The organism is Microcoleus sp. Pol12B5 (assembly GCF_036701335.1).
In the GTDB taxonomy this organism is placed as follows: domain Bacteria; phylum Cyanobacteriota; class Cyanobacteriia; order Cyanobacteriales; family Microcoleaceae; genus Microcoleus.
Map to the genome: position 1 here is coordinate 1 of NZ_JAUBQQ010000044.1, position 49,209 is coordinate 49,209.

Sequence of the window (49,209 nt, forward strand, 5' to 3'; positions counted from 1 at the left end):
TGTTAGCTCTCAAACATATTGATGCTTAAACTCCTCTTGGGGTGGTGCGCTTCAGGCGCACCCCCTGAACGGTTACATTGATAGTATAGCCTATAGATTTTAGTAAGTCCTGACTTAGTAGAGTGCATCACCTGCGATAATCTATTTGATAATAATCTCAATTGGACGCACCCACATCTAAGCCTTGTGATTAAAATATTTTTATTTATTGTTATCATTGATTAATTTTTTATCAAACTCAATATCACCATCTACGGCTTAAGTGGAATTGGCAAAAGTGCGATCGCCCTCAAACTCATCGAACAAACTCAAACCGAATTTGATTATATTATTTGGTTAAGCCTCACCAACACTCCCGCACTTTCTACCCTCCAAACCGAACTCAAGCAATTTTTTGGGCGATCGCAACAACCCCCATTACCCACAATCATCGATTATTTCCGATCTTCTCGCTGTCTAGTAATTCTTGATGACGTACAGAATATTTTTAGTAGCAGTCAATTAGCAGGTCAATATTTAGCAGGCTATGAAGATTATGGCAAATTTTTTAAACAAATTGCTACATCCTCCCATCAGAGTTGTTTAATCCTCCTCAGTTGGGAAAAGCCCAAATAAATCGCGAATTTAGAAGCCGAAAACCTCTCCAGCCGAAGCTTACACCTCAAAGGGTTAGGACAAGAAGCTGCAAAAATTTTCCAACAAAAAGGATTAGTCGATGAGGAAAAATGGTCAGACTTGATCGCCCTTTATCAAGGTCATCCTTCCTGGCTAAATATCATTGCTGCAACTATTTTGGAGCTATTTGATGGTAGCGTTTCGCTGTTTTTATCCGAGGTAAGTGATTTATTCTTAGGTGACTTAGAACCCATCTTAGAATCTCACCTATAGCGTTTATTAGATGCAGAAAAAAAGGCGTTATACTGGTTAGCTACTCAAAATGAAACTGTAAATATTTCCCGAAAAGCTACTGATAGTGAATTATCCCAACCAGAATTTTGGCAAGCCATACAATCTTTAGCGCGACGCGGCTTAGTGGAAAAAGTGTTAGTAGGAACCCGATCGATGTTTTTTTTCAATCCCGTATTCAAAGCATACATTCAGTGCAAGTTAAATCTTCTATAACCTATGGGTAATTTCACCCGATCGCAATGCAATTAAACCACAGAATTACTCTTTTCTATTCTACAACGATCGCATAAAAGCATTCAGCCCATCATATTGATCCGCCATACGCGAATAAAACTCGATCGATCGCAAATCCAACTCCGGCAAAAGTTCGCTTTTACTCACCAAATCATATCCCGTTGGGCGCAAACAATAAACCGAAATTACCCCATCCTCCCAAAACTAAACCTCCTGCACACCAACCCGACTATAGATTTCCAGCGTATCAATTCCACCACTCATCACTGTCACAAGGAAGATGTTACCAAAGAACCGTGCATGGCGGAGAACAAAGAACCACCGAAGACACCAGCAACTCCCAACATAGCGACAGTTAAACTGATGAGGGTTATTAGCCAAGCTGATGTAAGGAGAGACAATGGCGAAAAAAGTCGATCGTTGCTAGGTAGATGGAGATGACAACTGAATTATCCCCGTGCCAACTCCAACCGATATCGGTACAAAGCCACAGGATGCCCCCCAGCAGCAAAATAATCCGGGTCTTGCGGCGACAAATAAATCGCTGTCACCTGATCGGCCTCAATTCTTTTATCCGCAGAATCGCCATTTTTCCCGCATCCAACAACTCGATAAGCCGTTGTTGTCTCCACCTCATTTAAATAAATATCAGACTCTCCCCGAAAAATCTGCTGAGAAATCTCTGTAGACACAAACTCGCGAGGATTCGGCGTCTCAGTTCCCCGACTGGTAACAATCGAAATTAATTGGCGTTCCCCTTTCAAAACAGTAATTTGGCGGTTGGGATTGGTCGGATCGACTTTCACCGAAAGTACGCCACGATCGCCTAAATAAGCCTTGGCAATATTCAAAGCGTTAAAAGTGCGATCGGCTACAATCTTTTGAGTCTTTTTAAATGTATAATTAGAAATCAACTCAAGATTTTTTTCAGGTTGAAATCGCACTTTAAATAATATCGGCTGCTGCAAATACTGGCGGTTGCTTTCAAACCCTGGCGTGACAATATTTGGCGCTAAAGGAGCGGCTAAATCTACCAAAGTGCTAGCAACATTCCAATTCCCCGCCATCCAGTCGGGATATACCAAATCTCCCTTAGCTACAGCGATAGGAGGCTTGCTTTCCCAATTTGGGAAACTTGATATGCGATCGCCCAAAACCCCTGCCCTCGCACCACCACCCCAAAGCAACACCAGTAAAACCAGACAAAAACTCCAAAATACCTTCATACCCAATTACATACCAACAACTAAACTTCTGTCTCTCTTTCTCTTCTTTATCTCTTCCCTGCGTTCTCTGCGCCCTCTGTGGTTCATTAATTGAAAAATTAGACAACCAACCAGTTAAACATGATATTTTACACCATTTTTATAAACAGGCAAGATGCCTCTTGTACAAAAATAAATGTTCTGCTGGTGGGGAGTAGGGGTTGGGTATCCTGCCCGCCCCCGATCTATAATTTAAAAGTGGAAAAACCTATGATTTAAAGCGCCTCAACAGGTTTGGGTTCCCAAAGTTCCCCGTATTTTTCCTTCAATTCTATCCAATTTTCCACCTGTCCTGGTTCGTATTCCCCCGGCTTTCCCCACTGCAAAAACGCGCTCAAAGCAGCCTCATTTTGTTCGTCCAGAAAACGTATTGCATACGTAGTGAAATTGCCTCTTTTTGCCTCACCAGTTTCAAACTTAACCTGTTTTATTTTGTCCATATTTAGGTGAAACTCAAATATTTCGGCGTGCATATTGGCATATTTACCCTTCGGCAACTCCGCATAAAACAGCTTGTGAATTGAACCGCGCACTTCCAGCACAGCCGCGCTGCTAGTCACGATTAAACGCAGCGTTCCCAATTGTTCGCAAGCTTCTAAGAATTCTTTCAGATTAGGCATAATTTAATTTGGGAATTGGGCATTCGGAATTGGGCATTGGGCATTGATTATTGGTAATTTAAAACAACAATAACTAACAACCAACAACTAATGACTAATGACTAATGACTATGTTTCGTGCAGTTCGTAAGCAGCGACAATCCGCTGGACTAGAGGATGTCGCACCACATCCGCCTGAGAGAATTCGCAGAACGCAATGCCTTCAACGTTGCGTAGAATGTTTTGGGCGACTGACAATCCCGACTGTTGGTTTGGTGGCAAATCTGTTTGAGTGATATCCCCCGTTACTACCATTCTTGATCGAAAGCCCAGACGAGTCAACACCATTTTCATCTGAGCCGGCGTCGTATTTTGAGCTTCGTCCAAAATTACGAAAGCATTGCTGAGAGTGCGCCCCCGCATATAAGCTAAAGGAGCTACTTCGATCAAGCCTCTTTCCATTAAATCGGCCATTTTTTCAGGGTCGATCATTTCTTGCAGGGCGTCGTAAAGCGGGCGCAAATATGGATCGACTTTTTGCTGCAAATCTCCGGGCAAAAACCCTAATTTTTCGCCAGCTTCCACCGCTGGCCTCGTTAAAATCAGTCGTTCGTACTGCTTGCTTAACAGCGCTTGCACGGCGAAAATAGCTGCTAGAAATGTTTTGCCGGTACCAGCGGGGCCAATGCAAAATGTCAGGTCGTGTGTGCGTACTGCTTGAACGTATTGCCGCTGCTTGAAGGTTTTGGCTCTAATTTCTTCGCCGCGGCGGGTTCTGGCGAGAACGTCTCGCTGTAAGTCTTGTAAATCGCCTTGGCGGTTGGTATCCAAAGCTTGGCGCGCCGTCTGGATTTCAACTCCGGTAATATTTTTGCCGGATTTCCAATAGTCGGAGAGCGATCGCACTAATTTATGACACAATTCTACTTGACTTTTTGTGCCAGAAATCAGCAGTTCTTGCCCTCGCATTACCAGGGTAGCACCGGTTTGCTTAGAGATCATTTTCAGGTTTTCTTCTTGATTACCGGCCAGCGACATTGCACTTTGAGTGCTCGGTAACTCTATTGTTAGTTTTTCATTCATGCCAACATAATCTCCTCCAAATAAGCAATTAAAAGTTAACAACTAAACGTTCAACCCGTCACTATTTGCGAACAAAAAGACGCCCGTTACTAGGTTTTACCTAGTATCTAAGGCGTCTTTTAGATTTAGCTCCCAAATGAGTTTGGTGCTTGAGGCACAAATCAAATCTCCCTTCTATTAAGTCAGGCAATTTTAGATTTTAGATTTGAAATTTTAGATTTTAGATTAACCTGATGCCGCTGACATTTGAAATTTAAAATTTTACATTTGTTTCCGATCGCAAAACCGGCAATTTCAAACCAAACGGGGCTTGTAATACAAACTCTACAACAGGCAATCTAAAATCTAAAATTCTTTCTGGGTTCTGCAGTTAGTTAATAACCGGGAGTATTTCTGCTCGTTCTAAACGTAGGTGTGTTAGTACGGCGAGGTTGTTCTCTCGGAGTTCTGCTAGCTAAGGGACTCGGCGACGGAGGTGGCGTCCGGGGTCGGAAGTCGCCTCGCTGCTCCCGCGAGCCACGATCTGGCCGATCGCGATCTGGGCGGTCGCGATCCGGGCGATCGCGATCGCCCCTGGGCGGGCCAGATCCACGATCGCCCGCTTCACCATCGTATATATCTAAGTAGAGCGACTGACCCGCCGTTTGCGCCACCGCTTCGAGCGTAGTTCTAATCGCCTGAATATTGCGTCCGCCCCTACCGTAAACCCGGCCTTTGTCGGGATCTTCAAAAGCCAGCCTAACCCAGACCCGCGATTGGCGCGGGTGCAGTTCGCAATCAACCCGCAAAGAGCCTGGGGTCTCTAAAAAAGGCCCAATTAAAAACTTAACCAGTCCAGCGTAGTTTGGACTAGCTGACTGTTGCTGTGCTGGATTCAACGTTGGCTCCGGCTCCGACTTGTTCAAATACATGGGCTTTTCTCAGGATGTCACGCACGGTGTCAGTTGGCTGAGCGCCTTCTTGCAGGCGCTTGACAATCGCTGGAACATCCAGCCTGGTTTCGTTATTTCTGGGGTTGTAATAGCCGAGCTCTTCTAGGGGACGGCCGTCGCGGCGAGTAGAACTGTTCATCGCTACAATCCGGTAGCTGGTCTCGCGTTTTTTCCCGTATCTCTTCAATCGCAGTTTGATCATCTTCTTGCACAATAGTCTTGTTCCAATTCTAAGCTATTTTGTCAGTGCTCCTTCCCCAAACCCCAACTCAACCCCTATTTCTTAACCTCCGACCAAAATATCGCTACGATTTGCTGCCCCCAAGGCAGGTCTGGCGCCGTCAATGTGCGGTGTAATTGCTAGTGGCAAAATCGATGCAGTTCCCCACTGCTGCACCAATTTTTGCAAAAATATATCTTGCTGCGCTCTCAAAGAGTCCCAATCAGTGCCGCGATTAATAATTGCAAACCAAACTAAACCCCGATCGCGCGTGGGTATGGCTCCAGCCAAAGCAATCACCGTGTCCAAAGTACCAGTTTTCACCACAGCCGATCGCGGAATGTGTCGGTGTTCCAAAGTTCCTCGATCGCGCCCGGACACCGGAAACAAGTCAGCAATCGTCAGCCCAGTAGTCTGAAGGTTGCGGGCGATCGCCTGCATCATCCCACAAGCCGCCCTCGGAGACATCCGATTTTCCACTCCCAATCCCGAACCGTTAACTAATTGAAGTTCCTCCTCCGGCACCCCCGCAGCCCAAGTCGCTTGCTGCTGCACTATTTTTGCCCCGCCCAAATCGTCGGCCAGCATCTGAGCTATTTCATTATCACTGTGGACGTTCATCTGCTTGAGAATTTCGGCTAAAGGGAGCGATCGGCGCTTCAGTAGCAAATGCCCCGAAGTCACAAATTTCTCAGCAATGACGCTGCCGGCAACCGTTACTTGCGGCTTTCTAGTTCCCGGAGCCATCTTAGAATACATTGCCACCACGTCCGCAGGCCAATTGCTACCCTCAAGAGCTTGCCGCAGTATCTCCCCGGCAGCCAAAGGATCGGACTCGTAATTCATGCGGAAATTGCCTGTCACCACCAAATTTCCCGCCACGCGCTCGATACCCATTTGATTGAGAGCATTGCCCACGGCGATCGCCTCCTCCCACACAAACAGCGGATCGCCCCCCCCGCTGACCACCAAATCTCCCTGCAACACCCCATTCCTAATCGGCCCAGTTCCCCGGAACCGCGTTTCAAACTGATAATCAGGGCCCCAAGTCTCTAGCGACGCCAGAGAAGTTGCAATCTTAGTCAGCGAAGCCCCAGGCATCAGCGTCTTCCCCTGCTGACTTACCAGTGGCACCATTCCCGCTTGCACCCAAATTCCCTGATTTCCATCAATCAGGTTTTTGTCTTTCAACTCTTTTAAATATTCCCGCACTGTCGCTTCTGCAGGCAAGTCTGGATTTGCCGCATTTATTCGCCCAAAAGCCAAATCTTCGGCCACCACTAACCCGGGTATCCCTCCCCGCCAAGCCAGCACTGACGCAGCATTAGGCGCGGCAGTGCCTACCCCAGCCATGTCCAGCCACAGAGACATCATCCCTGAGCTAAATAAATCCAGCATTTTTTACTCCTAAAGTCAATCGATTTGAGATTTGAGATTAAAGAATTGAAGAAAGCGCTCCCACTGATAAATCCGGGGGCAAGTGATGAGGATGGGGAGCTTTTTTCTTGCTCCACGGATGAATCCGGCGTTCCCGGACTAAAGTGCTTGCGGTCATGTAAACTATTTCATTGATTTTTTCAATATGCCGTCAAAAATAGTAAAGTAGTGACAAAACAAGTTCTATCAGAGTAGTCGGAAATAAGAATTGTCCGATCGCCCTAGCGAGCGGATTTTAGTTCTTTATTCAGACTTATGGATTCACGCTCCTGACTTCCTGGTAGAATTTTTAGTGTTTCTCAAACATTGGTCAATGGGATCGACACGCGCAAGAATTGCAATAGACGCTATGGGTGGGGATCATGCCCCCGCCGAGGTTGTAGCTGGAGCGCTTAAGGCACAAGAAGAATTAGGCGTAGAGATTTTGCTCGTGGGCGACCCGCAGCAAATAGAAGACTCGCTCCGGCAACAAGACGCGATCGGCCGCGTCTGTACAGGTCAGCTAGAAATCGTTCCTTCTGAAGGAGCGGTGGAAATGCACGAAGAACCTTTGAGTGCCCTCAAACGCAAGCCCAACGCTTCGATTAACGTAGCGATGAACTTGGTAAAGCAACAGCAAGCTGATGCTGTGGTGTCCGCCGGTCACTCCGGCGCGGCAATGGCTGCTGCCCTGCTCAGGTTGGGCCGGCTCCCCGGAATCGATCGCCCTGCGATCGGTGCGGTTTTGCCGACAATGATACCGGGCAGCTCTGTACTCATTCTCGATGTCGGCGCTAACGTGGACTGCCGCCCCAAATTTTTGGAGCAGTTCGCTCTTATGGGAACTATTTACAGCCAGTGCGTGCTGGGCGTCGCCGAACCTAAAATCGGCCTGCTCAACATTGGCGAAGAACCTTCTAAAGGCAACGACGCCGCAGTGCGAACTCACCAGTTATTGGTGGACAACCCGAACATTCCTTTTGTGGGCAATGCCGAAGGCCGCGACGTGCTGTCGGGGAAATTCGACGTGATTGTCTGCGACGGGTTTGTCGGCAACGTGTTGTTGAAGTTTGCCGAAGCTGTGGGCGAAGTCGTAGTCCAGGTGCTTAAGGAAGAGTTGGTCAAAGGACTCCAACATCAAATGAACGACCCTATGCTGCAAAAAAGCTTGCAAGGATTCAAGCAGCGGGTAGACCACGTTGAACACGGCGGCGGTTTGCTATTGGGCGTTGCTGGAGTTTGCATTATCAGCCACGGTTCGTCTCAAGCTGGCTCGATTTTTAATGCCATTCGTTTGGCGAAGGAGGCTATTGACAACCAAGTGCTGGAGCGAATTCGATCGTCCAATAACCAAAGCGCTCTGGAACAAGAAGCTGTGAATTAGAGGCAGTAAGTAGGAATTAAAAATTAAAAATGTAAAATTAAAAATGTCAGCTTAAACCAACTGTTTTGCTTAAAAAAAGTAATTTCAGAAGTTTAAAAAATAATTTTAATTGGTAGTTTTTAATTTTTAATTTCTAGATGGATCGCTCATAAATGGAGAGGAATGTTGCAGCAATCAGGGTTCGGCATTGCCGTCACAGGTAGCGGTTCTTGTACACCGCAGGTTTCGCTGGATAATAACGGTTTGAGTCAGATAGTAGAAACTTCTGACGAGTGGATTGGCGCGCGGACGGGCATTCGTTCCCGCAGGCTGGCGGACGATCGCACTTCTTTGTGCGATTTAGCCACAGAGGCATCTCAAAAGGCGATCGCCATGGCAGAAATTTCGCCGACAGATATCGATTTAATTATTTTGGCGACTTCGAGTCCTGACGATTTGTTTGGCACTGCCAGTAAAATTCAATATCAATTGGGCGCGACAAAAGCTGTGGCTTTTGATTTAACAGCAGCTTGTTCGGGCTTTATTTTTGGTTTAGTGACAGCCTCGCAGTTCATTCGGACAGGGGTTTATCAAAATGTTTTGCTGATCGGAGCAGATATCTTATCTCGCTGGGTGAATTGGTCGGATCGGGGTACTTGCATTCTATTTGGAGACGGTGCAGGTGCGGTGGTATTGCAAGCTTCGGAAGTCGATTCCTTTTTGGGATTTGAAATTCGCAGCGACGGCACACAAAATTCGTCTCTCAATTTGGCTTACAAAGCCGAGTCAAAAGAATTAATTGAGGGCGTCAGCGTCGGAGTTGGCGGATTTGAGCCCATCACAATGAATGGTCAAGAAATCTATCGCTTTGCCGTGAGAAAAGTGCCGGAAGTCATAGAAAAAGCTATGTTTCGGGCCAATATCAGCGTCGCCGAAATTGACTGGCTGTTGTTGCACCAAGCCAATCAGCGGATTCTCGATGCAGTTGCCCAAAGGCTAAAGATTCCCCCCGAAAAAGTAATCAGCAATTTGGCGCATTACGGCAATACCTCAGCGGCTTCAATTCCCCTTGCCTTAGACGAAGCCGTGCGTCTGGGTAAAGTTAAAGCGGGCGATACTATTGCTGCTGCTGGTTTCGGTGCAGGTTTGACTTGGGGGGCTGCGATTTTTCAATGGGGAAGGTAATATTTGGCGGCCGGTTGTAAACTGGCTCCGGTTATTGTCGGGAGTTCGATCGAGTAAAATACAAATCCTTTAACACGCCATACATAGGGCAAGGTTCGCAGCGGTGCACCACCTGGACAGCAGTTATTGACAAGCGCGTGCTGAAATGGAAAATCCTCTATTCTTCGATCGACTTTCCCCGGCTTGAAGCTTGAAAATTGTGCTACGGCTATTAATCAGATTCAAGTAGCAAAAAAAAATAAACCTGGTAAAAATCGCAGTTAGATGTTATAATTTTGAGTCGCGAGTAGATAGTTCGTTAACCGAAAGATAGCGGATACCAGCGAGCGAACTTAGAAGCGGGAAAGAAAGAATTTTTGCAATCACCAATTAGCAACCACCAATTAGCAGATTACCGGAAAAATGACTAAAACAGCATGGGTATTTCCCGGACAAGGTTCCCAGGCGATCGGGATGGGTGCAGACTTATTAAACTTGCCAACAGCCAAAGCCAAATTTGAGCTCGCTAAAGAAATTTTAGGCTGGTCTGTCCCGGAAGTTTGCCAAAAAGAAGAAGCAAAACTATCTCGGACTCTCTACACTCAGCCTTGCTTGTTCGTAGTAGAAAGTATTTTGGCCGACTTAGTGCGAGAAAAAAGCGATCGGCCAGCGGTAGTTGCCGGTCACAGTTTAGGAGAATATGTTGCCCTCTACGCAGCAGGCGTCTTTGACTTTGAAACCGGATTGCGCTTAGTCAAACGCCGCGCCGAACTCATGGACACTGCCTCCGGCGGTCAAATGGTGGCTTTGATCGGGTTCGACAGGCAGGAACTAGAATTGCAAATTCAATACAGCCGAGACGTAGTGCTGGCAAACGACAACAGCGAAGCACAAGTCGTGATTTCTGGAACGCCCGCAGCAGTAGAAGATTTGCTGGCCAAAATCAAAGTCAAACGGGCCGTTAAATTGAACGTTTCCGGTGCGTTTCACTCTCCCCTGATGGCATCAGTGGCGGCAGAGTTTCAAGTAGCCTTAAAGTCTGCAAGGTTTTCCGATGCTAAAATGCTGGTGCTCTCGAACGCAGAACCCTCAGCCACTACCAGCGCAGCCACTTTAAAGCAGCGGTTGACTCAGCAGATGACCAAAGGCGTGCGGTGGCGAGAAATTTCTCTGCAATTGCCACAACAAGGAATTGATCGCGTAGTGGAAATTGGCCCGGGCAAAGTTCTCACAGGTTTGATCAAACGAACTTGTCCCGATTTAGCGCTGGTAAATGTTAGCAGTTTTGCAGATTTGCCCGCTTAATCTATTTTTAGCCTGTTATTAAACGGCAGGTTATAAAATTTAGAGTTAATTGGTCCGAAGATTGCCCAAAAATGAATCGCACAACAGGCAAATCCGAATATTGCCTGTTGTGCAAATTGGGGATAGGCGATCCAGACAGTGAGAAAATATTAATCAAAAATCGAGAAATCGATCGACCTGACCGAAAGCATCTAGGATACAAGCCCCCGGATTCATTCCTTCGGAGACTAAGGACCCAGAAATAAAAAACCTGTATCCGATGAAACTTGCCCCCCGAATTTATCCGTGGGCTCAATGCTTCAATTCTAAAATCTAAAATCTAAAATCTAAAATCTAAAATCGATTGACCGGGCGATCGACAAATCCTGATGTAAACTAGGCATAAAAACCAAGCTTATCTGGTATTTATATGAAAAAAGTCCTTTACTGGTTGATGGGCGACAAGGCAGGCAGAACCATAGTAGGTGCCTGGAATTGGATGTGGGGACTGCCCGTAGAATCCGGCGGCCAGGTGTCGGTGGCGGTAGCCGAAGAGTCGCTGCGATCAATGCAAGAATCAGTGCAAAAGCTAGCAGCAGCAGTCTCCACCCAAGTTGCAGCCTACCAACGCGCCAAAACGAAATATGAAGAAAAAGTTAGGGAAATGCAAACCGTAGAGCGCCAAGCCATCACAGCCAAGCGCAACGGCAACGAAGAAGCAGCCCGCTTGGCAATGTCCAAACTAATTCAGACAGAACAAATTCTGCCGCAGTTAGAATCCCAAGTCAAACAAGCCGAACATTACGTCAACGCTTCCAAAGACAAGCTAAATCGAGAACGGATGAAGTTGGAAGCCTACAAAACCGATATGCAAAATATGAAAGATATGGCTGAGATTAACGAAGCCCTTCGAGCCATATCCAAAGTTAACAACGACCTCAGTATCGATTCAGCTCGATCGCAGTTTGAGCAAGCCAAAAATGCCGTCCACGGCCGCAACCTCCAACAGCAAGCTTTAGCAGAAATATCTGAGAACCCCCAAGAAAGACTTCAGGCAGAATTAGAAAATATGACCTTAGACGATGAAGTTAATCGCAGGCTAAAAATGTTAGACGGCTCCAACAACAAAGAACTTCCCAGCTAAGGAGAATTTTATGGCTAAGAGCGGGCCTCCCCCCATAGTTTTTATCCTGTTATTTCTGTTACTCGCCGGTGGCGGTTGGTTCTTTTTTCTGAACAAACCAGCAACACAGGATGCTAATAATACACCCAGTACCACACCCTCAGGCGATAGTGGAGCCAATCTGCCTCCCGTAGCGCCAGTAGTCGGCGGTGCTTCGCCTGTTCCAGGCACTTCTTTTGCGCTTCCAGCTTCCGTACCTGCGGGCACGGCAGTGAGAATTGACGGTTCTACCAGCATGGTGACAATCAATCAGAACCTCAAGAACGGCTTTCAAGGCAAGTTTTCCGGCACGACAGTCGATACCAAAGCGAACGGTTCTGCAAAGGGAATTCAGGATTTGGCGGCGGGAACAGCCGATATTGCAGCGGTATCGCGACCTTTGACGGCTCAAGAACAAGGTCAGGGTTTAGCAGCGGTCCCTGTTGCCCTAGATACGATCGCCCTTGTAGTTGGCATTAACAACCCGTTTAAAGGAGGTTTAACTTCCGCTCAAGTTCAAGATATCTTCAAGGGAAATGCTCAAGACTGGTCGAATGTTGGCGGCCCGGCAGGCCCGATTAAAGTAATTAACAGACCGGCAGTTAGCGGCACTCACCAAACGTTTAAAGAACAAGTGCTCTCTGGCGCTAATTTTGGCACGGGGCCCAATATCACTAAGCTCGATCGCGAGATGCGACAACTCCCCTGCTGCAAGCTTTAGGCAACAACGGCATTGGCTATGCGACTTTCGCTCAAGTAGCCAATCAGAAAACAGTGCGCGTTGTTCCGGTCAACGGTGCGACGCCGGATGCCGGTAACTATCCTTACAAGCGGCAGTTGTACTACGCTTACAAAAATCCTCCTAGCCAAGCAGTTAAGGATTTCTTGGGCTATGCGACTTCTTCGGAAGGACAAAAAGCCATGCTGGCTGGAAATTGAGCCTTTACAAACGTCCGACATTCAGTGAAATACTCCGCCAGACTTCAGTCTGGCGCTACACAAGCTTGCGTCCGCGCCGGCGGACTTCTTGTTTAACCCACGTAGGTGGGTTTTGTTTGTGTAGGCGCGGTTTCCAACCGCAGGCAACGCGGGGTCTTTTTCCTTAAGTTGACACCAATGGTGCGCCATTAGCACTCTACAAACCTCAAAATACTATTCCTTTGTCCTTGCTGAACTGATAGGCTAATATTCGATGTAATTTAAAATTTAAGGTTTTTCTGTGAGCAAAAGTCGCGAACCAGTCGAAAGTTTACTTCTCTACTATTTATTCAAATGGTCAATTGTCAGCCCGATGCTGCACCTATACTTTCGAGGCCGCATCTACGGTGCAGAAAATGTTCCAGCAGAAGGGCCGGTGGTAGTAGTCAGCAATCACGCCAGCGATTTTGACCCGCCAATTTTGTCGAATTGCATGAGGCGACCTGTTGCATTTATGGCAAAGGAAGAGTTATTTAAAGTTCCTATTTTGAAGCAGGCAATTACGCTTTACGGTGCTTATCCAGTCAAGCGGGAAAGTGCCGATCGCAGTGCAATTCGCTCCGCTATCAACTCTTTGGAAAATGGCTGGGCGACGGGTGTATTTTTGCAGGGAACTCGCACCCCAGACGGCAGAATTACTGAACCGAAATTAGGTGCTGCGCTGATAGCTGCTAAGGCTAAAGCGCCGCTGTTACCTGTTAGTTTGTGGGGAACTCACGCGATTTCGTCGAAAGGTTCGGGAATTCCGCGTCCGGTGCCGCTGACGGTACGAATTGGCAAGCTAATTGAAGCGCCCGGTTCCTCGGATCGCGAGGAGTTGCAAGCGTTGACTCAAAGATGTGCGATCGAGATTAATGCCATGCACGATTTGGGTCGCTGATTTTATAACTTTTGTTGCTGTTTTTCAGGTTATATCTACAGATAGATGAATGCTGAAGATAAACATCGAAAAATATCAATATAAGTGATTGACAACAAGCGCAATAATTAGGCTTGAATTTGAGTTTAATTTGACAGGGGATAAGAAGAAAGATATGGTAACAAGCAATCAAACCCGCGCGTTGGGATTGTTTTCTAACCGCGAAGATGCCGAGCAAGCTCTAACAGAATTGAAATCTTCCGGGTTTCCAATGGATAAAGTTTCGGTTGTTGCTAGGGATGCAGGCGAGGCTGTAGGCGAGACTGAAACGATCGCTCAGGTAGGCGATAAAAATCTAGACACAGGAGCAGGAGTGGTAGCAGACACTCTGACAAATAGTGCTTTAGCCACCGTGCTAGTGGGTCTCGGAAGTTTAGCTATTCCCGGAATCGGGCCGATGATTGCAGCGGGCACTTTGGGCGCCTCACTGGTGGCTAGCGTAGCAAGCACTGGGGTCTCGGCGGCGGCTTTCGGTGGGGTGGTGAAGGCCTTGACTGACTTGGGAATTCCCGAAGAAACAGCTAGAACTTACACCGATCGCCTGCACGCGGGCGATTATTTGGTAGTAGTAGATGGCGCTGAGGATGATATTAGTCGGGCTCAAGGGGTTTTCAGCAGTCGGGGTATTCAAAATTGGGGCGTTTTTTAAACAGGAATTGTGCACCAAGTCTATCCCTAGGGCGATGCACACCTCACCATTAGTGAGAACAATCAGCTCAAATTTAGTACCCGACTTTTGTTTGAAAATTAGTTCCTCAATCCCCCCTAACTTAAAAAGGGGGGAACCGGAAACAGTCTTTCCTCTGCCGGGAAGGGCATTGAAATTCGGATAAAACCCCGACCTAGACGTGGTTTTAGTCTTAAGTTGACATTCATTCATTGCCCACCCGCTGCCTACAGGTAAATTATTGATTTTTATCGCTCATCTTTTGATGCTGAGGCGGTGACATAAGCGACAGCTAAAGGTGAAATTTTTTCTGTAACTGCTGCGATAACTTGGCGATCGAAGTCAGTCCAAACTCTGGGGCGATCGAACATACAAGGCTGCAAAACCCCCCACAATAAGCCGTCAGCACAAAGGTGAGCGTGTATCAAAGCTCGATGTCCGAACTCTTTTGCCTCAAAATTTTTGTTGACAACTTCAGGATTGGCTGTCTCAACATCCTCAACAAAAATCGACGGTTCAGTTCGCAAAGCTGCTGCAAATAAAGGGTCTTCTTCCCCTAAAGATTCGGGTTCTTTTTTCCATACCGCGTCCCCAATCTCTGGAAAGTTCGAGTTGCGACGCCAGCAGTAAGGTACTCTGCCCCTTTGCGTTTCAGGATTGCGGAGGTAGAGAAAGACCCGATCGCAATTTAACACCTCGCCTAAAGCCGGCAGCAAAGCGGAAAAAACATCATCCGGCGTTTTGGTGTCACTCAAAATTTTATCCAGAACTTGCGGCAGAATTTGCTCGGTCATTAATTTTAGCTTTTGAAGTTCATCTACTAATTTTAAACTACTCCTTCTTTTCTCTTCTGTTCTTTTACGCATTTGTCATCAGCATCTTCGCGTTTCCTTAAATCGCGATAGGAGAGAAGTTTTAAAACCAGAGGGAATGGAAAAAAACTAAAACTTGCTTAATCCTTCCCTTTGTTTATTCAATTCTGGCTTGGCTGAAGTTAGCACCCGTATAACCGGTTGTGAGCCAAAGAATAGCCCTAGCGCCGTCGCGAACAGCTTTTTCCACCGGTTCGGGGGTTCGCCCAGACGGAACTGCCACAGGCTTAAAACTAATGCCTCGACTGCCGAGTACGATTTCGCCGATAATCTGAGCTCGCCGCATATGATCGTCAGAAGTGATCAAATACACGCTCTCAATCCCTTGAGCTTTCAATTCATCTACCAGGGTAGTAAAATTTGTGACCGTATCCACCGCTCTGTAGTCTAAGTGCAGGCGATCGGACTCAATTCCCGCTTCTGAAAACACCCATTCCGCGAACTCAGGATTGCTCCCAGACGACACCCAAATCGGCAATTCAGGATAATCCAGAGCAAATTTAGCGGCAAACACCTCTCGCTCCGTAGCCCCACCTAGAACTAACAAAGCTTGGGGTCTCTGAAATTCGCTCTTAACCTGCTGATAGCCAAACCAGCACGCCATCAAAAGCCCTACTAGGAACCAAAAACTGCGTGAAGTGTTCAAACGCTTGTAACGCTGCGTGTTTGAATTGATTTTTAACCACATCTAAACCTATAAAAATTTTATGTAACTCACAAAGGAACCATAACAAAAAATACCGCACGTATAGCCCACTAACAGGAATTAAATATTAAAAATTAAAAAAGGGTCGGGGGATCATAGGATTTTAGATTTTAGATTTTAGATTTTAGATTGACTCTACGCTTATGTTGGGGGCTTAAACGGGGGATTTTAGATTTTAGATTTCAGATGGACTCTAGAGAGAGAGGTTCTGCGTAAGTCCTCGTCTTCCAGCAAGTATTCGTCTGTGGGCGAATTCGTTAGCGGATATGCAAAAAAGAGGGGCAAAACTTAAGCTTCCCCCTCCTGCTTTTAATTTTTCTTGATTTTTAACGGGACTGGCCGGGTTCGAACCGGCGGCCTAGCGCTTCAGATTTGTGTGAGTTTCCCCACTCTCTGGACTATACCTTCACCATATGCTTGCAGCTTTTAGGTGGTGACCGTCTAGTCTCTAAACCTTCCTGATTTCAATATAGGCGATCGCATAATCGCCCTGAACTCAGGCTTGGCTTGGTATTGCCTTAGAGCCATAGAAACCCATGAACTCTTTAGGTTTCACCAAATTTGACCACATTCACTCCCGGAGTTTCCTCGCAGGGTGCCCGATTCTTCAGGAGGCGCTTGCTCTATCCATCTGAGCCACAGCCCCAGTTGCTAAACCGTTTTGATTATAGCAGTTAATGTCGATTTTGAATTTTTTATTTTGGATGATCACCGATCGCCAGTTGCCAGTTTCGCAGCGATGCGGGCAAAGTTTTCTGCTGCGGTGAGTTTACCGGCACCGTAACAGGCGCGCTGTCTCCATGCAGTGACGGGGAGATGTCCGGGGGGAGCATCTTCGTTGAAGGAGAGCTCGCTGTAATATTTCCAATTTTCCTTGACTCGCCAGCCGACTCGATCGCAAAATTCAGTATAATTTGCCTCGGTACTTTCCCAAATCTGCTGCTGCACGCTCAACCCGAACCGCCCGCTGCTGTATTGTTGCCAAAGTTGGTCGATCGTGCGAAGGTCTGTAGGAGGAAAACTGTCAATATCGGCTGCACTCAGCCAGCCTTCGTCTTCCCTGACAGCGATTTGCAGCAAGATTTCCCAAGTGTGTTCGTCAGCTTTGCGCCATTTTCCGGTTTCTAATAGCTTTGTCAGTTGGCGGTAGTCCATCCCCACTTCCGAGATAGCCGGAGTTGACTCAGTTATGGCGCCGATTTTGTCTTCCAGCCGCAGTAGAGTGCTGACAATCAATTCGGGATTTAGTTGTTCGAGGCGGTACAGAACCCATTCTAACTGAGATTGAATGTATGTGCGGGCGATCGCACCTTGCTGCAATTCCCCCTGCAACTCATCTAATTTGGTTGACCAATTTTGTTGATTGCGAGCCAATTCCCACATTTGTTTGGCCCACTGCAATCTAACTTGTTCTTTTTTTAAATAAGTTTTGGAAGGCTTAGCACGCTGCGGGTAGGGAGTCAAATCCCAGCCGCAAATCGAGCAAAACTCTGCTTTTTCTTCTATGTATTCAGCACTGCACACTGGACAGTTAGACATCTTGCCATAAATTTGCTTGCCAAGTAATTATATAGCCTTTCTCAAAAAGGTGAGGTACGAATTTTGACATGGAAAGCTTGACAATATAGGGTTTCTGTATACCTCATTTATCTGAGAACTGCTATATGACATCCGGTAAATTAACCATAATTTGATTAGGTACGCACGGAACTCCGTACAATTACAGTTTATCTGTAGTAATGTGCGCGTGGAGTACCCCAAAGTTAGAGTTAATTATACGGCTCTAACAAGGCAAGCGAATAGTAAACAAACTGCCTTTGCCCAACTCTGATTTTACCTCGATCGTGCCGCGGTGAGCTTCGACTATTTGGCGGCAGAGGTGTAGTCCCAAACCTGTACTGGACTTCTTATGAGTTCCCGAGCTAAACCTTTCAAATAACTTTGCTTGTTCGGTGGGAGAAATGCCGGCACCGGTGTCTTTGATGTCTATGATTACCCATGCCAGCGGTTGGTTTTTGAAGCTAGTATAAGCAGGGGAATTAGCAGCTTTTAAGCTGACATCTATTGAGCCGTTGTCGGTGAATTTAATTGCATTTCCGATTAAATTTGTCAGCAAACGGTGTAGCTCCAGACGATCGCCCGGATACTTCGCAATCGGTGCACTTTCTGCACTTTCTTTCAAGTCTAAATTTACCGACAAACCTTTAGCATCCGCTAGGGGAGCTAGTTCTTCAGCTACCTCAGTAATAAGCTGGCGCAAGTCCACGGCAGCGAAACTCAGGGATTTGCGGCCTGCTTCATAGCGATATACTTCCAGCAACATATTTACCATCGCGATCAGGTTTTGGTTGCTGCGAACCATCGTCCCGAAAGCGTCGCGCATGGGAAGAGAAATTTCTCCCAAAGCTCCCTGCTGCATTAAAGTTAGCATTCGATCGGCTGCTACGAGGGGCGTCCGCAAGTCGTGAGCGAGTCGGGAGACAAAATCTTCGCGCTGGAGGGCGATCGAATTGCGCTCGTCTACGCTGTGTTTAAGCCGCAGGAGCGATCGTACCCTCGCCAGCAGTTCATCCATTTCGACTGGTTTGCGGATGAAATCGTCTGCTCCCATGTCCAATCCCTGCACTACGCTCGCACTGTCGTGAGCCGTGATCAGCAAAATCGGGATAAAGGGCAATTCCTTATTTTGTCGGATTCGTTTAGTGACTTCGTAACCATCCATTCCCGGCATCATCACATCGAGCAGTACCAAATCCGGGGCTGACTTCTCAATTTGACTCAAGGCAGAAAAGCCGTTTTCCGCCGTGCTAATTTCGTAACCTTCTTCTTCTAGGATTGTTTGAACCAACAAAACATTATCTGGTGCGTCGTCTACCACCAGAATGCGATCAGCTTTTGTGGCATTCGGAACAGATAAATAACTCATTTAATTGTTAGCCTGGAAATAAATACTAACTTTAATATGCCATCCGATTTATCATTTCACATTTTTACACTTGTTAACTCTGTCATAAGGAAGATTTAAAATCTTTATCAAATCTTTTTACTTTTGAACACTCGGATGTAATATGATCTACTACTTAGTTGTCATCGTATGCACACCGTCCCAATCATCGGGCGGGGGTACTTCCAAATAGCTCAGGGATCGGTCTAGGTGAACTTCCACAGGTCGATCGCTGGGTCGCATTGCTAAAGCCGCTTCAAAATAACTAATAGCTTTCTGAAAATTTCTAGCAATATAAGCATCCCTACCGTTACTGTAAAGTTCCAAAAACCGAACGGTTTCCCCATCCATGGGTTCAGAACTATTTTGCAGCAACTCGTAAATACCCACTGGCTGATTTTTGCCCTTAACCCGCACCTTGTCCAACTCTCGCACCCAAATCCCTTCGCGACACAAACTGTATGTAAATTCGCTCAAAATTATATCGCAGCCGTACTCCTTTGTAAGCTGTTCCAATCGCGAACTCAAATTCACCGCATCCCCGATTACCGTGTAATCCATTCGCTTTTGAGAACCAATATTTCCCGAAACCACCTCTCCGGAACTAATTCCAATTCCGAAGCGAAATGGATCTTCGCCGGGGCGAGAATCATTAAACTCTTTCAAACGGCGGCGCATATCTAAAGCCGACTGAACCGCCATCCAACCGTGGCTTTCCGGGGGATTCAGCGGCAGGGGCGCGCCGAACACCGCCATTAAAGCATCGCCAATAAACTTGTCTAAAATGCCTTCGTAGTGGATAACGGCCTCCACCATCGTCTCAAAATATTCATTCAGCAGGGATACCACATCGGACGCTCCCAATTTTTCGGTCAGCGTGGTGTAGCCACGAATGTCGGAAAATAAAATAGTGACTTCTTTGCGTTCGCCCACCATCAGGGCGCCTTCACCCAAGGCCATCACTTTATCTACGACTCCAGGAGTCAGATAGCGGTACATGGTATTTTTCATCCGCTTTTCACGGCTGATGTCTTCGAGTACCACTAAACCGCCGCGCACGCCGCCCTCTGGATTGATCAGCGGGTTGACAGTCAAATTCAAACTACGTTCAATTACTTTAATTCGAGAGGCGGGAATGGGCAGCGGACAATAAGGGTGATACAGGGCAGAATTTCGCAGCGCAAATAGAGATTGGGCATTAGCTAATTCTGCCAGCGCTACTTCCTCAGTCCACGCGCGGTTTTCGCCCCAAGCGTAATATAAATTAGGATCAGTGCGATCGGGCACGGCCAAAATATAACTTTCTTCTTCTTCTTTTTTTTGGGAATTTAGCGTTTTTTCTACCAACAGTCCCACAGTTAAACTTTGTTCGGGAACGTAATGTCGGGCAGCATTTTTGAGACTGTCTTCTAGTCGAAATTGCAAATTGTCGATCGGCACAACTTCCCAAACATAGCGATTCACCAGTTTATCTTCCCAAATCTGGGGATTGTGTTTGCTTTTAGCTTGATTTACCGGACAGCCCAACAATTCCAGCGCTGCTTCGTTAATCGTTACAACTCGCCCCTGTAAATCGGTGGAAATTACTGCATCTGAAAGACTTTGCAGCATATCTTTTTGATACTGCTTTTCCACCATCACGTTCTGAAACAGTTGAGAATTTTGCAACGCCATTCCTGCTTGGGAATTAAACGCTCGCAAAAACTCTTCGTCCGAAGGAGTGAAAGTACCTTGGTTCTTATTAATTAGCTGAGTTACCCCGATCAGCTCACCTTTCGCGTTATGCACCGGCATACACAAGACAGTTCGAGTGCGGTATCCCGTTTGCTGGTCTGTAGATGGGTCAAAGCGGGGATCGTCGTAAGCATCTGTAATATTTAGAGGTTGACCGGTCGAAGCCACGTAGCCAGCAATTCCCCTATTCGCAGGAATACGGATTTCCATCATGGTTTTGCCGTCGGCCTTGGCGACTTTTGTCCAGAGTTCATTGGTTTCCCGATTTAATAAAAATAGCGTGCTGCGATCGGCTTGCATCAAGTCGCGAGCTTGATCCATCACAGAGCGCAAAGTTGTTTCCAAGTCAAGACTTTGACCTAAAGTCGTGGTGGCTCTCAAAAGTGCGGCAACCCCTCGCTGGTTGCGAGCCACGACGTAGAAAGACTGACAGCTTTCGAGAATAATCCCGATCGAATCTGCAAAAGCCTGGAACTGTTGTTCGTCTTCCTCGCTAAAGGAGACTTTGCCAGCTTTATTTAATAGTCTGACCACCGCTACGGGTTCCTGTTGGCTCTTGCTGCTAAAAATCGGCATACAGAGCATGGTCTCGATCTGGTAGCCCGGTGGTTCGTCTACTTCGGTATTAAAATACTCGTGCGATCGAGCTTCGGCGACATTGATCGATTTTCCGGTTGTTGCTACGTAGCCTAAAATACCTGCATCCATAGGCAGGCGCACTTCTACATCTTCACCAGTCAGTGGATCGAGTGTTTTGTGCCACAGTTGATTTTTGTTGGAGTCAACCAAAAAAATTGTTGTCCGGTCTGCTTGCAAAATTTGACCAATTTTGACAGTGAAGGCATCTAAAAGTTGCTCTAAGAGACTTTCGAGTGCTTCATTGTTAATCAGGTCCATCGCCCGGATAAATTGCTGAAATTCAGCCGTGATAAAGTCCAGCAGGCACACTAATTCAGGAACTGGCAGGCTCTTAACACGGGAGGTCAATGCCCCCATAAAATTGACTTGAGTCAGTGTAGCCAGAACGCTACCAGTATTGGAGAATGTCATGATTAACTGCTTGCTCAGAGGGGTAGACTGACCGCAGGTCGATCGGCGCGAGATTCGGCGGTGCAAACTCTTGAATTTGTTTGCAAGCGCATCGGCACTCGCTTGTCGCTTTGATGAATCGTGAGTTCAAAAGTGGCGCACGCAACTTCAGTTTGCTTGTTATGTATGCTTGATCGATCTTTTTTACAACCTCGATACTGATGAGGGTTCGTCAATTCAAGCTGAACTTGAGTTAGCAAAACTGCTAGCCTGAAAATTAGGTGACAGGCTTTAGTTCGATCGAGAGTGCAATGTGGATTGGACGCCCTGTGCTCGGCTCCAGCGCGCGGTGTGACTGTTTTAGCGCACTCGGCGACCGTATCCGGTCAGCTAAAGGGCGCTATGAAAGCAGCGCGCAAGGCATTCCTACAGAGCTTACTCATAGTTTAATGGTAAATGCAACAGCAGGATAACGACGGTAATTTATACAGCAAAAAAGTTCGATCAATCTTTGAAAACATCCCTATTCAATACCAACTGAGGATCGAACAGCGAAGCTAAGCTGGCGGTAATGTTTCAAGGCGTTACAGATCCTGACATTTAAGCCGCTCTGGGCATGGACTGGGCAAATACTACTGATTGATAGTAGCGCTGCAGTTGTGCAGCGGCGGCGGCCCAACCCCACCGTTCGGCTTCTCGGCGAGCGTTGTGGCGCAGGGTTTCCCGTTCTTCGGGATTCGCAAACAGACGCTTGGTGGCGACGAGTGCTCCTTCTTCGTCGGCGGGATCAAATAAATATCCGTTAACACCGTCGGTGACGATATCGGGAATTCCGCCGCTGCGCGCCGCCACTACAGGCGTCCCCGCAGCCATTGCTTCTAGGAGCACTAAGCCCAGGGTTTCGGTGCGGGAGGGAAAAATGAAGGCGTCCGCCGATGCGTAAGCTGTTGCGAGTTCTTGCCCCTTGAGGTAGCCGACAAAATTGGTGGGGGTACCGGCAAAATATTGTTCCAGGGTTTGCCGGTGCGGGCCGTCTCCCACTAGGGCGAGGCGGGCGTCGGGAATCGCTGCGAGGACTGGTTTGATGCGTTCGATTTCTTTTTCTGCACCGAGGCGGCCGACGTACAGCAGCAGGGGACTGTCTGGGTTGTTTGCAGAAAGGCGCGATCGCATTTCTCGACTTGCCAATTCCGGGACAAACATTTCAGTATCTACACCCCGCTGCCACAAATCTACCCGATCGATCCCGTGGTTTCTGAGTTCTTCCACCATTGCTGTAGAAGTACACAGATTCAATTCTGCTTGGTTGTGAGCACCTTTGAGCAATTCCCACAATAAAGGTTCGAGGACTCCAAAACCGTAATGGTGCAAATATTTCGGCAAATGCGTGTGGTAAGAAGCCAAAATCGGAATGTTGAACTTTTTCCCGTAATATATACCGCCCAATCCCAAAATAGCGGGATTGACAACATGAATAATATCCGGTTTAAACTGCTCTAATTGGCGACCGACAGCGGGAGAAGGAAGTGCCATTTTCAATTCCGGGTACATTGGCAAAGGCAAGCCCTCCACACCGTAAACTCGTGCGCCTTTGTATTCTTTAATTCCGTAATCTGGAGAAAATATCAAAACTTGTTCGCCCGCGCGCTGCAAGTGATCTACAGTGTGAATCAAGCGCGTCACAATGCCGTCTATTTTAGGCAAAAATGTTTCAGTGAAAAGAGCAATTTTCATAAAAATAAGTTACTTAGGGAGCCGATAATTATAGCTTGGGGCAAACGTCATCGGTAACAGGATACACTGTGTCGGGGGGAGTCAGTCATGGCGCGCGATCGGCTGCTTTTCTACACTTTTTCTGTCAGTTGCAGTACCGCTAATCCCGAGCGAGAGGTTTTTGGGATAAAATGCCAATTCCCTGAATGCCAATTGATACAATTATCCCACCTAAAAGCCATCCCACACTTTTGATCAAGCAATTAAGTCTGTAAATTTCCTGTGCTGTTCCGGCAATTTATCTCTATTTTTAAGTGACAGATAAGCCTTTGCTAACTCGCCACTAATTTAGATCACTCGGCGTTACAGCAGCCCATTCCCCTATTAAATAATAAGCCAAAACTGCCTTCGCTGAAAATCCAGGCATAACCACTAAAAGTAACAGAATGAGAATTCGACTTTTCACGGGGTTTATTCCCAAACAAGCCAGCGGTAAAAACCTGATGCCATTTTTTAATTAACCGCAGAGGACACAGAGGACACAGAGAAAGAGATAAAAAAGATAGATTATCGTAGTAATATACAGCAAACTCCATTCAGAATTTGCAAACCCTTCTCCTCTCTTCCCTTCTTTTCTCTTACTGCGCGCCCTTCGCGCCTTCGCGGTTCGTTAAAAAGCTCTTTCCCCGCAGATAGAGGCCAGAACTTACTTCCAAGAAACCTTCGGCAAAATCTGATTTTTATCGACACGGTGCTGATATTTTGTAGCAAAATTCAGCAGAGAATCGAGCAGGGAATCTGAGAGATAGTGGGGTTGCAAACCGAGGTCTAGCAAATTGGTGTTTTTGGCATTGAAATAATGTTCTTCTTTCTCGACTCTGGGATTTTCGATGTTGTTGATTTCTACTTTTAATCCCATTGCCATGCCTGCTTTTTGCACCAAGGAGGCTAAATCGCCGACGCTGAATTGTTCGGTGAATTGGTTGAAGACGCGGAATTGTCCGGCTTCGGCGGGGTTGGCGATCGCCAATTCCACGCACCGCACGGTATCCCGAATGTCTAAGAAGCTGCGGGTTTGTCCGCCACTGCCATAAACCGTCAAAGGATGACCGATCGCAGCTTGGATGCAAAATCTGTTCAATGCTGTCCCGAATACTCCGTCGTAGTCCAAACGGTTGATCAACAGTTCATCCATGCCGGTTTCATCTGTGAGCACGCCGTAGACTACGCCCTGATTTAAGTCGGTGGCTCTTAAACCCCAGATTTTGCAAGCAAAATGGATGTTGTGGGAGTCGTGGACTTTTGACAGGTGGTAGAAACTGCCTGGTTGTTTGGGATAGGGTAGTGTATCCTTGCGCCCGTTGTGTTCGATCGTGATGTAGCCTTCTTCAATGTCAATATTCGGCGTGCCGTATTCGCCCATTGTCCCCAATTTCACTAGGTGACAATCGGGGAAGTCTTCGCGGATGGCGTACAGCAGGTTGAGTGTCCCGACGACGTTATTGACTTGGGTGAGGACTGCGTGTTCGCGATCAATCATTGAGAAAGGTGCCGAACGCTGTTCGCCGAAATGGACGATCGCCTCTGGTGCAAATTTTCTCATGCTTTTGCTGAGAAAATCGTAGTTGGTGATGTCACCGACGAACAAGTCGATCGACTTGCCCGTTAAATCTTGCCATCGCTGGAGTCGTTGCTGAATCGGTGCGATGGGAGTGAGGGTGTCGCTGCACAGTTCCAGATCCCAGTGCCGCCGCACGAAGCTGTCGAGGATGCCAACTTCGTAACCTTTGTTAGAAAGGTAGAGTGCGGTTGCCCAACCGCAATAGCCATCGCCACCAATAACCAGGACTTTCATAAATCAACGGTGAATCTTGCTTGCCAATACTGGGTTAATGTACCAGGTATTGGTGCATTCTGAACCTTTAATCAAGCGTGTTCGCCCAGGAAGGAGTCTGTTTTTTTAGATTAAACCTGAATTTCGTCGGCGAAACTGGCTCGGCGGGTGAATTCAAAGGGGCCGGCCTGGGCACCCCAGACGTGGGCGTCGGTTTCTGGGTCACGTCCGCGATCGTGGCTAATAAACTTTTCTTGGTCAATCTCGAATTCGCTGTCGAGATAGGTTTTTTTGCCCTTTCTGACCACCATGCAGCCTTTTCCGGGTTCGACAGACCCTTTGAAGCTGTTGCCCGTCCACTGCGTAATAAAGGTGCAGCCGGGAAGTAGAGTCAGTTGTGCTTTTTTGATTTCTTGCAGCCGTTGCGGGTCGCGGGCAGCGCCGTAGAATTGTTCTTCGTTTTCTATGGCATAATTTTCGATGTCGATTCGATCGCCCACCGGGACTAATTTCAAAACTCGGACTCGGTACGGTACATTCAGTTCAATATCGTAGGCTTGTTCTAGGTACAAGCTGATCCCATCCAGAACTTCGATCGGCAAAGGCCTCATGCAGACGCGGATGTGGGCGAAGAATGGCGGATTTTCAAAGGCTTGGGCTTGGTTGCTGAAATCGGCGGCCATCCAGCGGGCGAGGGTGACGATATCTGTGGAATGAGACATATCGATTTTAGATTTTAGATTTTAGATTTTGGATTGGGGGAGTAGAAGTTATTTTAGGGGAAAGCGGGCGATCGCGCGCTACATCCCGGACTTCTGCGAAGTCGAGGATCTGAGTATTCTGTTTTTTTAGGCGGGCTAATTTAAATTGCAGGGCGATCGGCTATAAATAGTTAGAGAAAAGCATCGCCTAATTACCATGAAACTAGAACCTGTTGAATCTAGCATGATCCAATCTGCGGGTTATGACGAGGAAAGCTACACCCTCGAAGTTGTTTTCAATAGTGGCAAAACATATCGATACTTTGAAGTCCCCAAGACTGTCTACTTGGAACTGATGGAATCAGATTCCAAAGGTAGTTATATGCTATCTGACGTTATTGATTGTTGCCCCTACGAACAAGTAAAGAAACGGCGGCGATAAGTACGGCATTAATCAACGTATCCCATTAGCGCGATCGCCCTTTTCTTCTACCAGCGCTAGAATTTTTAGTCGAACACGCCCCATTGGTGCGCCCTCAATCTTCCAAAATCTCGACCAAATCTTCCATTGTCACGTCGAAGGCGCGGGCAATTTTGTAGACAGCAGAAAGATCGACTGTATTCAAAGCATCGCGCTGAACGTAGCTTCTGACAGTGTTGTAATTAACTCCGGATTGATCGGCAACTTGCTTTAGTGTCCAACCCTTTTGCTCTGCTAGTTCTCGAATCCGCAGTCTAACGTATCCCATGTTTTAACTTGACATTGATGCGTATGCAACATATGATATCTATGTACACTGAAAACGATCGCCCTCCTAGCCTCGAAAACTTAAGGGCGATCGCTTTTTCTACCACACCCCACGAACGTGGGGAAGGATTATCCTATGATACCAACATCCAAGCCCAAATTAAACACTCATCCCTGGTGTATCGTGCGGCAATTACCAAATATGCAGCGATTGGTGGTTGCTCGGTTCCACCGTCGGGGCGATGCGGAGGGATACATACAGATTTAATGGCGGTTGTTGCCGACGGCTAAACACCCGATAGTTTTTGATACGACAGGGGCTGAGAAATTGGCAGAAGTTCGATTGACTCAATTAGAACGAATCTTGTAATTAATCAGGAGCGATCGTGTTTTATAGCAAGTGCGATCGCTCCTGTATTATAACCCAGAAGTCAGCCCCTAGCCAGACTCCACGCTAAAATTATCATCCTTAAGCGGATATTTCTTTTTTCGTTTTTTTTACTCTATTATACTCTATAATATTTACGATTTCAATTATAAGCGTTATAGTGAACGGCCAGTTTCTTCATTTGGATGTAGGTGATAAAGTTGTGGTGTTGATATTTTTAATCAGCATTTAGTCGTTTATTTTCATAACAGGAGAATAACACGGTATGCTACTGGTTAAGACAAAACTTGGCATCAGTTTTATTCATGGTATTGGTCTTTTCGCAGCGCAGTTTATTCCCAAAGGTACTGTTACCTGGGAATACTCTCCATACTTCGATACGTCTTATGAAGAGGCTGATGTTGAACGTATGTCTCCTTCAGCAAAAGAACAGTTCCTAAAATATGCCTATTTTGACAATATCCTCTGTAGATATGTTCTTTGCTTTGACGATCAACGTTTCATCAATCATTGTTCGGAGTCTCCTAATATTCTTTCGACAGTGCGACGAGACGTTGCAGCAGTTGACATCTACGACGGACAAGAACTTGTTTGCAACTATAACTGTTATGATGATACTTATTTTATACGTCTTGGCATTCAAGAAATCACTGTAACACGCACCATACAATCTAGTTAAAGTGTTACAATTGCGTACTGGATTTATTGAATTAGTTAATACTAGCCTAAACTTTTATAGGACAAAGCATTTGCGCCGTCAATCTACAGATAAACCTAGAGATTTGTGGCGCAAATACGTTGTCGAACTGATACTTTTGCCAGAGATTAAATCCTCTGGTTGAGACATCTAAATTAGCAAATTAGATGAGTTTGACAGCCCGCAGACCAAACATCAGCACTGTCGCCAAGCCGATCATGCCGCCAAAAATCCCAAAATAAGTTATTGCTCCGCTAAGAGTCATTGCAATTTCTCCAAAACAATCAATAAAAAGACCTATAAGAACTATAATCTAAAATCTAATATCTAAATTAGATAAATATGCAATCCATAATTAAAGTTGACTTGGGGCCACAATCTTACAATGTTTGCGTGCGATCGGGCGGATTAGACGAACTCGGCAGTCTGATGGGCGATCTAAGTTTGGGCAAAAAAGTGCTGCTGGTGTCGAATCAGTCGATTTTTCGGCAGTACGGCGAAAGAGCAACCGCAGCCCTCGAATCAGCCGGTCTGGAAGTGGGTAGCTGCATTTTACCACCGGGAGAACAGTACAAAACTTTAAATTCGGTACAGAAAATTTACGGTGCGGCTTTGGAAAACCGCTTAGAACGTTCCTCGACAATGGTCGCTTTGGGCGGCGGGGTTGTGGGCGATATGACGGGTTTTGCGGCGGCGACTTGGCTGCGGGGAATTAATGTCGTGCAGGTTCCGACTTCGCTGTTGGCCATGGTTGATGCTTCTATTGGTGGCAAAACAGGGGTGAATCATCCTTTAGGGAAGAATTTAATCGGGGCTTTTCACCAGCCACGTTTGGTGTTAATTGACCCGGATGTACTCAAAACTCTGCCGGCGAGGGAGTTTCGTTCTGCGATGGCGGAAGTGATTAAGTACGGAGTGATTTGGGATGTTGAATTGTTTGAAAAGTTGGAAAAGTGCAAGCGTTTGGATCAAATGCGCTATGTGAAGGCGGATTTGTTGGCTGAAATTTTAAGCAGGTCTTGCCAAGCTAAGGCTGAGGTGGTTAGCAAAGACGAGAAGGAATCGGGTTTGCGGGCGATTTTGAATTACGGACACACCATCGGTCATGCTGTGGAAAGTTTGACCAATTACAAGGTGATCAATCACGGGGAAGGAGTGGCAATCGGCATGGCTGCGTCAAGCCGATTGGCTGTGGAGTTGGGAATGTGGGATGCTGAGTGCGATCGCCGTCAGTCTGCTTTGATTGAAAAAGCGAGTTTACCTGCCAAATTGCCTGCGGGTGTGGATGTTGAGGAAATTTTGCATACTTTGCAACTCGATAAAAAAGTGCAGGATGGCAAGGTGCGGTTTGTGCTGCCGGTGCGCTTGGGTGAGGCTGCTGTGAGCGATCGGGTGGATGGAGATTTGATTTTACAAGTTTTGAAGGAAATGCTTTAGATTCTCGTTTTTGGGTGTGTTTAACCGCCGCTGAACGCTGATTCACGCCGATCGCCAAAGATGTTTTTTCTTTCAATGTGCGATCGGCGGTTGAGTTTAGGACTCGCTGGATCGCGAATTGATTTCCTCCAAAATTTTATCTACTCTGTTAGCAGCTTGAGTTCTACCTTGCTTGATAAATAACTCCTTAGCTTTTTTGAGACTGGCTACCGCCTCCGCTTGGTTTTCCTTGTCTCCTTGCTGGTACAAACCGACTCCTAAATTGTTTAAAGCATCGGGATATCGATCGTTAATTTTAACGGCTTGTCTCCACTGAACAATTGCCTCTGGCAACTGGCCTTGACTTGCCATTGCCACGCCTAAATCGTTGTGAGCTTTGGCGTGCTGTGGGTTGACTTCAATTGCTTTTTGGAATAGAACGATCGCATCGCTCATTTTATCTTGCCCCGACAGCATAGTTCCCAACTTGTAATAAGCATCCGCTTCTTTGGGATAGCGAGCGATTAGTTGCCGGTACAAAGCTTCGGCATTGACAAGATTCCCTTGACCGTAAAGGTCGTTGGCAGTTCTCAAGCCCACCGTGTAGCCTTTACCTACAACTTGGCACTTTTTCTCGGAGTTGCCTTCTTGCTTGCAAATCCTGAGTTCGTCTCCCTTCATTTCGTAGGAAATTACTTCCCGAACAGCAGGGCCTCGGCGCGGCGGCTGCGAGTTTTGCGAGAGTTGCAGGGCGATCGGCTCAGCTTGTGCCGGTTGGGCCACTGCTGCATTGAAGATTCCTGCACCCACCAAAATGCTTGGGGCGATCCACCTTAAGGGTTTGAACAAGCGAAACTCTCGATCGTTTTTCATGTCTTTTGTGGAAACGTTTGTTGATATCCTGGGTTTGACTAGCGCCCTGAGAGTCGGAGCCGATAAAACCTACCCGGTGAAATAGTTAGTTATTAACAGTCGAGATATTTTAGCACTGCGGAGCCGAGTTTGAGTTAAATTAGAGTAGAATTTCGATCGATTCTCAGTCAACCTTAGCAGGAAAATAGAAATGGGGCAGTCTATTCTTACCATGCTCTTTGCGCTCATCCTCGGCTACGCTGTTAACTCAAGCGTCAAAATAGTCAGCGGTGGCGACGAAGCTTTAGTGGAACGTTTGGGTCAATACAAGCGCACCCTCAAGCCAGGATTCCACTTTATCAGTCCCCTGGTCGAAAAAGTCGTCTGCGTGGACACAAGCCGTGAAAGAGTTTTAGACATTAAACCTCAGTCAGCAATCACGGGAGATAATGTGGCTCTCGAAGTCGATGCCGTTGTGTATTGGCGGGTTGTAAATTTACAGAAAGCTTATTATGGAATCGATCAAATTGAAAATGCGATCGCCAACTTAGTGTTAACGACGTTTCGCGCTGAAATTGGTCGATTGCCAATGCAAGACATCTTGGGTTCCCGAGATGACATGAATAAAAAGTTACTCAAAAAGTTGGACGAAGCTACCGAAACTTGGGGTGTCAAAGTAATTCGGGTGGAAATTCAAAGCATTACACCTCCGAAAAGGGTGCAAGAAGCTATGGAATTGGAACGCGCCACTAAGAGCGAGTGGCAAGCAATGGTCAATAAGGCTATCGGCACTAAGGAGTATATGAGGCTCTTAGTTGAAGCTTTAGACTCCCATCCCAATAGCAAGCAAGTTTTGAATTACTTAGTAACAGAAAAATACTTGGATGCTCAACAAAAATTGGGCGAAAGCGACAATGCCAAAATTCTGTTTATGGACCCCAGGAGCATGACTGAAGCTTTGGGCGAGCTGATGGGCTCTATGCCCGATGTGATTCATTCTGAGGGCGGGGAAATGAAAGTTATTGATACTCCCACTTCTCAAGACTGATTCCTGAAGATAGCGTCGGCAACCAGACAAACATCGTGCATTTCTCTGACATCGTGAACTCGCAAGATATCTGCCAAATTTGCGATCGCACCTGTACAAGCCGCCGCTGTCCCCCAAACTCTTTGTTTCGCTTCTGGCTGATTCAAAATGTGACCGATGAAGCTTTTTCGCGATACTCCGACTAAAATCGGACAGTTTAAAACACGGAATTTTCGCAACTCTCGCAGAATTTCTAAGTTTTGACTGTAAGTCTTGGCAAAGCCAATACCAGGGTCAAGAATTATTTGAGATTTGTCAATCCCCGCAGCAACTGCTGCCGCAATTCGACTCTCGAAAAATTCCCCAATTTCCTTCATTAAATCCCGATAATCTGTGAGTTGTTGCATCGTCTGGGGAGTTCCTCGAATGTGCATCAAAATTATTGGCACTTTTAACTGAGCAACGGTTGACAGCATTTCTGAGTCAAAAGTAGCTCCCGAAATATCGTTAATTATATCCGCTCCCGCCTCAACCGCAGCTTTCGCAACCTGCGCTCTGGTAGTATCGACTGAAATAGGAACTGAGCCAAAAATCTCGGCTTTTTGTCGGAGTATTTGTACTACAGGTATAACGCGATTAATCTCTTCTTCTAAAGATATTTCCGCTGCACCAGGCCGAGTAGATTGACCGCCAATATCAATAATATCCACCCCCGATTTTACCATATTTTCCGCTTGCGCCAAAGCAGATTCTATGGTAGAGAAATCTCCGCCGTCGCTGAAGCTATCAGGGGTAACATTCAAAACGCCCATTAAATAAGTGCGTTTTCCCCACTCGAAAGATTGACCTCTAATTGTCATTTTTATTTGGTGACTACCTTCTTTTTCGACTAGCTGATCCGCCCAGTGCGAGCGCGTAAGTCGGAAGGCGTGGTTAATTCCCTAAAAAGCTAGGCGACTCAATTTAAAATGCTACCAATAAAGCGCCAATCGTTTGCAAGACAGAGACAACAGTCTCAATAGACAATCCTAGCAAGGTCGCCAATTGACCGAACCCCGTTGCTATTTCAGTAATTCCCGCCCCGGAACTGATTAAAGCTATCAACTGGCTGATAATTTCAGTGACAGCAGGTAACGCCGCAGTAATAGCGGGTTCTTGAGCAACCAAGCCAGACAGAAACGCCACAGCTCCAACTCCCGCTTTGAGAGCTGTGAGTAGTGCGGTTAGCTGCGTGATCGCGTTTGGTCCTTGGGTGTGAACGTAATCTAAAATTTGTGCGATTGTTGCTACGAGTGCATCCATGCCTATGTCCTTTTAAAGTTTTATTTTACTTAAACTCGATTTTTAATTGTTTAACAAAGTTTGCTAGAGGAGTGTATGACACTTTTCCTACTGTCCTGGTTCAAGTGTTGAAGCAAACAATTTTCCAGCTTTCGTCTGCTATAACTCTTACAGATTATCTGGTTTTGGTGTCATAACTCCTGGCATAACCCCCCAATTACTAATTACCCATTAGGACTTATTTGTAATTGACAATTCGAGCAAAACTCGCAGCTTCCAAACTAGCACCGCCTACCAGAACCCCGTCAATCTCAGGCATCGCCATAACTTCATCAATATTCTCCGGTTTAACAGAGCCGCCGTACTGAATTGGCACGCCAGGATTAGTCAATTTACTGCGAATCAAACCAATAACTCGGTTAGCTTCCTTAGCTTCGCAAGTATCGCCAGTGCCGATCGCCCAAATCGGTTCGTAAGCAATTACCAACTTATTTTGGTCAACATCAACCAAATCTTTTGCCAACTGAGAAAAAATGTGAGCTTCAGTTTCGCCTGCATCTCGCTGCTGCTTGGTTTCCCCAACGCACAGAATTGGAATTAAATCGTATTTCTGAGCCGCTTTCAGCCGCAAATTCACCGTTTCGTCAGTTTCCCCAAAATATTGGCGTCGCTCGCTGTGGCCGATGATGACATAACGGACACCAAGTTCACTCAGCATTGGCCCGGAAATTTCCCCAGTAAAAGCTCCAGACTCTTGCCAGTGAACGTTCTGAGCACCGAGTCTGATCCGGCTGCCGTGCAAATTTTTCGAGAGGACAGCCAAGGAAGTGAAGGGAACGCAAAGCACGACTTCCCGTTCCTCTGGGGTTTCCGTCAGGCAGGACATGAATCCTTGAAGAAACTCTAGGGATTCTGCCCTAGTTTTGTACATTTTCCAGTTGCCAGCAATAACTATTTTCCGCACGGGTGACTCAGTAGCTCTGTGAACATCAAAATCAGGCAACTTATAGTTTAAGGCTTTAGCGTACCTTTCGATCCTTCATTGCCCAAACTCGATGCGAGCTTGCTCAACTAAGTCAACGGTGACGACTTCGGTTTCGGCTTCGCGGGCCAACTGCTCGATGCGGACGCGAGCTTGTCCCCGGACAAAATAGGGAATATTTTTCAGCTTCGCCTTGGCTTCTGGCGTCCATTTTAAATCATCGGAAAATTCTGAATCGGGCATGGCGTATTGAGCGATCGACTACAAGCCTTTATGGATCTGGCTTTGATGCAAAGCCTGGATGTATTAAATTTACCACGAGTTGCGATCGCCCCACACCTTCTCACTCTGCCTTAAATTTGTTGCCTAAAATAGCCGACGCTTCTTGTAAAAGCTGATTCTGCTCTTGTCGAATTGCCTCCAACCTTGCCAAAATATTAGCAACTCGTTCCTGAGACTCCAAACTGTTTGATTCAACTCCCCTCAATTGTAAACCTGAATTATTTTTGTCTTGGGGATTCTTTGAAACCAATGAGTTTACAGCCACTCCACCGACATTACTTACAGATTTAGAGCCGACACTCACAACTCTTTGCATAAATTTTACAGGGCTTTGCAGAATAAATAACCATCCTCCAGCAAAAAAGCTACTTAAACCCTGAAAAAGACCCAATATAATGAATATAAATAGTAGCAAACTTGCTAAAGATATCAGCGGATGACTCACCAACCAGAAGACTACAGGGTGAGCATCAATCCAATCTTTGACAGTACCATTGATAGCACTTTTGATGGCATCTGAAACGGCACCGCTCATATTTCCCGCCTTGTTAATGCTATCTTCTAATGAAGCCTTAGCCTTTTCTGTAGCTTGATTGACACTTTCTACAGCTTGGCTAGTGCTTTGATTCAGAGTATTGACCGCAGAGTTAGTAGTTTGATTGATCGTTTCTTTAGCAGTTGCTGCAGAGTGAGAAACAGCATCAACAGCCTTGTTGGTACTTTCACTGACGCGACTAACTGCTTGATTCGCGACTTCCGATATAGAAAGTCTCGCTTTTTCTGTTTTCTCCGCTACAGTACCTAAAGCATTGTTCGTAGCTTGATTAACAGTATTGACTGCAGAATTCGTAGTTTGACTGAGAGCTTCTTTGGTCTGAGATGCAGTTTCGGCGAGAGAAGATTTAGCTTCTGCTGTTGCTTCTGAAACAGAATTCACTGCTTTTCCGACTTGTTGCGTCCAAACTTCTTTCGTTTTTTGAACGCTTTGAGAAAAATCAGGGAGTGCTACTGCCATAGTAAGTTATCTCCATCAAGTTAATTTACTCTTTGCCAGTTATTATAGTATATACCAATGCTAAATGAGTCATAAACTTTTTACCCACCCCAACCCTCCCCGAACTCGCGGGGAGTCCGTAAGAAATTCACAAATGATGCGAGAATTGCTATAGTATTAGCTTCCATGCCCCCATGCTTTGAAAGATAGTGCCAACGCTTTGACGATGTGTTTCAGACTCAAGCCCAAAGACAGGAGTTTAGACACTATCTGGGGGGATTATTGGGAGAAAGAAGAGAAACAACCTATCCGAGAACGCGCAAAAGGCTGTAAATATTTCTTAACAAAGCTTACCCCTTTTGGCCGTCAGAGCTTCCTGGTGCGAACAAACGCTCAACTAAGGGCGAAGCTATACGCGATCGTGTGACCATCAGATGTATTCCCCAAAAATAGCTCGGACGATCGCTCAAAGATGAGGTAGGAATTTGATGCACCTAAAAAAGACTGAATTAAGTTGAGAAATATAGCATATTATTCGAGCGGCAATCGCCAGATAACAGGCGATCGTTCGTCAAAGCTCGCTCGACGTTGTAAAAACTGTTTAATGCCCCAAAAATAATTACATATTTACAAAAATTAGTGCAAGTGACCAGACTTTAATATCTCCGAAAAAAAGCGACAAATTTTAAGTAGAGTGTGGCTGTTGGTTTAATAAACCGGACGCTACCTAGGATGTTGTTGCGGCAGCTTAGCTGGTGTATAATTTATGACATATTAGCCAATTTTTTACTTTCCATCCCAAGCTCAAAATATGCTAGGCTAGAATATTTCCAAAGCTTGAGATACACCATGACGTATGTATCAATCATTAGAAGAGTCAGCCATTTCGACTAACCTATCTACGGAATCGTCCTCTCTAATTCTGATTGTGGATGACGATGCCTTGATGCGTTTGCAACTTCGACTGTATTTACAGAAGGAAAAATACCGAGTGGCTGAAGCTAATGATGGGTTGACAGGGCTAGCAGCTTATGAGGAAGTACATCCAGACCTCATCCTGCTAGATGCAGTGATGCCCACTATGGATGGTTTTGCTTGTTGTCAAAAATTATCTGAAGTGGCTCAGAGCGATCGCCCACCTATTTTGATGATTACTAGCTTGGAAGACAAAGAATCTGTCGATCGAGCGTTTGCAGCGGGAGCGGCTGACTATATCACTAAGCCGATTCACTGGGCTGTTCTGGGACAGAGAGTGCGACGGTTGATTAAGCAATTCCATTTGCAACACCAACAAACCCTACTTTACAACCAGCTAGAGGCCGCCAATCGACAATTAAAATACCTCGCGTCAATTGACGGTTTGACTCAGATTGCCAATCGCCGTCAGTTTGACCAACAGCTAGAAGAGGAGTGGCGACGCATGACGAGGCAGCAAACTCCTTTATCACTGATTTTGTGTGATATCGATTTCTTCAAGCCTTACAACGATACTTATGGACACCAAGCAGGGGATGTATGTTTACAGCAAGTTGCCGCAGCTCTCAATCGCAGTATTAATAGAGCAGGAGACTTAGTAGCCCGTTATGGAGGTGAAGAATTTGTAGTGATTTTACCCAACACAAAGCTTGAGGGAGCCGTGCAAATCGTTAATAAAATCCAGGCTGAAATCCAGGCTTTAGCAATAGTCCATAAGAGTTCTCCGCATCATTGCATTACGCTCAGCTTCGGTGTTACCAATGTGATTCCTACCCCAGAGAGCGGCCCAGAAACTTTAATTACTGCTGCCGATGCAGCACTTTATCAAGCCAAAGACCAAGGTCGTAATACTTTTTGTACCAAGACTCATACAGTTAATGAGTTCACTCATTAAGTCATAAAAGTAAAAACTATGCCTCTCGTAATTGGGAATAATTTTTTATTAAAAGTTGAGCGAAATATCAAGTCCTGCATAAGTAAGCCTTGATTTTAGTCTTAAAGCCTAAATAATCGGTGGTGCGATCTTCATGGAAACTGTCAGGTAAATAACAGATCGGCTCTATGGCGCTTTTTTTATCGGAATCAGGTCATATTCAGCAACTAGCGATTATAAAAGTTTATGCGAGGGGCTAGCTCAGTGCGTGATAAAAGATGGTTAGGTGCGATCGCCCTTCTCACTGGTGCGGGTGTTCTGGGCAACCATTGCAATTTGTCTCTTTTCTTTGGGGTTGATTTCCTCTTTGGCAGTATTCCCATACTGATTATTACTTACTACTTCGGCTGGGGCTGGGGAGGCGTGGCTGGTCTAATTGCAGGCAGCTATACTTATATCCTTTGGCATCATCCATACGCCACGATTATTTTGGTAATTGAGGCTCTGTTTGTAGGGTTTCTTTGCAAGAAGCGCCAACAGCCAAATATCCTTTTATTCGATGGGATTTACTGGTTCTTAATTGGAATGCCCCTCGTTTGGCTTTTCTACGGTCAAATGATGCACATGGAAGCGAATCAGACCATCCTCGTTATGTGCAAGCAAGCAGTCAACGGCATTTTTAATGCCTTAGTTGCCAGCTTAATCATTTCGTATGCGCCGATTTCTCGGTGGATTAGTCCTTCAAAGCATCTCGCCCTCTCTTTACAACAAACTATTTTTCATCTTTTGGTTGCTTTTGTCTTTATTCCAGGACTGATGCTATTAGTTCTTGATGGTAGATACTTTGTTGGTCAAATCCCAACGACGGTGCAAACGGAGTTACAAGCAAACGCAAAAACTATCACTAGCGCAATATCTCGATGGCATCACCGATACCTCACAGCTTTGAACCAATTAGCTGACATATCGCTCATGCCTGAAGCCACCACTGCTACTAATCAAGCGATTCATTCATCCCAGCAGCTACAACAAGACATTCGCCTGATCGAGCAGTTGTTTCCAGATTTCGACACAATTTATGTTGCCGATTCATCTGGAACAATTTTAGCTACTTCTTCTCCTTTAGATCAAACCCGCCGGCGATTGATCGAACAAAGCAGGGAACATCAATCTCTAATTCCCCTGGCTCAAGAGCGGTTGAGACCTTGGATGACTCCTATCCACAAAGATATATTAGTGGACGAATCTCATGTAGGATTGAATGTACCCCTGCAATTTCAAGGTCGTTTTCTTGGGCTGATCCACGGTTCATTAGCATTAAGCCAGATCAAAGCTCTCTACATTTTCCAGAGAAACAATCAGCAACTAGGCATTACATTACTCGATGAAAACAACCGAGTCATTGCTAGTAATCAATCCGACCAAAAGCTTTTGACCAGTGTTCAGGAGTCAAAGGACGGCAGCACTCGCACCTTAGAGGGAACCTTGCAGCAGTGGCTTCCTAGCAATGGCAAGAATCCGATGATCCGTTGGAAAAATTCTCTGTATATACAGGAATTTACTATTAGCTCCGATCTCGACTGGAAATTACGCTTACAAATTCCAGCAGCTCCCTATGTAGAAAATTTACAAAATCGCTACAAGGTTGACTTGAGTATTCTACTCGTCGTCACAATGTTGGCATTTTTGTTTGCAACGTTGGTTAGCGAACGACTGGTCAAGCCATTATCTTATTTAGCTCGTGCGACTACTGACTTACCCAACAAGCTTTCAGAAGAAACATTTGAATGGAAACATACCTCTGTTAGTGAAATCAATGAGCTTGCTCGCAATTTTCAATTGATGGCGATCGCGCTTTATCAAAAATTTAGGGAGATTAAACACGCCAACGCTACATTAGAACAGCGGGTTCACGAACGAACGCAAAAATTATCCAGAATCAATCACTCTCTGAAAGGGGAAATTAAGAGACGTAAACAAGCCGAATCTGAACTAAGAACAAGAGAAGCGGCGATACGAGCTTTATATGAAGTCACTGCTACCCAAAATCTCAATTTTGAGCAGCGCATCCAAGCGTTGATTGACATGGGATGTCAGAATTTGGGGCTTGAAAGTGGCGTCTTGGCTCGTGTGCAAGATAACCGTTATGAGGTGATGGTTGCGCGATCGCCCGATCGAGTCCTGAAACCAGGTGATGTCTTTGATATTAAGCAAACTTTGTGCTGTGAAGCTTTAGACACAAATGAACCCCTAACCATCGAACATATAGGCACCTCAAAATGGCGTTACCATCCTGCCTATCTTGCCCTTGGCATGGAAGCTTATATTGGAACACGAGTTTTAGTTGCAAGCCAAGTCTACAGTACACTCAGCTTTTCTAGTAAATCTCCCCGTGCAGACAGCTTTAAATCTGCCCATGTGGAATTACTGAAGCTGATGGCTCAATGGATTGGTAGTGAAATTGAACGGCATCAGGCAGAAGTCGCTCTGCAAGCGAGTGAAGAGCGGTGGGAACTCGCCCTACGTGGTAGTAATGATGGGGTATGGGATTGGAACGTCAACACCAATGAAGTATTCTTCTCCGCTCGCTGGAAAGAAATGTTGGGCTACGAAGACCATGAAATTCCCCATCACTTGGACGAATGGAGCAAGCGGGTGCATCCCGAGGATCTCGGTTGCGTCATGCAAGTAATTCAAGATCACTTTGAGGGAAAAACTTCTTTTTATACTACGGAACATCGAGTTCTTTGTAAGGATGGGAGCTACAAGTGGATTCTAACTCGAGGGCAGGCGCTTTCGGATGAAGCGGGCCGAGTTGTCCGTATGACTGGTTCTCACAGCGATATTACCGAGCGCAAAAACTTAGAGCAGGAAATTCAAGCCAGAGAGCAATTATTGAATGCTTTTTTTAAAGGAGCTTCCCTAGCAGGGGTGGGGCTGTGTATCCACGATCGGCAGTTGAGATTTTTACAAATCAATGAGGCACTAGCTGAATTTAATGGCCACTCTGTGGAGGCTCACTTAAGTAAGACAACCGATGATATTTTGGGGGAATTTGCTCCTACTGTAAATGCACTGTTACAACAGGTTTTAACGACAGGAAAACCTTCCATCAACTTGGAAATGAGCACAGCACTATCCAGTCAAACGGGTGTCAAGCGCCACTGGCTCGTTTCTCACTTTCCCATTTTCAAGGATGCACAGCAGCCTATAGCAGTGGGTTGCATTCTAATTGAAATTAGCGATCGCAAACGAGCCGAAGCAGAACTGCAACAAATGAGTGCGGCTCTAGAAAATGCCGTGGCAGGCATTTCTCGGCTTGACCCTCAAGGACGCTATATCTCTGTCAATGTGACTTATGCTGCCATCTGCGGATATCAGCCCGAGGAACTGCTAGGGATGGACTGGCAAAAAACCGTTCATCCTGAAGATGTTGAGAAGATGGGGGCTGCTTATGAGCAAATGTTGAGAGACGGCAGAGTCGAAGCGGAAGCTAGGGGAATGCGAAAAGATGGCTCTAGCTTCTATAAACAATTGGTGATGGTTTCTGCTTATGACGAGCAAAATGTGTTTGTCGGGCATCACTGCTTCATGAAGGATATTAGCGATCGCAAGCAGGCAGAAGAAGCACTACAACGACAGTTGCAAAAGGCCCTACTGCTGAAGCAAATTACCCAAGAAATTCGTCAAAGCCTTAATGCTCAGCAGATATTTGCAACGGCTGCTATTCAGATTGGGCAAACTTTTGGGGTCAGTCGCTGCTTAATTAGCACATACCAGGACAATCCACTGGCTCAGTTTCCTGTCGTTGCAGAGTATCTAGGAGTGGGCTCTGGGCCTAGCGGCGAGCATAACCTTCTGGCGGCGAGTCCTGCTTATACAAAACGGTTGATGGCTCAAGATGAAGCGATCGCCTCCCCGGATGTCTACTGCGATTCATTGGTCACCTGTGCTCATTCAATTTGTACCCGTCTGAATTTGAGATCGACATTAGCAGTGCGAACCTCTTACCAAGGAGAACCGAATGGTGCCATTTGTTTGCACCAGTGCGATCGTTACCGTCATTGGACTACCGATCAAGTGGAGTTGCTAGAATCCGTCGCGGCTCAAGTAGGAATTGCCCTAGCTCAAGCCAAGTTACTAGAGCAAGAAACTCAACAACGAGAAGAATTAACTCTGAAAAACTGTGCCCTGGAGCAAACTAGACGGGAAGCAGAAGCTGCGAACCGAGCCAAAAGTGAGTTTCTGGCGATGATGAGCCATGAAATTCGCACTCCCATGAATGCGGTTATTGGCATGACGGGACTACTGCTGGATACAGAACTCAAGGCTCAACAGCGAGACTTTATCGAGACGATTCGCAATAGTGGGGATACCCTCCTGAGTATCATCAACGACATCCTTGACTTCTCCAAAATTGAGTCGGGCAAGCTGGAGTTAGAAAAGCATCCCTTGAGCTTGAGAGATTGCATAGAAAATGCGATCGACCAACTTGCAGTTAAAGCAGATGAGAAGGATATTGAGTTGGGCTACCTCATCCAGCCTCAGACTCCTAAGTTGATTTTGGGTGATGTCACCCGTCTCCGTCAGATTCTAGTTAACTTGCTCAACAATGCGATTAAGTTTACCGAAACTGGGGAAGTTACCATTTCCGTGGAAGCCTCTCTAGTTGATCCTGACAAAACAATTTCTGAGCCAGGTAACTTGTCAGAAAGCTTGTATGAAATCCAGTTTGCCATTCAAGACACAGGCATTGGCATTCCAGGCAACCGGCTAGATCGACTGTTTAAGTCTTTTAGTCAAGTAGATGCTTCGACGACTCGGCAGTATGGAGGGACAGGTTTAGGTCTGGCGATTAGTAAGCGACTTAGTGAAACGATGAACGGCACGATCTGGGTTGAAAGCCGAGGCCACATCGGAGGAACCCCTTCACCAAAATGGCAAGCCGCTAAGCTTAATCGAGTCACAATGGGTTCTACCTTCTACTTCACGATTGTGGCATCCTCTGTAGCTACTGAGTTAGCGGAACCGATGGAAATGGTACCAGAACTATCTGGCAAGCGTTTATTAATCGTGGATGACCAGCCCACTAACCGACAGATTCTGACGTTGCAAGCAGAGACTTGGGGGATGCAGAGTCTGGCTGCCCAATCGGCTGTGGAAGCGCTCAATTGGCTTGAGAGTGGAGAAACCTTTGATGTGGCTATTTTAGTAGATATGCAAATGCCACAAATGGACGGTCTCACACTCGCCTCAGCCATCCACCAGCATCCTAAGTGCCACGGTTTACCCCTAGTGTTGCTGACTTCAATGGGCTACCCAGAAGCGAGTTCTTCAGCGCTATCGACCCACTTTGCGGCTTTTTTAAGCAAACCCATCAAAAAATCCCAGCTCTATCAAATACTGATCCATGTGCTACAAGCTCAACCGAAAAAAGTTCAACAACAACTTCCTATATCTGTTCAGGATGATATGAAACTGGCCCAGAGACTCCCACTGCGAATTCTTTTAGCAGAAGATTATCTGGTGAATCAGAAGGTGGCACTGCTGCTGTTAGAGCGTTTGGGATACCGGGCAGATATTGCTGCCAATGGATTAGAAGTTTTGGAAGCCCTGAATCGCCAGCCTTATGATGTGGTGCTGATGGATGTACAAATGCCAGAGATGGATGGACTAGAAGCCAGCCGTCGTATTTGCCAGGAGTGGCCGGCTCATACTCGTCCCAGGATTATTGCCATGACGGCAAATGCCATGCAGGGCGATCGCCAGGTTTGTCTTGATGCTGGCATGAATGACTATATCAGTAAACCAATTCGACTAGAGGCTCTCAACCAAGCGCTGAGTCAGTGTCCACCCAACCCGGAACCGCAGCAGGCCCAAAAGGAGGAACCAGATAGCAACAAGCCAGAAATTGATGTGCCAGCAGTTAATCTTACAGAACTGCAAGCTTTCTGTAGCAGCATCGATCAACATTCAACCCAGATTTTGAGCTTGCTGGCGAACTGCTACTTGGAGGAAGGTCTAAAGTTGCTAGAAGCTATGAAATTAGCGATCGCCCAAGGGGATACTCAAACCCTAAAGCGAGTGGCTCATACCCTCAAAGGTAGTAGTGCGAATCTAAGCGCTGCTCCTCTCGCCCAGCTTTGTCGCAGGTTAGAAGTCATCAGTACCTCTGGTGAACTAGATCAAGCCTCAACCCTATTGGCTCAAATCGAGGGTGAGTACGATCGTGTCAAAAATACTCTCCAACAAGAACTACAAAAGAGCGAAACTAATCTATGAAAGTCCATTAAATAGGTATCTTTTTGCATCAGGACTTAGGCAACTGTCACCCGGATGCCGCAAAATGACTATGCGATCGCATACGCATGATCAAGCCTGGTTCCAAATCTGTTAGCATCGGAATTATTATTCATATATCTCTTCTCTGCATCTGCGTGAATCAGCATCAATTCCTTGTCATCTGCGGTTCATAAATTATATTTTTTATTTTAACTGCAGATACAGACAGACTAACACCGAGTAACGCAGATTAATTAGATCAATTCTGGTTGGAGCGTCCGTGATTGTTGACTATTGACTGTTGGCTGGATTTTACAATAATGACTAATGACTAATGACTAATGACTAATGACTGCTGTCGAAGCGGAATCTCGATCACAAACTCAGTACCTTTCCCCAATTCCGAATTGCATTTTAAAACGCCGCCATGTTTCTCTACCACAATTTGGTAACTAATTGACAGTCCCAATCCAGTACCTTTTCCCACTGCCTTAGTTGTGAAAAAAGGGTCAAATATGCGTTTTCTCATAGATTCCGAAATTCCCGTACCGTTATCAGAAATCCGAATCAGCGCGCTAGGAATAGTACCATTAAGTTGACCGACAGCAGTAGAGATTTTAATTTGAGGAACTACAGATTGACCAGCGAGCAACTTGTTCGATTCCAAAGCATCGATCGCATTTCCAATTACATTCATAAATACCTGATTCAACTGTCCCGCATAACACTCAACTCGATGCAAAATGCCGTATTCTTTCACTAGCACAATGTTGGCACTGTCCGCATTAGATTTCAGCCTGTGCTGTAAAATTAACAGCGTGCTGTCAATGCCCTCGTGAATATCAACCGCCTTCATTTGACTTTCATCAAGACGGGAGAAATTCCTTAAAGACAAAACTATTTGACGGATGCGATCGGCTCCCACCTTCATTGACGATAGCAATTTTGGCAAATCTTCTAGCAGAAATTCCAAGTCAATATCTTCACTCAATTTGTCTATTTCAGGACTATAATCTGGATATTGCTGCTGGTAAAGTTCCAACAAACTCAGTAAGCTAGCAGTATATTCACTAGCGTGATTGAGATTGCCGTAAATAAAATTAACTGGATTGTTAATTTCGTGAGCAATCCCGGCTACCAGTTGCCCCAAGCCTGACATTTTTTCAGTTTGAATCAATTGAGCTTGAGTGTGCTGCAAATCTTTTAAACTTTGAGCGATTTGTTCTGCTTGGCGTCTGGTTTGAGCTAACAAATCGGCTTGTTGGATAGCAACGCCCAATTGATTGGCAATCTGAGCTAAAAAGTTAACTTCTGAACTTTCCCAACAGCGGGGTCTTGAATGTTGATACGCTGTCAGCAAACCCCAAAGTTCTTGTCCTACAAAAATCGGCGCGATCGCATAAGCCTTCACCTGAAATTTCTCTAAAATACCGACAACACACTCCGAGTGGCCAACTTGATAGATATCGTCTACGGCTAGAGTTTCATTATTGGCATATCTGCCGCCTCGGTTTTCCTGCAAATAAGTATCTTGCCAAACTGTACTGAGACCTTCCCCTACCAATTTTATCCAGCCATCTTTCACAAACTCGGCCACATAATAGCCACTCCAATCAGGATTAAATTGATAGACAGCAATTCTATCAACTGGCATAAACTGACAAACTTCTTGGGTTGCTGTCTTAAAAATTGCGTTGATATCGAGAGATTGTCGAATCTTAGCCACCACTTCAAACAGTATCCGCTGTTGCTCGGCGACCCACTGCAAATCGATCGTTTGCTGCCGCGTTTGAGCAAGCAAATCTGCTTGTTCTAATGCTACGCTCAACTGAGCTCCGACTTGCGTAGCAAACTGGATTTCTGAAGTGTTCCAATGGCGCGGACTGTCGCACTGGTGCACGCACAGCAAACCCCAAAGTTCGCTGCCATTCATCAGCGGCATAATCACCTGAGATCTAATTTGAAATAGAGCTAAAATAGCAGCGTGGCAGTCGGAGAGTCCCGCACTTTCGACATCAGGCAGCACTTGAATGCGTCCCTGACTGTATTTATTTGCATAGTTCTCTCCAAAACAATGATCGCGAATCTTTACATCCATTGCTGAAGGAAAATCTGGCAAAACATCTTCGGTAATAAATTGACCTTCATTAAAATTTGAACTTGTATCGAAGCGATAAATGCCCACTCTATCAGCCTTTAATATCCGCCGCAATTCTGTAGTTGTCGTGCTAAAAATTGTATCTAAATCGAGAGATTGTCGAATCTTAGCAACTACCTCAAACAGTATTCGCTCCTGCTCTGCTGCCCGTTGCAACTCAACTGCTTGCTGCTGAGTTTGAGCGAGCAGATCTGCTTGTTCTAAAGCAATGCTTAGCTGAGCGGAAATTTGGGTGGCAAATTTAATTTCGGAAGCTTCCCAGTTGCGGGGAGCCGAACATTGGTGTACGCACAGCAACCCCCAAAGGTCGTTGCCTTTCATAATCGGTGCAACTAAAGTAGCTTTGACCTGAAATTGCTCCAAGACTTTGTGAAAGCAATCTTGCAGTCCAGCTTGTCTGATGTCGGGCATGGCGTGAACTCGCCCCTGAGAGTAGAGATTGGCGTAGTTTTCTCCAAAGCAGCGATCGTGCACTTTGACTGCCATTGCTGACACAAAATCTGGCAAAACATCTTCGGCAACGAATTCGCCGTCGTTAAATTCTGATGCGGAATCGAAGCGGTAAACCGCAACTCGATCAGCATTTAAAGCCCGCCGCACTTCCTGGGACATCGTGCTAAAAATTTTGTTCAAGTCGAGGGATTTACGCATTTTTGCCACCACTTCAAACAGCACTCGCTGCTGTTGGGTCAACTGCTGTAGTTGAGCGGTGCGCTTTTGAACTTGATTTTCTAAGTTGGTGTTAAGTTCCTCTATTTGTTGATCGAGTTGGTAGTGGTTAATAGCATTAGAAAAGTGCGTGCCAAAAATGTGGATCAATTCAATTTCTTCAGCCTTCCATTCGCGAATTTGGGCAGTTTTTGACTCTTTCCACGATTCAAAAGATATCCGAGATTGGGCGAGCCGCTCGTCGCTATCAAACTGTCTCGCCCAGAGAGTTTCGGTGTCAAATTCTTCTCGAAAAATGGTCAAGTAACCGAATATGTGCTGGCGGGTTCTGAGTGGTACGATTAAAATGCTGCGAATTTTGGTCGATCGAAATGCAGGTTGTAGGCTTCTCAAACTGCTAATTTTGTACAAGTCGGGAATTGCCCAAACCTGTTGCTCGTCGGATTTAAAATATTCGTGCCAGACGCTGTATTGCTCAACCTGCGGGTATTTTGCGGAAATTCCCATCTTCGGCCCTGAGCCGCAAGTGTAGACTGTGAGTTCCCGATTCGAGTTATCCGAATAGGGAACTAGATTCGTAACCTTGCTGCTGTCGGAAACCAATGGCGTGGCGAAAATGCACAGCCTGCCGCCGCCTGCATCTAGTGCTGCTACCGATTCTGCCAAAGCTGTTTGGAGTTCAATCGCCGGCTGGGAGTTAAGGGCTGTGGCGACGCGGTTGACTGCGGCTTCCCGTTGAGCTTTCGCCCTCGCTTGGGCGAGGAGGGTTGATTGGGCTATGGCGACGCCGAGCTGATCTGCCACCATCTGAACGCCTTGGAGTTCGTTTTCTGCCACACTCCGGGACTCGGAGTGGTGAGATACCAACAATCCCCAGAATTCTTCGCCGTGAAAAATTGGTACTACTAAGCAAGCCTTGACGCCCAGTGCAGTCAAGTATTCAGCGTGGCAGGGGTCAACCGCACGAAAGTGCATTTGGTCGTCGGGCAGCAGTTGGCCCGAAACCGCCTCGCGGCGCGGACTTTGGCCTAGCTGCCCGGAATCTATATCGACGATCGATCGCACCTGTACTTGCGCGAACAATTCGCGGGCGTGAGGGGGAATATCGTCTGCTGGAAAATGCAGACCCAATAGGGATGGCAAGCGGTTGCCGTTAATTGATTCGGCAATCACTTCACCGCTACCGTCGCTATGAAATTTGTAGATTTTTACTCTGTCTGTTCCCAAGAAGGATTGAACTTCTGCTGCTGTTGCGCTCAGAATTTCCGGGAGTTCTAGAGAGCGGCGAATGCGGTTGGCGATGCGTTCGAGCAAATTTGCTCGATCGAACCTCACCTTGAGATTTTCGATCTTTAATGAGTCCATTATTAATCTTTTGCTTCCCTAGCAATAACAGTAAGCGGCCCACAAGTTTTGTGCCTGTTAAAAAATTTGGCAAGCACAGCCATTTAATAAAATATAAATATCCTGATGCCGATCGTCGATTAGTTTTACACCTGTAGCGATCTGCCTTAAAATTGCAACTTTCCATTGCAACTTTCCATTGTGTGGGATTACAACTTTTGTACTTTAAATATAAACTTTGTACAGCCTGCCTTGCAAGCTCTTTACCCCAACGGACTAAAATTGTCAAGTTTCAAGACTTGCAGAGTCATTCACCACAACCGATGAAGGTCGTACCGAAGTATCTGACTCCAGGATGCAAAAGCTGGCTGAAGAACGAGCTTACGGAAAGAAATAGCATGGAATTCAAAAGGTTAACTCAGAAACCGGGTTTATATGTCTAGGATTGGATCTGCTGCTAGCGGGTTCGGAGAATGGTCGATCGACAATCCGCAGCTTTTTCAGATATTTTTAGATCAAAAAAAAGCTCCTGCCGTTAAGCAGGAGTCTTTTTCAACTAGACAATCAAATCAGAAATAAATTCGATCGATTAGTCTAAGTCTGGCATAGAAAGTACCGCTTCATTTTCGCGATCGATACCCTTCTCAAAGCCAGCGACAGCCGCGCGAGCGCGACCAGCGTGCCACAAGTGGCCGACCAAGAAGAAGAAACCCATCACAAAGTGGAAACAGGACAGCCAAGAACGAGGAGAAGTGAAGTTAAACGAGTTAACTTCAGTCGCCACACCGCCCACAGAGTTCAAAGAACCCAAAGGAGCGTGAGTCATGTACTCAGCCGCGCGGCGAGCTTGCCAAGGCTGAATGTCATTCTTGATTTTGTTCAAGTCCAAACCGTTAGTACCGCGCAAGGGTTCCAACCAAGGGCCTTGGAAATCCCAGAAACGCATCGTTTCACCGCCGAAAATGATTTCGCCAGTAGGAGAGCGCATCAGGTATTTACCCAGACCGGTGGGGCCTTGTGCAGAACCGACGTTAGCACCCAAGCGTTGGTCGCGGATCAGGAAGGTCAAAGCTTGCGCTTGAGAAGCTTCCGGGCCCGTCGGGCCGTAGAATTCGCTGGGGTAAGCAGTGTTGTTGAACCAGACAAAGCAGCAAGCGATGAAGCCCATCAGGGACAAAGCACCCAAGCTGTAAGACAGGTAAGCTTCGCCAGACCAGATTAAGGCGCGGCGAGCCCAGCCGAAAGGCTTGGTCAAAATGTGCCAAACACCGCCAGCGATACAAATCAGGCCAAGCCAGATGTGACCGCCGATGATGTCTTCCATGTTGTTGACGCTGACAATCCAGCCTTCGCCACCAAAAGGAGAGCGAACCAAGTAGCCAAAAATCACAGCCGGGTTCAGGGTGGGGTTCGTGATAATACGCACGTCCCCGCCGCCTGGAGCCCAAGTGTCATAGACACCGCCGAAGAACATAGCCTTAGCAACCAGCAGCAAGCAACCGCCACCCAACAAAATTAGGTGATAGCCGATGATGTTGGTCATCTGGTTCTTATCTTTCCAGTCGTAGCCGAAGAACGAAGAGTATTCTTCGAGAACTTCCGGGCCGCGAACGGCGTGATAAATGCCGCCCAAACCGAGAACTGCAGATGAAATTAAGTGAAGAACCCCGACTACGAAGAACGGGAAGATATCAGTGACTTCACCGCCAGGGCCTACGCCCCAACCCAAAGTAGCGACGTGGGGCATCAAAATTAAGCCCTGTTCGTACATGGGCTTTTCTGGGATAAAGTGAGCGACTTCAAACAAAGTCATTGCACCGGCCCAGAACACGATCAAGCCAGCGTGAGCGACGTGGGCGCCCAGCAGTTTGCCGGAGAGATTGATCAAACGAGCGTTGCCAGACCACCAAGCGAACCCGGAGGATTCTTGGTCGCGACCGCTTGCGTAGGAATTAGAGAGCGTTACCACCCGGTAGAACCTCCAACGATTTTAGATTTTGGATTTTGGGTTTTTTTGTTCCCTAGTAGGGCACGGGAGTACCGCACCTGCGCCGGGGAATAGGGATTTGGATTTCAGATTAAGTTAAAAAAACTAAATTAATCTGAAATCCAAATCCTGATTTTTTTAAAGTGCGTTACCGCGAGGCAGAACTTCTTCAGGGAAGATGAAGTTTTCGTGGGGTTGGTCTGTCGGAGCCATCCAAGCACGAATGCCTTCGTTAAGCAGAATGTTCTTAGTGTAGAACGTTTCAAACTCAGGATCTTCAGCAGCGCGTAATTCTTGTGATACGAAGTCATAGGCGCGCAGGTTTAATGCTAAACCGACGATGCCAATGGAACTCATCCACAAGCCTGTAACAGGTACGAACAGCATGAAGAAGTGCAACCAGCGTTTGTTGGAGAAGGCAATTCCGAAGATTTGCGACCAAAAACGGTTGGCTGTAACCATCGAGTAGGTTTCTTCTGACTGAGTTGGGTTGAAGGCGCGGAAGGTGTTTGAGCCTTCGCCGTC

The 49,209-nt window shown here is 46.3% G+C and carries 40 protein-coding genes and 2 pseudogenes; 17 read left to right on the top strand and 25 right to left on the bottom strand.

Features of this window, described 5'->3' with window-relative positions; translation table 11 throughout:
- The first annotated feature begins 249 nt into the window (after positions 1–249).
- Positions 250–615 (top strand): NB-ARC domain-containing protein, encoded by a 366-nt coding sequence (locus QUA24_RS17915; protein ID WP_333231042.1) that lies wholly within the window; start codon positions 250–252, stop codon positions 613–615.
- A 977-nt stretch (positions 616–1,592) separates the two neighbouring features.
- Here the strand turns inward: QUA24_RS17915 and QUA24_RS17920 are convergent.
- The 6 genes from QUA24_RS17920 to QUA24_RS17945 all read right to left on the bottom strand — a co-directional run bounded on the left by QUA24_RS17920 (position 1,593) and on the right by QUA24_RS17945 (position 6,640).
- Positions 1,593–2,369 (bottom strand): DUF6816 family protein, encoded by a 777-nt coding sequence (locus QUA24_RS17920; protein WP_333231014.1) that lies wholly within the window; start codon positions 2,367–2,369, stop codon positions 1,593–1,595.
- Between the two features lie 254 nt (positions 2,370–2,623).
- The gene (locus tag QUA24_RS17925) at positions 2,624–3,028 is read right to left on the bottom strand and encodes a ChuX/HutX family heme-like substrate-binding protein (protein ID WP_333231015.1); all 405 of its coding nucleotides are present in this window, start codon (positions 3,026–3,028) and stop codon (positions 2,624–2,626) included.
- A gap of 108 nt (positions 3,029–3,136) precedes the next feature.
- Positions 3,137–4,090 carry a PhoH family protein gene (locus QUA24_RS17930; protein WP_333157196.1) on the bottom strand — a complete coding sequence of 318 codons (954 nt, stop codon included), beginning with the start codon at positions 4,088–4,090 and terminating at the stop codon, positions 3,137–3,139.
- Between the two features lie 374 nt (positions 4,091–4,464).
- Entirely contained in the window at positions 4,465–5,001 is a 537-nt protein-coding gene (locus tag QUA24_RS17935; RefSeq protein WP_333231016.1) for a KH domain-containing protein, read from the bottom strand.
- Positions 4,940–5,224 carry a 30S ribosomal protein S16 gene (rpsP, locus tag QUA24_RS17940; RefSeq protein WP_006633724.1) on the bottom strand — a complete coding sequence of 95 codons (285 nt, stop codon included), beginning with the start codon at positions 5,222–5,224 and terminating at the stop codon, positions 4,940–4,942. Before rpsP ends, QUA24_RS17935 begins: the two co-directional genes overlap by 62 nt.
- An 81-nt stretch (positions 5,225–5,305) precedes the next feature.
- On the bottom strand, positions 5,306–6,640 hold the full coding sequence (locus QUA24_RS17945) for a D-alanyl-D-alanine carboxypeptidase (protein WP_333231017.1): 1,335 nt from the start codon (positions 6,638–6,640) through the stop codon (positions 5,306–5,308).
- A gap of 352 nt (positions 6,641–6,992) precedes the next feature.
- Between QUA24_RS17945 and plsX the strand changes: the two genes are divergently transcribed.
- The 8 genes from plsX (at position 6,993) to QUA24_RS17985 (ending at position 14,177) form a co-directional block, all read left to right on the top strand.
- The gene (plsX, locus tag QUA24_RS17950) at positions 6,993–8,042 is read left to right on the top strand and encodes a phosphate acyltransferase PlsX (protein ID WP_333213647.1); all 1,050 of its coding nucleotides are present in this window, start codon (positions 6,993–6,995) and stop codon (positions 8,040–8,042) included.
- Between the two features lie 162 nt (positions 8,043–8,204).
- On the top strand, positions 8,205–9,206 hold the full coding sequence (locus QUA24_RS17955) for a beta-ketoacyl-ACP synthase III (RefSeq protein ID WP_333231018.1): 1,002 nt from the start codon (positions 8,205–8,207) through the stop codon (positions 9,204–9,206).
- A 402-nt stretch (positions 9,207–9,608) separates the two neighbouring features.
- The gene (gene fabD, locus QUA24_RS17960) at positions 9,609–10,490 is read left to right on the top strand and encodes an ACP S-malonyltransferase (RefSeq protein ID WP_333139258.1); all 882 of its coding nucleotides are present in this window, start codon (positions 9,609–9,611) and stop codon (positions 10,488–10,490) included.
- Between the two features lie 409 nt (positions 10,491–10,899).
- On the top strand, positions 10,900–11,613 hold the full coding sequence (locus tag QUA24_RS17965) for a PspA/IM30 family protein (RefSeq protein ID WP_333231019.1): 714 nt from the start codon (positions 10,900–10,902) through the stop codon (positions 11,611–11,613).
- 10 nt (positions 11,614–11,623) lie between these two features.
- Complete coding sequence (locus tag QUA24_RS17970) at positions 11,624–12,352, top strand: substrate-binding domain-containing protein (protein ID WP_333231020.1); 729 nt, start codon at positions 11,624–11,626, stop codon at positions 12,350–12,352.
- Between the two features lie 53 nt (positions 12,353–12,405).
- Positions 12,406–12,570, top strand: a complete 165-nt coding sequence (locus tag QUA24_RS17975) for a hypothetical protein (protein WP_333231021.1) — start codon at positions 12,406–12,408, stop codon at positions 12,568–12,570.
- Between the two features lie 280 nt (positions 12,571–12,850).
- Positions 12,851–13,489: a lysophospholipid acyltransferase family protein gene (locus QUA24_RS17980; RefSeq protein WP_333231022.1), complete on the top strand. Its 639-nt coding sequence runs from the start codon at positions 12,851–12,853 to the stop codon at positions 13,487–13,489.
- A 154-nt stretch (positions 13,490–13,643) separates the two neighbouring features.
- Complete coding sequence (locus QUA24_RS17985) at positions 13,644–14,177, top strand: hypothetical protein (RefSeq protein WP_333231023.1); 534 nt, start codon at positions 13,644–13,646, stop codon at positions 14,175–14,177.
- A gap of 266 nt (positions 14,178–14,443) precedes the next feature.
- Here QUA24_RS17985 and QUA24_RS17990 read toward each other — a convergent pair whose 3' ends face one another.
- The 8 genes from QUA24_RS17990 to QUA24_RS18025 form a co-directional block, all read right to left on the bottom strand.
- The gene (locus QUA24_RS17990; protein ID WP_333231024.1) at positions 14,444–15,061 is read right to left on the bottom strand and encodes a GAF domain-containing protein; all 618 of its coding nucleotides are present in this window, start codon (positions 15,059–15,061) and stop codon (positions 14,444–14,446) included.
- A 103-nt stretch (positions 15,062–15,164) separates the two neighbouring features.
- Positions 15,165–15,755, bottom strand: coding sequence for a YdcF family protein (locus tag QUA24_RS17995; protein ID WP_333231025.1), 591 nt, complete (start codon positions 15,753–15,755; stop codon positions 15,165–15,167).
- Between the two features lie 726 nt (positions 15,756–16,481).
- Positions 16,482–17,312, bottom strand: a complete 831-nt coding sequence (locus QUA24_RS18000; protein WP_333231026.1) for a GUN4 domain-containing protein — start codon at positions 17,310–17,312, stop codon at positions 16,482–16,484.
- 244 nt (positions 17,313–17,556) lie between these two features.
- On the bottom strand, positions 17,557–18,699 hold the full coding sequence (locus QUA24_RS18005; protein ID WP_333231027.1) for a response regulator: 1,143 nt from the start codon (positions 18,697–18,699) through the stop codon (positions 17,557–17,559).
- A gap of 150 nt (positions 18,700–18,849) precedes the next feature.
- The gene (locus tag QUA24_RS18010) at positions 18,850–21,501 is read right to left on the bottom strand and encodes a GAF domain-containing protein (protein WP_333231028.1); all 2,652 of its coding nucleotides are present in this window, start codon (positions 21,499–21,501) and stop codon (positions 18,850–18,852) included.
- Between the two features lie 579 nt (positions 21,502–22,080).
- Positions 22,081–23,214, bottom strand: coding sequence for a glycosyltransferase (locus tag QUA24_RS18015; protein WP_333231029.1), 1,134 nt, complete (start codon positions 23,212–23,214; stop codon positions 22,081–22,083).
- Between the two features lie 685 nt (positions 23,215–23,899).
- Positions 23,900–25,048: an NAD-dependent epimerase/dehydratase family protein gene (locus QUA24_RS18020; RefSeq protein WP_006633739.1), complete on the bottom strand. Its 1,149-nt coding sequence runs from the start codon at positions 25,046–25,048 to the stop codon at positions 23,900–23,902.
- 110 nt (positions 25,049–25,158) lie between these two features.
- A complete protein-coding gene (locus tag QUA24_RS18025; RefSeq protein ID WP_333213617.1) occupies positions 25,159–25,749 on the bottom strand; it encodes a chromophore lyase CpcT/CpeT in 591 nt (196 codons plus the stop codon).
- 196 nt (positions 25,750–25,945) lie between these two features.
- Between QUA24_RS18025 and QUA24_RS18030 the strand changes: the two genes are divergently transcribed.
- On the top strand, positions 25,946–26,170 hold the full coding sequence (locus QUA24_RS18030; protein WP_333231030.1) for a KTSC domain-containing protein: 225 nt from the start codon (positions 25,946–25,948) through the stop codon (positions 26,168–26,170).
- A 94-nt stretch (positions 26,171–26,264) separates the two neighbouring features.
- Here QUA24_RS18030 and QUA24_RS18035 read toward each other — a convergent pair whose 3' ends face one another.
- Positions 26,265–26,477 carry a helix-turn-helix transcriptional regulator gene (locus QUA24_RS18035; protein ID WP_333213615.1) on the bottom strand — a complete coding sequence of 71 codons (213 nt, stop codon included), beginning with the start codon at positions 26,475–26,477 and terminating at the stop codon, positions 26,265–26,267.
- Positions 26,478–26,518: 41 nt separating this feature from the next.
- On the opposite strand from QUA24_RS18035, the gene QUA24_RS18040 reads away from it, so the two are divergent.
- Both QUA24_RS18040 and QUA24_RS18045 read left to right on the top strand, forming a co-directional pair.
- Complete coding sequence (locus QUA24_RS18040) at positions 26,519–26,767, top strand: hypothetical protein (protein ID WP_333231031.1); 249 nt, start codon at positions 26,519–26,521, stop codon at positions 26,765–26,767.
- Between the two features lie 362 nt (positions 26,768–27,129).
- On the top strand, positions 27,130–27,543 hold the full coding sequence (locus tag QUA24_RS18045; protein WP_333231032.1) for an SET domain-containing protein-lysine N-methyltransferase: 414 nt from the start codon (positions 27,130–27,132) through the stop codon (positions 27,541–27,543).
- A 181-nt stretch (positions 27,544–27,724) separates the two neighbouring features.
- On the opposite strand, the gene petL is transcribed toward QUA24_RS18045, so the two are convergent.
- Entirely contained in the window at positions 27,725–27,826 is a 102-nt protein-coding gene (petL, locus tag QUA24_RS18050; protein WP_006633742.1) for a cytochrome b6-f complex subunit PetL, read from the bottom strand.
- A 77-nt stretch (positions 27,827–27,903) separates the two neighbouring features.
- Between petL and aroB the strand changes: the two genes are divergently transcribed.
- Complete coding sequence (gene aroB, locus QUA24_RS18055) at positions 27,904–28,998, top strand: 3-dehydroquinate synthase (RefSeq protein ID WP_333231033.1); 1,095 nt, start codon at positions 27,904–27,906, stop codon at positions 28,996–28,998.
- Between the two features lie 96 nt (positions 28,999–29,094).
- On the opposite strand, the gene QUA24_RS18060 is transcribed toward aroB, so the two are convergent.
- Complete coding sequence (locus QUA24_RS18060) at positions 29,095–29,850, bottom strand: tetratricopeptide repeat protein (protein WP_333231034.1); 756 nt, start codon at positions 29,848–29,850, stop codon at positions 29,095–29,097.
- Between the two features lie 190 nt (positions 29,851–30,040).
- Between QUA24_RS18060 and QUA24_RS18065 the strand changes: the two genes are divergently transcribed.
- Positions 30,041–30,877 carry a stomatin-like protein gene (locus tag QUA24_RS18065; protein WP_333231035.1) on the top strand — a complete coding sequence of 279 codons (837 nt, stop codon included), beginning with the start codon at positions 30,041–30,043 and terminating at the stop codon, positions 30,875–30,877.
- On the opposite strand, the gene folP is transcribed toward QUA24_RS18065, so the two are convergent.
- The 5 genes from folP to QUA24_RS18090 form a co-directional block, all read right to left on the bottom strand.
- On the bottom strand, positions 30,868–31,716 hold the full coding sequence (gene folP / locus QUA24_RS18070; protein WP_333231036.1) for a dihydropteroate synthase: 849 nt from the start codon (positions 31,714–31,716) through the stop codon (positions 30,868–30,870). The genes QUA24_RS18065 and folP overlap by 10 nt on opposite strands.
- A 103-nt stretch (positions 31,717–31,819) precedes the next feature.
- Positions 31,820–32,158: a hypothetical protein gene (locus QUA24_RS18075; protein ID WP_333231037.1), complete on the bottom strand. Its 339-nt coding sequence runs from the start codon at positions 32,156–32,158 to the stop codon at positions 31,820–31,822.
- Between the two features lie 217 nt (positions 32,159–32,375).
- Entirely contained in the window at positions 32,376–33,101 is a 726-nt protein-coding gene (tpiA, locus tag QUA24_RS18080) for a triose-phosphate isomerase (protein WP_333231043.1), read from the bottom strand.
- 75 nt (positions 33,102–33,176) lie between these two features.
- Positions 33,177–33,362: a PCP reductase family protein gene (locus tag QUA24_RS18085; RefSeq protein ID WP_006633749.1), complete on the bottom strand. Its 186-nt coding sequence runs from the start codon at positions 33,360–33,362 to the stop codon at positions 33,177–33,179.
- Positions 33,363–33,462: 100 nt separating this feature from the next.
- A complete protein-coding gene (locus QUA24_RS18090) occupies positions 33,463–34,416 on the bottom strand; it encodes a hypothetical protein (RefSeq protein WP_333231038.1) in 954 nt (317 codons plus the stop codon).
- A gap of 165 nt (positions 34,417–34,581) precedes the next feature.
- On the opposite strand from QUA24_RS18090, the pseudogene QUA24_RS18095 reads away from it, so the two are divergent.
- The 3 genes and pseudogenes from QUA24_RS18095 to QUA24_RS18105 all read left to right on the top strand — a co-directional run.
- Positions 34,582–34,736: pseudogene (locus QUA24_RS18095) on the top strand (IS701 family transposase); the annotation flags it as partial.
- Positions 34,737–35,251: 515 nt separating this feature from the next.
- Positions 35,252–36,265 (top strand): PleD family two-component system response regulator, encoded by a 1,014-nt coding sequence (locus tag QUA24_RS18100; protein ID WP_333231039.1) that lies wholly within the window; start codon positions 35,252–35,254, stop codon positions 36,263–36,265.
- A 225-nt stretch (positions 36,266–36,490) separates the two neighbouring features.
- Entirely contained in the window at positions 36,491–42,526 is a 6,036-nt protein-coding gene (locus QUA24_RS18105; RefSeq protein ID WP_445242625.1) for a PAS domain S-box protein, read from the top strand.
- Positions 42,527–42,857: 331 nt separating this feature from the next.
- Here the strand turns inward: QUA24_RS18105 and QUA24_RS18110 are convergent, their stop codons facing one another.
- The 3 genes and pseudogenes from QUA24_RS18110 to QUA24_RS18120 all read right to left on the bottom strand — a co-directional run.
- On the bottom strand, positions 42,858–46,718 hold the full coding sequence (locus QUA24_RS18110) for a GAF domain-containing protein (RefSeq protein ID WP_333231041.1): 3,861 nt from the start codon (positions 46,716–46,718) through the stop codon (positions 42,858–42,860).
- A gap of 568 nt (positions 46,719–47,286) precedes the next feature.
- On the bottom strand, positions 47,287–48,666 hold the full coding sequence (psbC, locus tag QUA24_RS18115) for a photosystem II reaction center protein CP43 (protein ID WP_333216871.1): 1,380 nt from the start codon (positions 48,664–48,666) through the stop codon (positions 47,287–47,289).
- 156 nt (positions 48,667–48,822) lie between these two features.
- Positions 48,823–49,209: pseudogene (locus tag QUA24_RS18120) on the bottom strand (photosystem II D2 protein (photosystem q(a) protein)); the annotation flags it as partial.

Excerpts from the sequence above, each read along its gene's own strand:
- rpsP (WP_006633724.1), bottom strand. The coding sequence starts at position 5,224 with ATGATCAAACTGCGATTGAAGAGATACGGGAAAAAACGCGAGACCAGC.
- QUA24_RS18035 (WP_333213615.1), bottom strand. The coding sequence starts at position 26,477 with ATGGGATACGTTAGACTGCGGATTCGAGAACTAGCAGAGCAAAAGGGT.
- QUA24_RS18015 (WP_333231029.1), bottom strand. The coding sequence starts at position 23,214 with ATGAAAATTGCTCTTTTCACTGAAACATTTTTGCCTAAAATAGACGGC.
- QUA24_RS18090 (WP_333231038.1), bottom strand. The coding sequence starts at position 34,416 with ATGGCAGTAGCACTCCCTGATTTTTCTCAAAGCGTTCAAAAAACGAAA.
- QUA24_RS17970 (WP_333231020.1), top strand. The coding sequence starts at position 11,624 with ATGGCTAAGAGCGGGCCTCCCCCCATAGTTTTTATCCTGTTATTTCTG.
- QUA24_RS17935 (WP_333231016.1), bottom strand. The coding sequence starts at position 5,001 with ATGTATTTGAACAAGTCGGAGCCGGAGCCAACGTTGAATCCAGCACAG.
- QUA24_RS18040 (WP_333231031.1), top strand. The coding sequence starts at position 26,519 with ATGTACACTGAAAACGATCGCCCTCCTAGCCTCGAAAACTTAAGGGCG.
- QUA24_RS17920 (WP_333231014.1), bottom strand. The coding sequence starts at position 2,369 with ATGAAGGTATTTTGGAGTTTTTGTCTGGTTTTACTGGTGTTGCTTTGG.
- QUA24_RS18045 (WP_333231032.1), top strand. The coding sequence starts at position 27,130 with ATGCTACTGGTTAAGACAAAACTTGGCATCAGTTTTATTCATGGTATT.
- QUA24_RS17955 (WP_333231018.1), top strand. The coding sequence starts at position 8,205 with ATGTTGCAGCAATCAGGGTTCGGCATTGCCGTCACAGGTAGCGGTTCT.
- QUA24_RS18100 (WP_333231039.1), top strand. The coding sequence starts at position 35,252 with ATGTATCAATCATTAGAAGAGTCAGCCATTTCGACTAACCTATCTACG.
- folP (WP_333231036.1), bottom strand. The coding sequence starts at position 31,716 with ATGACAATTAGAGGTCAATCTTTCGAGTGGGGAAAACGCACTTATTTA.
- QUA24_RS18025 (WP_333213617.1), bottom strand. The coding sequence starts at position 25,749 with ATGTCTCATTCCACAGATATCGTCACCCTCGCCCGCTGGATGGCCGCC.
- QUA24_RS17985 (WP_333231023.1), top strand. The coding sequence starts at position 13,644 with ATGGTAACAAGCAATCAAACCCGCGCGTTGGGATTGTTTTCTAACCGC.
- QUA24_RS18060 (WP_333231034.1), bottom strand. The coding sequence starts at position 29,850 with ATGAAAAACGATCGAGAGTTTCGCTTGTTCAAACCCTTAAGGTGGATC.
- QUA24_RS17925 (WP_333231015.1), bottom strand. The coding sequence starts at position 3,028 with ATGCCTAATCTGAAAGAATTCTTAGAAGCTTGCGAACAATTGGGAACG.
- QUA24_RS17945 (WP_333231017.1), bottom strand. The coding sequence starts at position 6,640 with ATGCTGGATTTATTTAGCTCAGGGATGATGTCTCTGTGGCTGGACATG.
- QUA24_RS18030 (WP_333231030.1), top strand. The coding sequence starts at position 25,946 with ATGAAACTAGAACCTGTTGAATCTAGCATGATCCAATCTGCGGGTTAT.
- petL (WP_006633742.1), bottom strand. The coding sequence starts at position 27,826 with ATGACTCTTAGCGGAGCAATAACTTATTTTGGGATTTTTGGCGGCATG.
- fabD (WP_333139258.1), top strand. The coding sequence starts at position 9,609 with ATGACTAAAACAGCATGGGTATTTCCCGGACAAGGTTCCCAGGCGATC.
- QUA24_RS17930 (WP_333157196.1), bottom strand. The coding sequence starts at position 4,090 with ATGAATGAAAAACTAACAATAGAGTTACCGAGCACTCAAAGTGCAATG.
- QUA24_RS18005 (WP_333231027.1), bottom strand. The coding sequence starts at position 18,699 with ATGAGTTATTTATCTGTTCCGAATGCCACAAAAGCTGATCGCATTCTG.
- QUA24_RS17965 (WP_333231019.1), top strand. The coding sequence starts at position 10,900 with ATGAAAAAAGTCCTTTACTGGTTGATGGGCGACAAGGCAGGCAGAACC.
- QUA24_RS17995 (WP_333231025.1), bottom strand. The coding sequence starts at position 15,755 with ATGTGGTTAAAAATCAATTCAAACACGCAGCGTTACAAGCGTTTGAAC.
- QUA24_RS18105 (WP_445242625.1), top strand. The coding sequence starts at position 36,491 with ATGCGAGGGGCTAGCTCAGTGCGTGATAAAAGATGGTTAGGTGCGATC.
- QUA24_RS18020 (WP_006633739.1), bottom strand. The coding sequence starts at position 25,048 with ATGAAAGTCCTGGTTATTGGTGGCGATGGCTATTGCGGTTGGGCAACC.
- QUA24_RS17990 (WP_333231024.1), bottom strand. The coding sequence starts at position 15,061 with ATGCGTAAAAGAACAGAAGAGAAAAGAAGGAGTAGTTTAAAATTAGTA.
- aroB (WP_333231033.1), top strand. The coding sequence starts at position 27,904 with ATGCAATCCATAATTAAAGTTGACTTGGGGCCACAATCTTACAATGTT.
- QUA24_RS18065 (WP_333231035.1), top strand. The coding sequence starts at position 30,041 with ATGGGGCAGTCTATTCTTACCATGCTCTTTGCGCTCATCCTCGGCTAC.
- QUA24_RS18000 (WP_333231026.1), bottom strand. The coding sequence starts at position 17,312 with ATGTCTAACTGTCCAGTGTGCAGTGCTGAATACATAGAAGAAAAAGCA.
- QUA24_RS18085 (WP_006633749.1), bottom strand. The coding sequence starts at position 33,362 with ATGCCCGATTCAGAATTTTCCGATGATTTAAAATGGACGCCAGAAGCC.
- QUA24_RS18075 (WP_333231037.1), bottom strand. The coding sequence starts at position 32,158 with ATGGATGCACTCGTAGCAACAATCGCACAAATTTTAGATTACGTTCAC.
- QUA24_RS18110 (WP_333231041.1), bottom strand. The coding sequence starts at position 46,718 with ATGGACTCATTAAAGATCGAAAATCTCAAGGTGAGGTTCGATCGAGCA.
- plsX (WP_333213647.1), top strand. The coding sequence starts at position 6,993 with ATGGGATCGACACGCGCAAGAATTGCAATAGACGCTATGGGTGGGGAT.
- QUA24_RS18010 (WP_333231028.1), bottom strand. The coding sequence starts at position 21,501 with ATGACATTCTCCAATACTGGTAGCGTTCTGGCTACACTGACTCAAGTC.